This is a genomic window from Pseudoalteromonas sp. NZS127 (assembly GCF_015864805.1).
In the GTDB taxonomy this organism is placed as follows: Bacteria; Pseudomonadota; Gammaproteobacteria; order Enterobacterales; family Alteromonadaceae; genus Pseudoalteromonas; species Pseudoalteromonas nigrifaciens.
Window position 1 is genome coordinate 57,672 of record NZ_JADYWN010000011.1, and the last position, 57,671, is coordinate 115,342.

51 protein-coding genes and 1 pseudogene (2 of these 52 cut by a window edge) are annotated in these 57,671 nt (G+C 37.9%); 36 read left to right on the forward strand and 16 right to left on the reverse strand.

Annotated features, from left to right (window positions below):
• A protein-coding gene (locus tag I6E78_RS11285; protein ID WP_197182527.1) for a c-type cytochrome crosses the window boundary here: on the forward strand, positions 1–43 show its 3' portion. Its footprint begins 857 nt before the window's first position; the window shows 43 of its 900 coding nt (coding positions 858–900); the start codon falls outside the window, past its left edge; its stop codon occupies positions 41–43.
• A gap of 183 nt (positions 44–226) precedes the next feature.
• Here the strand turns inward: I6E78_RS11285 and I6E78_RS11290 are convergent, their stop codons facing one another.
• On the reverse strand, positions 227–1,243 hold the full coding sequence (locus I6E78_RS11290; RefSeq protein WP_197182528.1) for a hypothetical protein: 1,017 nt from the start codon (positions 1,241–1,243) through the stop codon (positions 227–229).
• A 272-nt stretch (positions 1,244–1,515) separates the two neighbouring features.
• Between I6E78_RS11290 and I6E78_RS11295 the strand changes: the two genes are divergently transcribed.
• The 3 genes from I6E78_RS11295 to I6E78_RS11305 are packed head-to-tail and all read left to right on the forward strand — an operon-like array spanning position 1,516 to position 6,209.
• The gene (locus I6E78_RS11295; RefSeq protein WP_011328501.1) at positions 1,516–2,091 is read left to right on the forward strand and encodes an RNA polymerase sigma factor; all 576 of its coding nucleotides are present in this window, start codon (positions 1,516–1,518) and stop codon (positions 2,089–2,091) included.
• Positions 2,088–3,164 carry a FecR family protein gene (locus I6E78_RS11300; protein WP_011328500.1) on the forward strand — a complete coding sequence of 359 codons (1,077 nt, stop codon included), beginning with the start codon at positions 2,088–2,090 and terminating at the stop codon, positions 3,162–3,164. The genes I6E78_RS11295 and I6E78_RS11300 overlap by 4 nt, the downstream gene beginning before the upstream one ends.
• A 45-nt stretch (positions 3,165–3,209) precedes the next feature.
• Positions 3,210–6,209: a TonB-dependent receptor plug domain-containing protein gene (locus I6E78_RS11305; RefSeq protein ID WP_226897996.1), complete on the forward strand. Its 3,000-nt coding sequence runs from the start codon at positions 3,210–3,212 to the stop codon at positions 6,207–6,209.
• Positions 6,210–6,329: 120 nt separating this feature from the next.
• Here the strand turns inward: I6E78_RS11305 and I6E78_RS11310 are convergent, their stop codons facing one another.
• The 6 genes from I6E78_RS11310 to I6E78_RS11335 all read right to left on the reverse strand — a co-directional run bounded on the left by I6E78_RS11310 (position 6,330) and on the right by I6E78_RS11335 (position 12,020).
• Complete coding sequence (locus I6E78_RS11310) at positions 6,330–6,773, reverse strand: ferritin-like domain-containing protein (RefSeq protein ID WP_011328498.1); 444 nt, start codon at positions 6,771–6,773, stop codon at positions 6,330–6,332.
• Between the two features lie 173 nt (positions 6,774–6,946).
• Positions 6,947–7,885 (reverse strand): LysR family transcriptional regulator, encoded by a 939-nt coding sequence (locus I6E78_RS11315; RefSeq protein WP_011328497.1) that lies wholly within the window; start codon positions 7,883–7,885, stop codon positions 6,947–6,949.
• Between the two features lie 17 nt (positions 7,886–7,902).
• Complete coding sequence (gene aceK / locus I6E78_RS11320) at positions 7,903–9,618, reverse strand: bifunctional isocitrate dehydrogenase kinase/phosphatase (protein WP_197182549.1); 1,716 nt, start codon at positions 9,616–9,618, stop codon at positions 7,903–7,905.
• A gap of 110 nt (positions 9,619–9,728) precedes the next feature.
• A complete protein-coding gene (locus I6E78_RS11325; RefSeq protein WP_197182529.1) occupies positions 9,729–10,208 on the reverse strand; it encodes a DUF4124 domain-containing protein in 480 nt (159 codons plus the stop codon).
• Positions 10,209–10,308: 100 nt separating this feature from the next.
• The gene (locus I6E78_RS11330; RefSeq protein WP_197182530.1) at positions 10,309–11,802 is read right to left on the reverse strand and encodes a DUF3413 domain-containing protein; all 1,494 of its coding nucleotides are present in this window, start codon (positions 11,800–11,802) and stop codon (positions 10,309–10,311) included.
• A gap of 5 nt (positions 11,803–11,807) precedes the next feature.
• Entirely contained in the window at positions 11,808–12,020 is a 213-nt protein-coding gene (locus I6E78_RS11335) for a DUF1414 domain-containing protein (protein ID WP_011328493.1), read from the reverse strand.
• Between the two features lie 62 nt (positions 12,021–12,082).
• On the opposite strand from I6E78_RS11335, the gene yejK reads away from it, so the two are divergent.
• Positions 12,083–13,099, forward strand: a complete 1,017-nt coding sequence (gene yejK, locus I6E78_RS11340) for a nucleoid-associated protein YejK (protein WP_011328492.1) — start codon at positions 12,083–12,085, stop codon at positions 13,097–13,099.
• 79 nt (positions 13,100–13,178) lie between these two features.
• Here yejK and rne read toward each other — a convergent pair whose 3' ends face one another.
• Positions 13,179–16,466, reverse strand: coding sequence for a ribonuclease E (gene rne, locus I6E78_RS11345; protein WP_197182531.1), 3,288 nt, complete (start codon positions 16,464–16,466; stop codon positions 13,179–13,181).
• A 770-nt stretch (positions 16,467–17,236) separates the two neighbouring features.
• Here rne and rluC point away from each other — a divergent pair.
• Together rluC and I6E78_RS11355 are read left to right on the forward strand one after the other, a co-directional pair.
• Positions 17,237–18,196, forward strand: a complete 960-nt coding sequence (gene rluC / locus I6E78_RS11350; RefSeq protein ID WP_011328490.1) for a 23S rRNA pseudouridine(955/2504/2580) synthase RluC — start codon at positions 17,237–17,239, stop codon at positions 18,194–18,196.
• A complete protein-coding gene (locus I6E78_RS11355; RefSeq protein ID WP_244181032.1) occupies positions 18,193–18,861 on the forward strand; it encodes an HAD-IA family hydrolase in 669 nt (222 codons plus the stop codon). The genes rluC and I6E78_RS11355 overlap by 4 nt, the downstream gene beginning before the upstream one ends.
• On the opposite strand, the gene I6E78_RS11360 is transcribed toward I6E78_RS11355, so the two are convergent.
• Positions 18,858–19,466: a Maf family protein gene (locus I6E78_RS11360; RefSeq protein WP_197182532.1), complete on the reverse strand. Its 609-nt coding sequence runs from the start codon at positions 19,464–19,466 to the stop codon at positions 18,858–18,860. The two genes, I6E78_RS11355 and I6E78_RS11360, sit on opposite strands and share 4 nt — an antisense overlap.
• Before the next feature lie 131 nt (positions 19,467–19,597).
• Between I6E78_RS11360 and yceD the strand changes: the two genes are divergently transcribed.
• The 14 genes from yceD to I6E78_RS11430 all read left to right on the forward strand — a co-directional run bounded on the left by yceD (position 19,598) and on the right by I6E78_RS11430 (position 31,430).
• Positions 19,598–20,122: a 23S rRNA accumulation protein YceD gene (yceD, locus tag I6E78_RS11365; RefSeq protein WP_011328487.1), complete on the forward strand. Its 525-nt coding sequence runs from the start codon at positions 19,598–19,600 to the stop codon at positions 20,120–20,122.
• A gap of 9 nt (positions 20,123–20,131) precedes the next feature.
• Complete coding sequence (rpmF, locus tag I6E78_RS11370) at positions 20,132–20,302, forward strand: 50S ribosomal protein L32 (RefSeq protein ID WP_011328486.1); 171 nt, start codon at positions 20,132–20,134, stop codon at positions 20,300–20,302.
• Positions 20,303–20,313: 11 nt separating this feature from the next.
• Entirely contained in the window at positions 20,314–21,351 is a 1,038-nt protein-coding gene (plsX, locus tag I6E78_RS11375) for a phosphate acyltransferase PlsX (protein WP_011328485.1), read from the forward strand.
• Between the two features lie 57 nt (positions 21,352–21,408).
• A complete protein-coding gene (fabD, locus tag I6E78_RS11380) occupies positions 21,409–22,335 on the forward strand; it encodes an ACP S-malonyltransferase (protein ID WP_193038392.1) in 927 nt (308 codons plus the stop codon).
• A gap of 11 nt (positions 22,336–22,346) precedes the next feature.
• Positions 22,347–23,093 carry a 3-oxoacyl-ACP reductase FabG gene (gene fabG, locus I6E78_RS11385; protein WP_011328483.1) on the forward strand — a complete coding sequence of 249 codons (747 nt, stop codon included), beginning with the start codon at positions 22,347–22,349 and terminating at the stop codon, positions 23,091–23,093.
• Positions 23,094–23,343: 250 nt separating this feature from the next.
• Entirely contained in the window at positions 23,344–23,580 is a 237-nt protein-coding gene (acpP, locus tag I6E78_RS11390) for an acyl carrier protein (RefSeq protein ID WP_006792304.1), read from the forward strand.
• Between the two features lie 208 nt (positions 23,581–23,788).
• On the forward strand, positions 23,789–25,027 hold the full coding sequence (gene fabF, locus I6E78_RS11395; protein ID WP_011328482.1) for a beta-ketoacyl-ACP synthase II: 1,239 nt from the start codon (positions 23,789–23,791) through the stop codon (positions 25,025–25,027).
• Positions 25,028–25,086: 59 nt separating this feature from the next.
• On the forward strand, positions 25,087–25,911 hold the full coding sequence (gene pabC / locus I6E78_RS11400; RefSeq protein WP_197182533.1) for an aminodeoxychorismate lyase: 825 nt from the start codon (positions 25,087–25,089) through the stop codon (positions 25,909–25,911).
• Positions 25,905–26,891: an endolytic transglycosylase MltG gene (mltG, locus tag I6E78_RS11405; protein WP_011328480.1), complete on the forward strand. Its 987-nt coding sequence runs from the start codon at positions 25,905–25,907 to the stop codon at positions 26,889–26,891. The genes pabC and mltG overlap by 7 nt, the downstream gene beginning before the upstream one ends.
• 6 nt (positions 26,892–26,897) lie before the next feature.
• Complete coding sequence (tmk, locus tag I6E78_RS11410; protein ID WP_011328479.1) at positions 26,898–27,524, forward strand: dTMP kinase; 627 nt, start codon at positions 26,898–26,900, stop codon at positions 27,522–27,524.
• Position 27,525: 1 nt separating this feature from the next.
• The gene (locus I6E78_RS11415; RefSeq protein ID WP_182683387.1) at positions 27,526–28,440 is read left to right on the forward strand and encodes an AAA family ATPase; all 915 of its coding nucleotides are present in this window, start codon (positions 27,526–27,528) and stop codon (positions 28,438–28,440) included.
• A 10-nt stretch (positions 28,441–28,450) separates the two neighbouring features.
• Entirely contained in the window at positions 28,451–28,777 is a 327-nt protein-coding gene (locus I6E78_RS11420; protein ID WP_011328477.1) for a PilZ domain-containing protein, read from the forward strand.
• A gap of 9 nt (positions 28,778–28,786) precedes the next feature.
• Entirely contained in the window at positions 28,787–29,566 is a 780-nt protein-coding gene (locus I6E78_RS11425) for a TatD family hydrolase (protein ID WP_011328476.1), read from the forward strand.
• Positions 29,567–29,570: 4 nt separating this feature from the next.
• Positions 29,571–31,430, forward strand: a complete 1,860-nt coding sequence (locus tag I6E78_RS11430; RefSeq protein WP_197182534.1) for an alkaline phosphatase D family protein — start codon at positions 29,571–29,573, stop codon at positions 31,428–31,430.
• Here the strand turns inward: I6E78_RS11430 and I6E78_RS11435 are convergent.
• The 4 genes from I6E78_RS11435 to I6E78_RS11450 are packed head-to-tail and all read right to left on the reverse strand — an operon-like array spanning position 31,427 to position 36,069.
• Positions 31,427–32,752, reverse strand: a complete 1,326-nt coding sequence (locus I6E78_RS11435; protein ID WP_179807286.1) for an O-antigen ligase family protein — start codon at positions 32,750–32,752, stop codon at positions 31,427–31,429. The genes I6E78_RS11430 and I6E78_RS11435 overlap by 4 nt on opposite strands.
• Positions 32,753–32,812: 60 nt before the next feature.
• Positions 32,813–33,355: a hypothetical protein gene (locus I6E78_RS11440; protein WP_197182535.1), complete on the reverse strand. Its 543-nt coding sequence runs from the start codon at positions 33,353–33,355 to the stop codon at positions 32,813–32,815.
• A 25-nt stretch (positions 33,356–33,380) separates the two neighbouring features.
• On the reverse strand, positions 33,381–35,387 hold the full coding sequence (locus I6E78_RS11445; protein WP_197182536.1) for a bifunctional diguanylate cyclase/phosphodiesterase: 2,007 nt from the start codon (positions 35,385–35,387) through the stop codon (positions 33,381–33,383).
• A complete protein-coding gene (locus I6E78_RS11450; protein ID WP_089368437.1) occupies positions 35,371–36,069 on the reverse strand; it encodes a transglutaminase-like cysteine peptidase in 699 nt (232 codons plus the stop codon). Before I6E78_RS11450 ends, I6E78_RS11445 begins: the two co-directional genes overlap by 17 nt.
• A gap of 594 nt (positions 36,070–36,663) precedes the next feature.
• On the opposite strand from I6E78_RS11450, the gene I6E78_RS11455 reads away from it, so the two are divergent.
• The 8 genes from I6E78_RS11455 to I6E78_RS11490 all read left to right on the forward strand — a co-directional run bounded on the left by I6E78_RS11455 (position 36,664) and on the right by I6E78_RS11490 (position 45,037).
• Positions 36,664–37,530, forward strand: coding sequence for an ATP-grasp fold amidoligase family protein (locus I6E78_RS11455; RefSeq protein ID WP_197108138.1), 867 nt, complete (start codon positions 36,664–36,666; stop codon positions 37,528–37,530).
• 61 nt (positions 37,531–37,591) lie between these two features.
• Entirely contained in the window at positions 37,592–38,620 is a 1,029-nt protein-coding gene (locus I6E78_RS11460; RefSeq protein WP_179807284.1) for an acyltransferase family protein, read from the forward strand.
• Positions 38,621–38,839: 219 nt separating this feature from the next.
• The gene (locus I6E78_RS11465; protein WP_197182537.1) at positions 38,840–40,117 is read left to right on the forward strand and encodes a flippase; all 1,278 of its coding nucleotides are present in this window, start codon (positions 38,840–38,842) and stop codon (positions 40,115–40,117) included.
• A gap of 35 nt (positions 40,118–40,152) precedes the next feature.
• Entirely contained in the window at positions 40,153–41,067 is a 915-nt protein-coding gene (locus I6E78_RS11470) for a glycosyltransferase family 2 protein (protein WP_011328465.1), read from the forward strand.
• 53 nt (positions 41,068–41,120) lie between these two features.
• Positions 41,121–42,308 (forward strand): EpsG family protein, encoded by a 1,188-nt coding sequence (locus I6E78_RS11475; protein WP_011328464.1) that lies wholly within the window; start codon positions 41,121–41,123, stop codon positions 42,306–42,308.
• Positions 42,309–42,344: 36 nt separating this feature from the next.
• The gene (locus tag I6E78_RS11480; RefSeq protein WP_182683396.1) at positions 42,345–43,142 is read left to right on the forward strand and encodes a glycosyltransferase family 2 protein; all 798 of its coding nucleotides are present in this window, start codon (positions 42,345–42,347) and stop codon (positions 43,140–43,142) included.
• 12 nt (positions 43,143–43,154) lie between these two features.
• The gene (locus I6E78_RS11485; RefSeq protein ID WP_089368434.1) at positions 43,155–43,883 is read left to right on the forward strand and encodes a WecB/TagA/CpsF family glycosyltransferase; all 729 of its coding nucleotides are present in this window, start codon (positions 43,155–43,157) and stop codon (positions 43,881–43,883) included.
• A gap of 197 nt (positions 43,884–44,080) precedes the next feature.
• A complete protein-coding gene (locus I6E78_RS11490; protein ID WP_011328461.1) occupies positions 44,081–45,037 on the forward strand; it encodes a phosphoribosyltransferase in 957 nt (318 codons plus the stop codon).
• 363 nt (positions 45,038–45,400) lie between these two features.
• On the opposite strand, the gene istB is transcribed toward I6E78_RS11490, so the two are convergent.
• Together istB and istA are read right to left on the reverse strand one after the other, a co-directional pair.
• The gene (istB, locus tag I6E78_RS11495; RefSeq protein ID WP_197182538.1) at positions 45,401–46,153 is read right to left on the reverse strand and encodes an IS21-like element helper ATPase IstB; all 753 of its coding nucleotides are present in this window, start codon (positions 46,151–46,153) and stop codon (positions 45,401–45,403) included.
• Positions 46,146–47,638: pseudogene (istA, locus tag I6E78_RS11500) on the reverse strand (IS21 family transposase). The gene istB and the pseudogene istA overlap by 8 nt, the downstream one beginning before the upstream one ends.
• 885 nt (positions 47,639–48,523) lie before the next feature.
• On the opposite strand from istA, the gene I6E78_RS11505 reads away from it, so the two are divergent.
• From I6E78_RS11505 to I6E78_RS11530, 6 genes are read left to right on the forward strand one after another with little or no spacing between them, the layout of a single operon-like run.
• Complete coding sequence (locus tag I6E78_RS11505; protein WP_089368431.1) at positions 48,524–49,927, forward strand: undecaprenyl-phosphate glucose phosphotransferase; 1,404 nt, start codon at positions 48,524–48,526, stop codon at positions 49,925–49,927.
• Positions 49,911–51,128: an outer membrane beta-barrel protein gene (locus tag I6E78_RS11510; protein WP_197182539.1), complete on the forward strand. Its 1,218-nt coding sequence runs from the start codon at positions 49,911–49,913 to the stop codon at positions 51,126–51,128. The genes I6E78_RS11505 and I6E78_RS11510 overlap by 17 nt, the downstream gene beginning before the upstream one ends.
• A complete protein-coding gene (locus I6E78_RS11515) occupies positions 51,125–51,646 on the forward strand; it encodes a polysaccharide biosynthesis/export family protein (RefSeq protein WP_089368429.1) in 522 nt (173 codons plus the stop codon). The genes I6E78_RS11510 and I6E78_RS11515 overlap by 4 nt, the downstream gene beginning before the upstream one ends.
• A 20-nt stretch (positions 51,647–51,666) precedes the next feature.
• Positions 51,667–53,880, forward strand: coding sequence for a GumC family protein (locus tag I6E78_RS11520; RefSeq protein WP_197182540.1), 2,214 nt, complete (start codon positions 51,667–51,669; stop codon positions 53,878–53,880).
• Between the two features lie 3 nt (positions 53,881–53,883).
• Positions 53,884–54,612 carry a tyrosine-protein phosphatase gene (locus I6E78_RS11525; protein ID WP_197182541.1) on the forward strand — a complete coding sequence of 243 codons (729 nt, stop codon included), beginning with the start codon at positions 53,884–53,886 and terminating at the stop codon, positions 54,610–54,612.
• Complete coding sequence (locus I6E78_RS11530; protein WP_086994989.1) at positions 54,605–55,327, forward strand: VpsP family polysaccharide biosynthesis protein; 723 nt, start codon at positions 54,605–54,607, stop codon at positions 55,325–55,327. Before I6E78_RS11525 ends, I6E78_RS11530 begins: the two co-directional genes overlap by 8 nt.
• A 228-nt stretch (positions 55,328–55,555) precedes the next feature.
• Here I6E78_RS11530 and rsmF read toward each other — a convergent pair whose 3' ends face one another.
• On the reverse strand, positions 55,556–57,004 hold the full coding sequence (gene rsmF, locus I6E78_RS11535) for a 16S rRNA (cytosine(1407)-C(5))-methyltransferase RsmF (protein ID WP_041454719.1): 1,449 nt from the start codon (positions 57,002–57,004) through the stop codon (positions 55,556–55,558).
• A gap of 263 nt (positions 57,005–57,267) precedes the next feature.
• Here rsmF and I6E78_RS11540 point away from each other — a divergent pair, with 263 nt between their 5' ends.
• A protein-coding gene (locus I6E78_RS11540) for a GntR family transcriptional regulator (protein ID WP_011328452.1) crosses the window boundary here: on the forward strand, positions 57,268–57,671 show its 5' portion. 295 nt of this gene lie beyond the right edge of the window; the window shows 404 of its 699 coding nt (coding positions 1–404); the start codon lies at positions 57,268–57,270; its stop codon lies off the right edge, out of view.

The following is a 57,671-nucleotide window of genomic DNA, read 5'->3' on the forward strand; positions in this document are numbered from 1 at the left end:
CGATTGGCCAGGTATGGATAATCCTGCTGATTCTCGTTATTAATACAGTATGCATAACCGCTTAAGCTAACAAGGTTAAGCGGTTTTTTATTGCTGTAATGTACTTAGTTAAAACTCAGATTATTTACTCTGTGTATACTAGGGTAGTACAAAAAACGCGCTGTTTTGGCGCATTTTTATTAGCATAACATAAACCTAATATTTGAATTAAGACCATTACCTCAGATTATTTAAAATTCCACATTGACCATATACCTACTTCATTTTGAGTTCGCTCAACTGTTGCACTATCAATATTACTTTGCTTAGCAACAAGCGCCAGCGTTAAATAAGAAGTTGCCTTATAATCAACACCTAGTTGTATGTAATCACGTTCTAAACTAGCGTTTAAACGTCTATTAGGGTTGATTGTATCGTACCGAGCAAATGCAGAGTAACCCGGTTTAAAAGCATAACTTGCCCAAGTCCCCCAGCCGCTGCTAGCGTCTTGCGGTATTTTGTTAACTTGGTTCCAGTTGTCGTTATATACATATTCAACGCCAAAACGTACCCCTTGATGCAGGTAACTTAGCGCTGCATTGAAACGCTCTGCAGTATGATTTTTCTCGGCCTCGTCTTTATCAAGTGTGCGTGTACCTTGATAAGCACCTAAAGCAAAATCAAATTGTTTATTTATATGCCACACAGCCGATGCTTCTAAATCAATTCGATCGCCCACAGTTGGCTTTTGAAAACCACCCCCAGTAATAGCCGATACAGCATACGAAAAGTGCGCCGATTTATGGCCATAATGAATACCTAAATCGGTTGGACCGGCTAATTTGTTTTTTGGCGTTAAGCTCGGATCAACATAACGATACCCTACACGGCGTGCGATGTAATCAATCCATGGCAGTTCAGCAACACCAATTTTAAGCGTACTTCCTTGATTAAAATTGCGTTTTATATAAGCATGACGAAACCAAATATCGGTAGGGTCTTGCTGGCGTTGCCACTGCACATCTGTGGTCACTGTTAATGACCAGTCATCATTAAATTGATGGTCTAAATTAAGATAAAAGCGCTTTACATCAAGTTGCCAATCTTCAATATCCTGGTGCTGATCGTCAATTTGAATATTACTAAAATTCGCAAATATTTGGCTCGATAACGTGGTTTGCGATGCGCTCACCGGTGCACTAATAACAAGCAATCCACTTGCTGCTAATAATACAGAAACACTTAAACTTGTTTTATTAAACACCACAAAACTCCCTTAGGTTGCTTACATTCAAGCGAGATAAATTTTGCATATTATAGCTTTTTAGTTGTTGCACCACGAACTTGCTAATACGTTATTTAGCTAAAGCATGACTTAGGTCAAAATGCAGGTTTATTACTGTTTAATAACATATAAAGAGACCTTTAACGCAATGAAAAAATAACCGAGGATTAACAATTTACCTTGTAATTAACGTTAAAATTAGTCATCTTAACAAACTTAGGTTTATACAATAATAAGGGATGAAATTAAGGATGGCGCGAGGACTCAAATTAGCCACTACATTTACAGAGTTATCGACTCATTTACGCCGCTTTGTTTCACGAATAGTGTTACCTGACGACGTAGAAGATATAGTGCAAGAAACCTTTATTAAAAGCTACGAAGCTGATTTAAAACAAGATATTCAATTTACGCGTAGTTACATGCTCAAAACTGCTAAACACCTTGCCCTTAATCATATTGCTAAATGGGATAATAAATTTAGCGACTCCCTTTGTGATGATCATGAATTACCAAAATTACTTAAATCAATACAACTAGAGGACGAGTACACCTCGAAAGAGCGTTTTTTATTGTTTTGTCGGGCAACAGAGCAACTAAGCTTGACGGTTCGCAAGTGTTTTATATTAAAAAAAGTGTACGGTATGAGCCAAAAAGAAATTGCCCAGCAACTACAGTTAAGTCAAAGCACAGTAGAAAAACATATTGCAAAAGGGTTACTACAAACCATGCTATACATGCGAGAGCATTCTCAGGATGAAAATGAGCAGTATAAAAAGCACGACACCGCTGCTCAAAAGCCAACTATAGTGAGTGTGGCAAAATGAGTAATATTCATCAATTTACACCAAAAGATTTAATTTTAGAAACAGCAGCTAATTGGATAAGCGCGATAGATCGCGGTTTAAACAAGGTTGAAAAAGAGCAATTTAAATTATGGATGCTGCAAAGTAATGCACACCAAGACGCCGTTTACGAACTCGCTAAGTTGTGGGACGAACTGAGCGTATTAAACGAGTTAAGCACTTTATTTCCGCATAAAAACAATACCGAGGAAAAAAGTAAATGGGTGTTTTCGTATGGTATCGCGGCCAGCTTATTTGCTGCGTTAATGATTTGCAGTTACTTATTGGTTAATTTAGAGACTGGTTATAACCAAGCCCTAGCGAAAGTTAATTATACTAAAATTTATAAAACCAAGGTGGGAGAGCAAGCCACTTACGTACTGCCCGATGGCACCATAGTGCAACTTAATACCAACAGCCTATTAGAGGTTGCCTATAGTAAAGGGCGCAGACAGTTATTACTGAGTAGAGGGGAAGGGCGTTTTAATGTTGCTAAAGATGCTACGCGGCCATTTAGTGTGATGGCAGGTGATAAAAGCTTTACAGCATTAGGTACTGTATTTAATGTGCAGCGCAATACCTCATCTCATTTAGAATTAGTGGTAACCGAAGGAAAAGTGATGATCACTGATCCGAGTGTAGCTGTTGATGCTAACGATTTTAAAGCCTATCAACTAGCCGATAACAGCACCCAAAAAATTAGAAAAATAAACGCAAATATTGTGCTCTCAGGCGAAAAAGCAATTATAGAAAAAAGTGTTACAGCGCCTATTAAACGCCTCTCTGCTGACGATGTGCAACGAGATTTAGCGTGGCAAAATGGCATGCTAATTTTTAACGGAGAACAATTAAGCGATGCCTTAAATGAAGTTAGCCGTTATACCGCTACTCGGTTTGAGCTTTCATCGGCAGAGCTTGCAAATATTAAAGTTGCAGGGGTATTTAAGGCGGGTGATGTTGCTGGGCTACTTGAAAGTTTAAAAACAAATTTTTCGATTGATCACGAACGCTTAGGTGAGCACGTAGTTAGCCTTAAACGTCAAACTAAGTCATAAATAGCAGCGCCTAAAATCATGCTAATGTTGGATTAAGTTGCAATTATGAACATGCAAAGTAAAAAATATATTAATAAAAAGAATAAAACCTATAGAGGATTTTTGTTTGCCAACTGTTTATATAAGTTGCGCAGTAACCAAACGCATTTATTGTGTAGTTTGAGTGTGCTTGCATCGGCTTTTTTTAGCTTGAATGTTTTAGCCACAGTAACTACCGGGCAAATGGTGCAATTTGATATAAAAGCGCAGCGAGCAGACAAAGCTTTAATAGAATTTGCTAAGCAAACTGAGCAAACCGTGGTGTTTTCTTATGAGTTAGCTAAACAATATAATGCAAATTCGCTTTATGGTTTTTACACCCAATTAGATGCACTGGAGGCACTGTTAGGTGACAGTAAGCTCGATGCGGTTGTTGATCAAAATGGTTTACTGAGTATAAAACTCAAACAAATCAATAGGAAAAATAACAACATGATGAAGCTTTCAGGCGTTAGTGCAGCAATATTGCCTGCATTACTTGCTGCAAACACTCAGGGCGTTAATGCTGCTGAAGATGTTGCCCAAGAAAAAATAGAAAAAATTGCCATTGTCGGGAGTCGTGTAGCAGGTCGTTCAGTTGAAGATTTACCTGTTCCGGTTGATATTTTAAGTGCAGAAGCGCTAGAAAATACAGGGCAAACAGAAGTGGGCAGAATGCTGCAGTCAATCGCGCCTTCGTTTAACTTTTCAAGCTCGTCAATTAGTGATGGCACCGATGCCCTTCGCCCAGCAACACTGCGTGGTTTAGGCCCAGATCAAACATTAGTACTTATTAACGGTAAGCGCCGCCACCAAGCCAGTATTATTCATATTAATACTTCGGTAGGTCGTGGTACAGCGGGTACCGATATGAATGCTATTCCGGCGTCGGCAATTAAGCGCATTGAAGTACTGCGTGACGGTGCTGCAGCGCAATATGGCTCAGATGCCATAGCGGGTGTTATTAATATAGTACTCAAAGATGGTAGCGAAGGTGGTAAAGCCGCAATTAACTATGGCCAATATTCAGAAGGCGATGGTGAAACGATAAACCTTGATTTTAATAAGGGTTTTGCTTTAGGTGATAAAGGTTACGTAAATACTACGCTTAACTACCGTGATCGTGCGCCAACTAACCGTGCCGGTTTACATGGCTCTTGCCAATTTAATGGTTGTACAACACTTGATGACGGCACTTTAGTAGCGGGCGATCCGCGAGAGCTAACAGCCGACAGAGATACCTTTAGAATAGGCGATGCCGACTCACAACAATTTGGCTTAATTGTAAGCACAGGTTATGAGTTAGGTGATGGCGAACTATACGGTTTTATTACTTATTCAACGCGCGATAACGAGTCGGCAGCGTTTTTCAGGCACAATGCCAACGGTGGCGGTAATACGGTTTTACAAGATAACGATGCGACAATTCAGGCTGGCTTTTTGCCAAAAATTAACACCACTATCGACGATATTTCGTATAACTTTGGTTACAAAACGCAATTTGATAACGATGCTAGCTTAGACTTATCGTACACCTATGGTGAAAACAGTATTGATTACACTACCAGTGACACAATTAACGCCTCGTATGCTAACTTTTTACGCTATGACCAAGGCTTAAGTGCTGCTGATATTCGCGCCACTATTCCGCGTGAAGCCTATGCTTACGGTATGGAATTATCGCTACAAACGCTTAATTTAGATTTTACTCAAAATTTTGATGATTACTCACTCGCTATGGGCGCAGAAATTCGCACCGATGAGTATCGCATTTTAGAAGGCAGCGAATACGCATACCGAGATTACGACACTAATAACGGCGTAAGTATATACGACGGTTTAAGCGGTGGCGTTGGCAGCGAAGATGCTTCGGGCGGCACGCAAGGTTTTGGTGGTTCATCGCCAATGTCATCGGTTGATGAGTCGCGCGATGTGATTTCGTTCTACCTTGATGCTGAAACCTATATTATTGAAGACGTTATTTTATCGGGCGCACTGCGCTACGATAATTATAAAGGCTTTGGTGATACGGTTAACTTTAAACTAGCGGGTAACTGGTCGATTACTGACGATATATCACTGCGTGGTGCATTAAGCTCAGGTTTTAGAGCGCCGTCAATGCAGCAGCTGTATTTTAATAATATCAGTACTCAGTTTGTTGTTGATGATGTTACTGGCAACTTAGTTGCCGAAGAAGTCGGTACTTTTAGAAACGACTCAACATTAGCGCAAAGCTTAGGTATTCCAAAACTAACAGAAGAAAAGTCGCAAAACCGCAGCTTAGGTATAGTGTATAACGTAACAGACAATATTAACGTAACACTCGACTATTACTCAATTGATATAGACGACCGTATAGTTATTAGTAATCGTTTAGGTAAAGGGTTGTCGCCAAGTCTTGACGCTGCATTAATAAGCTCAGGTGCTGGTGCGGGTCAGTTTTTCTTAAATGGTGCTGATACAGAAACGCAAGGTATTGACTTTGTTGCTACCTGGAACACTGAAGGGTTAGGCGGTACGCTTGATTTTACCTTAGCAGCTAACTTTACTAAAACCGATGTGGTGTCGTTATTTACCCCTGCAGGTTCAGGTTTAGAAACAGTACCGGTTGAGGACGTGTTCTCTGACCAAGAAATTTCTATTATTGAAGAGTGGCAACCAGAGGATCGCATTAACTTAAGTGCGCTTTATCAACGTGATGACTGGACAGTTAATTTGTCACTTAATCGCTTTGGTGAGTACACAGTAGAAGATGGCGGCCGCCAGACTTACGGTGCCGAAATATTAACTGATGTTAAAGTAAATTACTTTATAACTGAGAACTTATCGGTAAATATTGGCGCAAATAACTTATTTGATGTCTACCCAGATGAAAATACCATAGGTAATTCACGTACTGGTACTATTGTAGATGCCCAAGGCAATACCATTGTAAGCAGCCCAGGGGTATTTAAATACTCTCGCCGTTCAGCCCCATTTGGCTTTAACGGTGCGTATTACTACCTAGGTGCAGAATACCGCTTTTAATTATAGATACTCCCATTTTTATACTTAATATAAAGCCCAGCATTTAAGAATGTTGGGCTTTTTTAATTGTTTAACCTGAACTCAGCTTTAGGTTGAGTTATTATCCAGAATTTAGGCTACTTACTGCTTTTTCATTCGGCTCATTTCAGCATGACAGCTTTGCATTGTTAGTAATGCTTTAGCTAGTACAGCTTCGCAGTCTGCGGGTTGTGGTTTTTTCATTGCATCTTTAATTTCTTCGAGGGTTTTATCCTCAACTTCTTCTAGCTCTTTAATATACGTATCGTCGTTATTGCTGCTAAATTTAGTGATAAGCGCAGTGTAAGCACGGCGCGCTTCTACCGCAAATGATGAGCCATCTTCACGTTCGCCTTGTTCATTAACAGCAAAAGGTTGTAAGCGTTCAACGGTTACCTTACGCGCATCAATCATGCGCTGGAAAAGGGCGGCAACAGCGGGATCTTTTACGTTCTGTTGGGCTTTTTCGTAAAAATCTATACCACTATTCATTACTTGGATGATGTCAGAAATATGATTTACTTCATTACTTTGATGGGTGTTCATAATGACCTCTCTTATAAATGAAATTAAATGTTCATTTATATAAAAGCAAAGGTTGTTCCACTATAAGAACTTTCGTAGTAGTTTGTTTTTATTGAAATAAATATATAGTGAGGATGATGTTTGCTTACTTATTAGATTAAGTAAGCAAATTTTACAAAGCTTTTGTAACGGTATTACTTAAGTTCTTCAGCAACTTCGGCTACTTTTTGACGTAACCAAATATGACTAGCATCGCGATGTAACAACGGGCTCCAAATCATATCTAACTCAAACGGTGGAATAGGAAAAGGAGGTTCTAATATTTTAAGACTAGGATCGTCTATATAAATGTTAGCTGCTTTGGAGGGCAATGTTGCTATTAAGTTTTGTACTTTGGCTAAATGTACTGCCACATGATAGTTACGGGTAAAGGTGGCAATATTACGGTGTTTACCAAAATGAGCGAGTGCTTCATCAACCCAGCCGAGTTTTTGCACATCTTTAGGATCCATTCCTACGCCTACACCAAAACCGGTTTTACTTACCCAAATATGGCGTGCTTTTAAGTAGCTCTCTAGGCTAAAATTGTCAATAATCGGGTTATCGGATTTAACTAAACAGCAAAAACTGTCTTTCCAAATGCGTTTATGATGAAACGATTGCGGTAGGTTTTCAAAGCGATTGATTGCCATATCCACTTTGCCATTTTCCACATCATGAAAGGTCACATCACTAGGGGTGAGTATATCTAGGGTGGTGTCGGGGGCTTCTGCGTGTAATTTACTTAATAGCTTGGGCGCTAAGGTACTGGCCGCATAGTCACTGGCCATTATTCTAAATACGCGTTTACTTTGGCTTGCTTCAAACTCACGATTAGGCGCAAGTGTTTCCTCTAGGGTCATTAATATTCCGCGAATAACGGGTTGTAACTCTAACGCGCGCTCTGTGGGTACCATGCCATCGCTGGTACGTACTAAAATAGGATCGTTAAATAAGTTACGAAGGCGCTTTAAGCCATTGCTCATGGCAGGTTGAGTAATACTTAACCGGTTTGCTGCGCGGGTAACATTACATTCGCGCAATAAAGTATCGAGATAAACCAGTAAATTTAAATCTATTTTACTTATATTCATTGTATGTCCTTAACGCTTTACCAGTGATGGATAAAACGTTGTGCTGTCGGGTATGGATAAATATGACTAACCTGACCATTTTTAATATTTTGCTGTGCTTGCTTCCAAAAGTTAACATCAATAAGCTCTGGATGTGTGCTCATTAAAAACTGCTTGTAGATTGGGTTAGGCATTACAAAGGTGCAAAGTTGCTCAGGAAATACATCTTGCGGTGCAACCGAATAGCTTTGCTCATCCATTAAGTAGTCGTCATACGTTTTTGCTTTAGGCAGTGCTCTAAAATTCATGTCGGTTAAATATTGCACTTCATCGTAATCATAAAAAATAATACGTCTGTGTTTACTAACACCAAAGTTTTTTAACAGCATGTCGCCGGGAAATATATTAACAGCAATCATTTCTTTTAGTGCCTGGCCGTACTCTTCAATCGCGGCGGCGGCACTGGCATCATCGGCATTTTCTAAAAATAGATTAAGCGGTGTCATGCGTCGCTCAATATATAAATGTTTGATAATAAGCCAGTCGCCTTCAATTACCATAGATGAGCCAATGGTTTGGTGTAACTGCTGCAACAAGTTACTATCAAACCGCGCTAAAGGAAATACGACGTTAGAATATTCTATGGTGTCGGCCATGCGGCCAACCCGATCGTGTTTTTTAACTAACTGGTAGCGCTTTAACACGGTATCACGACCAAAAGGTTTACTTTCGCCAAATTTATCTTTAATAACTTTAAATACATAGCCGAATGAGGGCAGGGTAAATACCATCATCACCATGCCAGGTGTACCAGGGGCGATAGTAAACTCGTCGTTAGAGTGAGTTAAATGATTTAAAAACTCACGGTAAAACTCGGTTTTACCTTGTTTATGAAAGCCAATAGCGTTGTAGAGCTCAGCTATGGTTTTATTGGGCATTAATTGGTTTAAAAATCGCACTAATGCGCAAGGCGCATGGGTTTCTACCATAAAGTAGGCACGCGCAAAACCAAAAATAACTCGCATTTGCGACGATTTAGTAAGTAGTGCGTCTAGGTACAAGCCTTTATCTTCATGGTGTAGTACTGCAATAATAAACGGTTGTACGCCGCTTTGCGATACCACTCGCCCTACAATATAGGCAGCTTTGTTACGGTAAAATGGAGTGTGCAGTATATCAAAGCGCATTTGCCAGGCTTTATGGTGCGTATCGGGCGCTTGTTTATAAAATGCTTTTACCAGCAGTCGTATGTCTCGTTCTAAGTTTACAAAGGGGGCTTTAAAATCAAAGTGATTAATGATCTGTTTAATTGTGGGCTTTAGGCCGTCAACCACAGGAAAATAGCTGCGATACTCAGCTTCTACTGGCACTGCAGGCGCATCTTTTAGAGTGGCTTCTACAAAAATAAAGTCGTTATGAAAATAACGGCGATGATACAGGCGGCAAAATACCGAGTTATAAAAAGTTTCGGCAAGCTCAGCCTGAGGATGAAAACATAAAAAATGTTGATAGAGCTTTTTTACTTCTAGCCACAGCTGTTCGTCGAGTTGTTCGGTTTGTTGTTGTCGAAGTGTGGCGGTGGTTTCGTTAACCCGATCATCATAATGGCTAATACGTAATCGGCTTATATCATTAATTGCTTGCCAGTCTCTTTTAGCAAACGCCAGCGGTGCTTTTGCCGTGGTTTTTTGAAATAACAGGTAGTGCTTTTTAAAGCCCGTTAAAATTAATTCAGCAATATGACGAGGCTGCATCATTACTCCTTATTAGACGCTAGAGCTTATACTCTATCGTTGTTAAGAGTATGTTATTCTCGATTTAAAACCAAGCTAAATTAAGATGTTATTTATTCATGAGATAAAGATTACTGGTAGTTGTCTATTTTTTTTTGTAATTTATTAATGCGCTTTTTTACCATATTAATTTGTGCTTTATAGTTTTTGCTAATTACTTTTTGTTTTTTAGCAATATCGGCGGCAATGCGTTTTTTATCTTCCTTGGCTAAAATATGGTTAAGGCGCTGTTGCTGTTTATAATCAGCTTGGTCTTTTTTACGATCTAATATTGCTAACTTATGTTGATTACTGCGCAGTTCTGCCTGTAAACCCACCATTAAGCTTTCGCGCTCTAGTTCGTTTAATTGCTTGGTGTAATCTACTTTAGGGCCGACTTGCTGATTTATTGTGGTGTTAACTTTGTATACGGTGGCGTTGTTATCGCACGGGAATTGAGAAAAGGTGGTGCCTTCTGGTGTAACGCACTTGTAGTAATTGGTTGCACTGAAACTGTTAAAGCTTAGGGTTGTAAGCAAGAGGAAAATAAAAATACAGTACAGCTTAATCATATTGGCTATCCCTAAGAGTGTTTTACTGCGTTAAATTAATAACGTTAAAGTAAAACTATAACCTAGCTTGGTGGTATAGCAAGCTAGGTCAATAATAGCCTTATTGAGTAAAGGTTTTTAACTTTTTAATACTGTGGACTAAAAATGGAATGTCTAAGCCTTGCTCAATCGAAAACCCTTCGGCGGCAGAAATATTTTTAAAGTCGCCATCAGGATCAATTAAGGTAATTCTATCCTTTTTATACGCAATAACCACGCCTTGAGAATAATTAACACCCATATTATCTTTTTTCTGGTGTAAGTTAACACCGAGCATAGTTTGCTCAGCAATAGCGTTGCAGTTTAAATACTGCCCAACAGCGGTCGCTATTATATCGCTAGGTTGAATAAGGCCATTAACGCGAGTGATCCGTTTATCGGAGCTATAAAGCGTTGAGGTAATTACCACCTCTTTATTAGTATCAGCCAAACTAAAAGCATAAATATGGGTGTTTTTATCGCGAGGTGTTAAGTCATCAGTGCCTTTAATAATTCTAATTGCACTATTAGTGTGGGTTTGATCGTTAATAAAATTTAACGCTGCAATACCCGTTACTTCAACACTGCGACGTTGGCTTTGCCATGCGGGTAATGTTTGCTCATTTATAATTGTAGATTTATAAAATGCTGGTAAACCATAAACTAAACTAAAGAGCATATCGTTATGATCGGTTGGTTGTAAAAACTGCTTAGTGCTATACAAGTTTTTATTACTGGCAAATTGAGCAAGCTGCTGCGCTGTTTCAAATACAAAAATATCAATTTTAGCCGGTTTGTAATCTTCGCATTTTGTCAGTGGAGTAGGTAATTGGTAGCTAATGTTTTGCTGATTAATTTGCACGTTATGCGCTTGTTTATAGCTTTTTATGTCTAGTAGATCATTTTTAGCTAATAAGCTTTTAGCCGTTGTAGGATACGAAAGCGGTAAAAAGTTATCTTGTTTAGTTACATCAAACTTTAAATTAGCGTCAGCCCAAATATGAATACTATGACTTAAAGCAAAACAAATCACTAAAAATGAACTCGCGTAGCGAGCAAACTTGAGCTGCTTTAAACGCGCTAAATTTTGCCAAGTAAAATTACTGACCGTTAACTGAAAACCTAAAATAACTAAAACTATGCCACCGGCTAAAATAGTTGTTAAAGCGGGTGAGCTGTTTAAGCGGTGCCATAAAAGCGAAATGATCTCAGGTAAAGCAGAACTACTTAAGTGATAACCTAAATTAAAATAAACATAAGCATCAAGTGTGAGTAAAGAGGCGCCAAAGGTAGCAATAACTGCAGCCATACCGCGAATATGGCGAGGGTATGGAAAAACTAAACTGAGCGGAAATACCGTCAGCACAAACGCTAAAAAGGCAATAAAGCTAGTATGGCTAAGCCAAGTAACTAGCATATAAGTAATACCCATAAAGCTTGTAGGTGGCGAGTCGGCAAACAAGTAGCTTAAGCTAATTAAGAGCGCTAAGCCAATATTGGCAAAGGTAAACCAATGCCCCCAGCTTAGTAATTGACTCGCTTTTGATGAAAACTGATTGTGCTGCGATAAATTCATAGAGTTTATTTAACCGACTGTGCGAGAGCTTTAGCAAAGTTCTCGGTAACGGCTTGTCTTTTCCCTGTTGGTACATGCTCTTTTAAGATATGCGTGATAGAATTTCCTAAACACATAAGACTCAAATCAACCGGCGCATTGTGTTGAGTTAACACATCAATAAGCTGATCGACGATTTGTTCTACTTGTTCATTAGAGTATTTTGATAAGATTGGCATCAGTTGGTTCAATTTAATAGTTATATTCTCACATTTTAACACCAGAGGCGTGAAAAACAAAGATGGCAACAGACGTTAAAAAACTAGTCGTTCATTATGTAGACAAAAAAGACGGCGATACTCAAATTCATTTACGTAATGATGAAATGCTAATCAACGATAAAGTAGCTGTGTTTATTGAGCAATTGCATCATGCATATAATGGTAAGCCAGGTAAAGGCTTTTGCGCTTTTAGTGGCGATAAAAACAGCGTAGTTGCATCGGCAATGCAAAGTTACCGTAACAACGAACTTGGCTTTTGGCATATGACAGATCAAGCATCGAGTGTGTTAAAAGAGGAGCTTGATAAATACGCATTTAATGAAACCGGTTATTTAGTGTTTTGTCACTATCAGTATGTGGCTACAGACTACATGCTGATTGCGATGATTAATATTAAAGAGCATTACTCAATTACCTCTGAGCTTGATTTAGCATCGTCACGTCATTTAGATATTTCGCGTATGCAATTAGCGGCACGAATCGATTTAACCGCTTGGGACACCCAAGCGCAAGACAATCGTTATATTTCATTTATTAAAGGCCGCGCAGGGCGCAAAGTTGCCGATTTCTTCTTAGACTTTTTAGGCTGTGAAGAAGGTATTGATCCTAAACAACAAAGCCAAGTAATGCTCAGTGCTGTAGAGGATTACTTATCAGAGCAACAATTTGATAAATCAGAAAAAGACGATTTACGTAAACAAGTATTTGATTACTGTAATGATTGTGTAACGACAGGTGAAGATGCCAACGTAAGTGAGCTTTCGGCAACACTTACAAAAGGCGATGACAGTCCGTTTGACAGCTTTTGCAAAGAGCAAAGTTACGATTTAGAAGAGTCATTCCCCGTTGATAAAAAAACAGTGGCAAGTATGGTTAAGTTCTCTGGTTTAGGTGGCGGTGTAAGTGTGAGCTTTGAGCGTAAACACTTAGGTGAACGTGTTACTTATAATGAAGCAACCGATACCTTAGTGATCAAAGGCATTCCGCCAAACTTAAAAGATCAGTTACAACGCTTCATGGAAAAAGAACAAGACTAATGCGATTGATCTAAAGTTACAGGTACAAAAAAGCCCCGCTAGTTAATAATTAACTAGCGGGGCTTTTTAATGAGTATTGTTAATCAACACTCATTGTTTTAGTCATTGTAGAACTTGCACGACCAGCAGGTTTGATTGAACCCGCACGCAAACCACTGTCTGGCACTAGTTCACGTTTATCGTGAGCCATAGCAACAGATGTATGTTTTACTTCGCTATCAGCTACAGGGGTAGGCTGTGCCATTGGCGCACTTGCTGACCCTTGAGCTATCGCTGTTTTAACATGTGGTGCTGCAGTTACTACTGGAGTTTCAACTTTAGCTGGCTCTTCAGTTACCACTGGAGTTTCAACTTTAGCTGGCTCTTCAGTTACTACTGGAGTTTCAACTTTAGCTGGCTCTTCAGTTACCACTGGAGTTTCAACTTTAGCTGGCTCTTCAGTTACCACTGGAGTTTCAACTTTAGCTGGCTCTTCAGTTACCACTGGAGTTTCAACTTTAGCTGGCTCTTCAGTTACCACTGGAGTTTCAACTTTAGCTGGCTCTTCAGTTACCACTGGAGTTTCAACTTTAGCTGGCTCTTCAGTTACCACTGGCGCTTCAACTTTAGCTGGCTCTTCAGTTACTAATGGAGTTTCAACTTTAGCTGGTTCTTCAGTTACTACTGGCGCTTCAACTTTAGCTGGCTCTTCAGCTGCTACTGGAGTTTCAACCTTAGCTGGCTCTTCAGTTACAACTGGAGTTTCAACTTTAGCTGGTTCTTCAGTTTGTACTGGCTCTTCTACAGCTTCAACTTTGGCTAAGTCTTCAACCGCAACGGCTTGTTCAACTTGTTGCGCTGCATCCGCAGGTGTAGCTGCAGATTTAGCTTTAAGCTCTGCTTCATACTCTGCAGCAGCCTGGTCGGCAACAGGAACAAATGCCGGTGCTTCATCTGACTTAGCTTCATTGCCTTCACCTTCAGGGCGACGACGGCGCTGACCTGATGCACGAAGATGACGAGGTGAGCGACGTGAACGTGTACGAGTTTGCTCTTGCTCGTCTTCGGTTGTAGGTGTTTCATCGTTAGAATCAACATCTTCAACTTTCTCTTCTTTAATATGAGCTGTTTTTTCTGCCGCTGTTTGAGTTTGCTTTTCTACAACAGGTGCTTGCTCTTGGGCTACTGGTGTTTCTTTTTCTGTAGCTTGTACAGGTGTTTCATCTGTTGTTTGTACTTGCTCAGCATTTTCATCTTGCAGGCGTACTTTTTTACGCAAATTACGACGCTGGCGACGAACCTTTGGTTTTTGATCCTTTGGCTCTTCGGCTTGAACTGGCTTAGTTTCAGCTTCTGCTTTTGCAGGTGCATCAACTTTTACTGCATCTTTATCTTCAGTGCGTGGCTCTGGGCGCTTACGTGAATTAGGATTGCGACGACGCTTATTGCGATTCTCGCCTCTCTCTTGGTTCTCGTTAGTTTGCGTTGCTGCTTCAGGTGTTGATACAGAGTTAGTTTTAACCTCTTCATCCGCAGTACGCTCAGTGCGTGGCTTAGAACGAGGGTTATTACGGCGACGCTGATTGTTGTTATTACGGCGACGATTATCGTTATTACGCGTATTGTCGCGCGTTTCTTGTTGCTGTTTTTGTGTTTCTTCTTTTTTCACTTCAACGGTTTCGCTGGCGAATAAAGATTTAAACCACTTACCAATTGCATCCAGTAAACCGCTTTGCGCTTTAGTTTCAGCAGGGGCAACAACGTTAGCAGGAGCCGCTTGTGGAGCTGGTGTTGCAGGCATTACAACGCCTTTTAACATTGGCTCTTCACGTACTGGTGCTACAGGCGACTTAGACATTTCAAATGCTTCAGGCTCTGGAGCAACAATTTGTCCATAGCTTACTGTTTCAATCGTTTCGTCTTTACGTAAGCGCATTACTTCGTAGTGTGGTGTTTCCATGTGTTGATTAGGAATGATCACTATGTCGCACTTATGTTGTTTTTCCATGCGATGAACACTACGGCGCTGTTCATTTAATAAATAAGCGGCAACAGCAACAGGCACTTGAGCATTAACTTGTGCAGTGTTGTCTTTAATTGCTTCTTCTTCAATTAAACGCAAAATAGACAGTGCAATTGATTCGTTAGAACGAATCGTACCTTGACCACTACAACGTGGACATGGGCCTTGGCTTGCTTCACCTAATGAAGGGCGCAGACGCTGACGCGACATTTCGAGTAAACCAAAACGTGAAATTTTACCAATTTGCACACGAGCACGATCAGGACGAACAGCGTCTTTTAGACGGTTTTCTACTTCACGCTGATGGCGTGGTGGTGTCATATCGATAAAATCGATAACAATTAAGCCACCTAAGTCGCGAAGACGTAATTGACGTGCAATTTCATCTGCTGCTTCTAAGTTAGTATTAAGTGCTGTTTCTTCAATATCGCCGCCTTTTGTTGCTTTAGACGAGTTAATATCGATAGAGGTTAATGCTTCTGTAGGATCAATTACAATTGAACCACCTGAAGGCAAGCGTACTTCACGCTGGAACGCAGACTCAATTTGGCTTTCAATTTGGTAATGCGTAAATAATGGCGTATCACCTTGATAAAGCTTAACACGGCTCATAAAGTCAGGGCGAAAACGTTCAATATGCGCTTTAGCTTCTTCAAAAACACGTGGTTTATCAATTAATATTTCGCCAATATCACGACGTAAATAGTCTCGAATTGCACGAAATATTACATTGCTTTCTTGGTGTATTAAAAACGGCGCTTTAGCACTGTCGGCTGCAACACCAATTGCTTCCCAATGAACAAGTAAGGCTTTTAAATCGTAGTTTAATTCTTCAAACGATTTGCCAACACCAGCAGTACGAACAATTAAGCCCATACCTTTAGGAAGTTCTAAACGACTAAGTGACTCTTTTAGTTCAGTACGCTCATCACCTTCAATGCGACGAGATATACCGCCAGCACGAGGATTATTAGGCATTAAAACTAAGTAGCTACCGGCAACGCTGATAAAGGTAGTAAGTGCTGCGCCTTTTTGGCCACGCTCTTCTTTATCTACTTGTACTATAACTTCTTGACCTTCTTTGATCACGTCACGAATATTCGGACGGCCATGGAAAGTATACCCAGCTGGGAAGTAAGTACGGGCAATTTCTTTTAAAGGAAGGAAACCATGACGATCAGCACCGTATTCAACAAATGCTGCTTCAAGAGATGGTTCAATGCGAGTGATTTTGCCTTTATAAATATTGGCTTTTTTCTGTTCGTGACCTGGGCTTTCTATATCTAAATCATATAGGCGCTGGCCGTCAACCAGTGCTACGCGCATTTCTTCTTGCTGCGTTGCATTGATTAGCATACGTTTCATATTGTTACTCTACTAGTTTGTGTCGCTGACATGACGCTGTTTTCACGTCTGTTCAGTTATTCCTATTTTTAGAATGTGCAGCCTCACGACTGGGTCTTTAATGGAACGGCTCTGTTTTTTGCGTACGCAGTATTTTTAAATGCAGGCAAACAATAGTGTATTTATTACTATTAAATTCATAGCAGGGCTAAAACTGTCGGCTTTTCAGCTACGTTACACGTTTTACCCAGAAGTTGGCCTGTCATACTAATCTTATTAAATGCCGTTCATATTTAGGCGCATAGGGCTCGTTAAGTAAGTGAGTAATACAATGTGATGTACTACTAAAATCCATTTTTGTGAGCAAAAATCGCTGCCAATGTTAATGACGACTTATTTATTAGATTTTTTTAGTTCTAAATAAGCTGCTGTACGGTACTACAATTGAGCAAGTGCTGAACGACGTTTTTACGTCGTCACTATCAGACAAATTATCTGTTCATTGCTTTTTCAATCGCATTAAAAATCAATTCATGTTCAAACTTAACTGGCAATATATTACGCGCATTGCCGCTAATTGATCGCACGTGTTGACTGGGTATGTATAAAAGCTTTGGAAAACTTAACTCGGATCTGTATGATCAATTACCCAGAATGTGCATCACGAATGTATTACTGCGTTAAAAAGCACCGTTGTTATTTGCAAATACTAAATATTTGCGCTGCTGATTATCCCACTATTATAACTGTGTTAGCAACTAAATTATTTTTCTTAAATTAGTGATTAGGCAATGTCAGAAAAAAACGACTTACAAGTAACTTATGTCACGATCAACGAAGACCATTTAGGTCAACGAATTGATAACTTTCTTATTACCCATTTAAAAGGGGTGCCTAAAAGCGCAATTTATAAACTTTTGCGTAAAGGTGAGGTGCGCGTTAATAAAAAACGCATTAAGCCGGTATATAAACTGCAGCTAGAAGATGTTCTTCGTATTGCGCCAATTAGGGTGGCAGAACGAGAAGAGTTTGTGCCTTCAAAACTTGATAAAGTAACACGCCTTGAAAATGATATTATATTTGAAGATAAATACCTGATTGTTATTAATAAACCATCGGGTATGGCGGTACATGGTGGCAGTGGCTTAAGTTATGGTTTAATTGAAGCGCTGCGAGTATTACGCCCAGAAGAGCGTAGTTTAGAGCTTGTGCATAGACTAGATCGCGATACGTCGGGGTGTTTATTAATTGCTAAGCGCCGTTCAGTACTGACTGCTTTACATGAGCAGTTACGTGAAAAAACCATGGAAAAAAACTATTGGGCGCTAGTTGATGGCCAATGGGACTCTAAAACTAAAAATGTTACCGAAGGGCTGCGTAAAAATACGCTTAAGTCTGGGGAGCGCGTAGTGCGTGTAGATAACACTGAAGGTAAACCCTCACATACCCGCTTTAAAGTGCTTGAGCGCTTTAACGAGTGCTCGTTAGTGCAGGCGTCACCGGTTACCGGGCGTACTCACCAAATACGTGTGCATACACAATGCAAAGGGCATCCCATTGCGTGTGATGATAAATATGGCGATGAAGAGTTTGATAATTCGATGCGTAAAACAGGGTTAAATCGTTTGTTTTTACATGCTCATGACTTAACTTTTTATCATCCTAAAAACGAAACAACTATGCGCGTAGAAGCACCGCTTGATAAAGCACTGGCTAATTGCCTAGTTAAATTGCGTGCTAATAAAACGTGATAGCAGTCAGTTCGCTCAAAAAGTACAAGCTGGTTATTTTTGATTGGGACGGCACAGTAATGGATTCAATAACTAAAATAGTTAATTGTATTTGCAGCAGTGCCGTTGCGTTAAATATAGAACCGCCAAGCAATGAAGCAACAAAAAGCATTATTGGTTTGTCGCTTGATAAAGCCATTGCGGTATTATTTCCGCTGCATAGAGCGCAGCACCAAGCGTTAATTAGTGGATATAAGCAGCATTACCAAACAGATACTACGGCTACACCATTATTTGCCGATGTAGAAAAAGTGCTATTAGCACTACAGCACAGTGGCATTATTTTAGCCGTGGCAACAGGTAAAGGGCGCGCAGGACTCGATCGTTTATTACACCAAAGTGAGTTAGGGCATTATTTTAGTGCAACGCGTAGTAGTGATGACGCAAGCTCTAAGCCATCGCCGGATATGTTGTTTCAATTATTAGCAGAGCTTGGCATAAGCGCCGATGAAGCGGTTATGATTGGCGATACAAAAATTGATATGGCAATGGCGCAAGCCGCGGGTATGGATAGCATAGGTGTCACTATGGGTGTACATAACGCAAAGCAACTTAGCGAGTTTAACCCGATTGCAACTGTTGATAGTTATCAGCAGTTGCAACAGTTATTGCTGCCTGAGCATTAACTAAGGGGGGTATTTGATTGCGCACTTAGCACATCAAGGCCAAACTCAGCTAATAATTGGCTGAGTTTGATCAGTGGTAAACCAATTAAACTGTTTGGATCGTCTCCAGTTAATTTTTCAAATAAACAAATCCCTAGGCCTTCACTTTTAAAACTGCCTGCGCAATTATAGGGCTGCTCAGCATCGCAATAAGCACTTATTTGCGCATCAGTGAGTGTTTTGAAAGTAACATTAAATGGTTCAATGCAGGTTTTACTCTCCCCAGATATAAGATCGTAAACGCACAGGCCAGTTAAAAATGTTACACTATGGCCGCTAAAAAGGGATAACTGCTTTACGGCATTGTGTTTATTATGAGGTTTACCTAAAATTTGCTCATTAAATACAGCAACCTGATCTGAGCCAATCACTAAGCCTTTACTAAAGTGTTTACTAGCTGCGCGGGCTTTTAATTCACTTAAACGCTTAACTAGTTGTGCAGGGGTTTCATTGTTTAATGCTGACTCGTCAACATTCGGTGAAAATGTATCGAATGGCAGATTGAATTTTTGTAATAAAGACTGCCTAAAGGGTGAGCTTGAGGCTAATATAAGTGGGTACTTCATAGATTGTTTTCCTAACCAAAATCAGATTGAGTTAGGATAAATCAGATCCGTGAGTAAAACACGTGAAAAACCACGTAAATATGGTTTTTTACTTTGACTAACCAACTAACTATCTATATGATGCAGCCCCTATGCAAAAGGTGAAAATTCCCATCACTCTTCATCCAGGCAAAGCAGCGCAACACCGTTTAAAGTATGACGGCATTGTACCGCTTGAGAAACTAACTCGTTTACGAGAAGTTGTGCAGGAAGAAGTAGGTGAAATAGCGGTAAAAATTCATTGCAAAAACGACGACCAAGGTTTTGTTGTGATTAGAGGCAATTTGTCCACACACGTAACTGTCACTTGTCAACGTTGTAATGGTGATTTAGGGTTGGATTTGGTGCAAGATTTTGTTTATTCACCAGTTGGTGATGAAACAGAATCAGACATTTTTCCAGAAGACTACGATGAAGTAGCGCTTGATGAAAATGGTGAAATTAACGTTTTTAATTTAATTGAAGACGAATTAATTTTAGCAGTTCCATTGGTCTCTACCCACAACGAAGCTTCATGCAGTTATTCAGCAAAGCCTGCCAGCTTTGGTGTTTTAAAGGCGGAAGATGAGAAACCTAATCCATTTGATATTTTGAAACAACTTAAGAAAGATTCTTAGGAGAAGACTATGGCTGTACAAAAAAGCAAAAAGTCTCGTGCAAGACGCGGCATGCGCCGTTCACACGATGCGATTAGTGGTCCAAGCTTAACTGTAGATCAAACATCTGGTGAGACTCATCGTCGCCACCATGTGACTGCAGATGGTTACTACAAAGGCGTTCAAGTAATTTCTAAATAAGAGATTTCTTTATGCTGAATAATCTAACCATAGCGTTAGATATGATGGGGGGCGATTACGGCCCCCGTTCATCTATCCCCGCTGCCGTTAACGCGGTAAATGCTCATGCTAATTTAACGCTAATTTTATGCGGTAATGAGCAAGTCATATCAAAACAACTCGAATCACTCGATTCACTAGCACACCCTCGACTTATTATTCGCCACTGTAGCGAAGTTGTTACAAATGCATGTAAGCCCGGTGTTGCTGTACGCTCCAAAAAAGATTCATCTATGCGCGTTGCCCTTAACTTAGTTAAATCGGGCGAGGCTCAAGCATGCGTAAGTTCAGGTAATACTGGCGCGTTATTCTTTATGGCACATTACGTGTTAAAAATGCTTCCTGGTGTAAAACGTCCAGCACTTATTTCTGCGGTACCTACAGAGCGAAAAAACCCTGTTTATTTACTCGATCTGGGTGCTAACGTACATTGCGATGCGCAAACCTTGTATCAATTTGGCATTATGGGGTCGGTAGTCGCAGGACAAGCACTTGGCTGCGATAATCCCAAAGTAAGTTTATTAAATATTGGCTCTGAAGATATCAAAGGCCATGAAGATATTAAGCAAGCTGCACAATTAATGCAGCAAAGCCCTTTAATCAACTATATTGGTTACAGTGAAGGTAGCGATATATTTACCGGAAAAGCCGATGTTATTGTATGCGAAGGCTTTGTGGGTAATGTGGCGCTTAAAACCTGTGAAGGGATTGCAAAACTTATAATGAATAAGTTTACCGCCGCGCTTGAAAAGCACCTCGTATATAAATGCATGGCGTTTATGCTGAGTCCTATAATAAAAAAACTCTATAAAAGGGTGAACCCCGACCAGTATAACGGTGCAAGTCTGGTAGGATTGCGCGGTATTGTGGTTAAAAGCCATGGAAATGCCTCAGCTAAAGCATTTCAAGCAGCAATTGATGAAGCGGTAAAGGAGGTTGAACGTCAACTTCCTGACAAAATAGCCGCAATTTTTGAAAAAATACATTCTAAAGACACGGTGAACGAGTAGTAATTGAGTTGCCGTGTTTATAACATTATTTATTTGTTTAATTAAAAAGAGCAAAATATGGCACAACAAATTGCAATTCTATTTCCAGGTCAAGGCTCACAAAGTGTTGGCATGTTAACTGAGTTACTCCAAAGCTCAGACATTGTTAAAGCAACTTTTAGCGAAGCGTCAGCGGCGTTAGGATATGACCTAGCAGAACTGGTTCTTAATGGCCCAGAAGAAAAGCTAAATCAAACTCACCGCACTCAACCTGCATTATTAACAGCCAGTGTTGCTATTTACCGTGACTGGTTAGCAGCTAACCCTGATGCAGATGTTGTTATGGCTGGACACAGCTTAGGTGAGTACTCAGCATTAGTATGCAGCGAAGTAATAAGCTTGAGTGAAGCGGTAAAGCTAGTAGAAAACCGTGGTTTATATATGCAAGAAGCCGTACCTGCAGGTGTGGGTTCAATGGCTGCTATTATTGGCTTAGGCGACGATGAAACCAAAGCGGCTTGCGCCGCTGCAGCGCAGGGTGAAGTGGTTTCTCCGGTAAATTATAATTCTCCTGGGCAAGTTGTTATTGCAGGCCATAAAGCGGCTGTAGATCGCGCTTCTCAAGCGTGTAAAGATGCAGGTGCAAAACGTGCATTGCCACTTGCTGTTAGCGTACCATCGCATTGTGAGCTAATGAAGCCGGCCGCTGAAAAGCTAGCTATTGATTTAGCTGCGTTAACATTTAACGCGCCTAAATGCGCTGTTATTAATAATGTTGATGTAAAAGCTGAAACGTCAGCTGATGCAATTAAAGACGCATTAGTACGCCAGTTATACAGCCCAGTACGCTGGACTGAAACAGTACAAGCATTAGTTGCACAAGGTGTAACGCAAAGCTACGAATTTGGCCCAGGCAAAGTATTAACTGGCCTTGCAAAACGAATTGATAAAGCAATGATCTGTGGTTCAGTTAACGACTGTGCCTCAATTGATGCTGCAAAATAAGAGTATAAAATATGACTAATTTATTTTCATTAGCGGGCAAAGTTGTCCTGATCACGGGCGCTAGCCGTGGTATTGGTAAAGCCATTGCAACTACTTTAGTTGCCCAAGGCGCAAAAGTAGCGGGTACGGCAACCAGTGAGTCGGGCGCTGCTAAAATTAGCGAGTATTTAGGTGAAAGCGGTAAAGGCTATGCGTTAAACGTAACTGATCCTGCATCTATTGAGGCGACATTGGCGGCGATTAAAGCTGATTTTGGCGATGTTGACGTATTGGTAAATAATGCCGGCATCACTCGCGATAATTTATTAATGCGCATGAAAGAAAGTGAGTGGGATGATATTATCGACACTAACTTAAGTTCTATATTCCGTTTATCTAAGGCAGTATTACGCCCAATGATGAAGAAAAAGAACGGTCGTATTATCAATATTGGCTCAGTAGTGGGCACTATGGGTAATGCTGGGCAAGCTAACTATGCAGCGGCTAAAGCCGGTGTTATTGGCTTTTCTAAGTCACTAGCACGCGAAGTAGCGTCGCGTGGTATTACGGTAAACGTAGTTGCGCCTGGTTTTATTCAAACCGATATGACCGATGGTCTTACGGATGAGCAAAAAGCAGCCACACTGGCAAATGTACCAGCAGGGCGTTTAGGGCAACCAGATGAAATTGCTGCTGCTGTATGTTACCTAGCGTCAGATGCGGCTGCGTATGTATCGGGTGAAACTTTGCATGTAAATGGTGCGATGTACATGGTTTAATAGCCTATGTGCAAAGAAAGTAATTAAATATAAGTAATTAAATTGCCAAAAAAGATTGAATTATTGGCAATCTTGCTTTAAACATACTTGAAATCGTGGTTAAAATAAGCGATAAAAGACGAAACGTACACTCAAGAGGTTTGACCAGACAATTATTTATGGTCAAAAGATTGAATCAGAGAATTATGCGACGTAAACTACGCCGCAATCTGAAAATAACGCATTGGCGTTTTTAATAAAGGAAAGAAGAATGAGCGATATCCAAGAACGCGTAAAGAAAATTATCATCGAACAACTAGGTGTTAAAGAAGAAGAAGTGAAGAATGAATCTTCTTTCGTAGATGACTTAGGTGCAGATTCTCTTGATACAGTTGAATTAGTAATGGCTCTTGAAGAAGAGTTTGATACTGAGATCCCTGATGAAGAAGCTGAAAAAATCACTACAGTACAATCTGCTATCGATTACGTTACAGCTCACGCTGAGTAATTAATCGCATATTAAGGGCAGCATTCGCTGCCCTTAATCTCTATATCCAAACCACTTCAAAGTATATGATTCAAAGCAAAGCTAAACATCAATCTAATTTACACTGATTTTATTGGTATTATGCGTTTTAAATCTAATTTGAGACGAGTACTTTGAAGTTGCTTGGGTATTATTATCCCCTTATAAAACACCTTATTGGAGGCAAACCGTGGCTAAACGTCGAGTTGTCGTAACTGGCTTAGGAATGTTGACGCCGCTAGGTAATGATGTGCAATCAACCTGGCAGGGCTTATTAGATGGCAAAAGTGGTATTCAAACTATCACACACTTTGATACATCAAAATTTGGTACGCATTTCGCGGGTCTAATCAATGATTTTGATGCATCGGCTTATATGCCAGCAAAAGATGCTAAAAAAATGGATTTATTTATTCAATACGGCATTGCCGCGGGGATCCAAGCATTTAAAGATTCAGGCCTTGAAGTAACTGAACAAAACGCGACGCGTATTGGCGTAGCAGTGGGTTCAGGTATTGGTGGTTTAACGCTTATTGAAGAAAACCATATAAAACTACTTAATAGTGGACCGCGTAAGTTATCCCCATTTTATGTACCTTCTACCATTATTAATATGATTTCTGGTCATTTATCAATAATGAATGGACTACGTGGCCCTAATATTTCTATTGTTACAGCCTGTACTACGGGTTTGCATAATATTGGCCATGCTGCTCGTATGATAGCGTATGGCGATGCAGATGCTATGGTAGCTGGCGGTGCTGAAAAAGCCTGTACACCAATTGGTATGGGGGGCTTTAATGCTGCTCGTGCACTTTCAACACGCAACGATGATCCACAAGCGGCTTCGCGTCCTTGGGATAAAGACCGCGATGGTTTTGTATTATCAGATGGTGCGGGTGTTGTGGTTGTTGAAGAATACGAACACGCAAAAGCACGTGGTGCAAAAATTTACGCAGAACTAGTTGGTTTTGGTATGAGTGGTGATGCATTTCATATGACTTCACCACCAGAAGATGGTGCAGGCGCAGCATTAGCGATGGAAAATGCGCTAAACGATGCGCAAGTAAATGCGGACCAAATTGGTTACATTAACGCACATGGTACATCGACTCATGCAGGCGACAAAGCAGAAACCTCGGCCGTTAAAAGTGTTTTTGGCAGTGCAGCAAAAGACGTAATGGTGAGTTCATCTAAATCTATGATGGGTCACTTATTAGGTGCTGCTGGTTCGGTTGAGTCGATTATTTCAATATTGTCGTTAACCGATCAAAAAGTTACCCCAACAATTAATCTTGATAACCCAGATGAAGGGTGCGATTTAGACTATGTACCGCACACTGCCCGAGATGCAAAATTAGAGTTTGCACTATGTAACTCGTTTGGCTTTGGTGGTACTAATGGCTCGTTACTGTTTAAAAAGGTATAATCTTTTTTAACAACAGACCAGACTATAAGAGCTCAGTTGTTTAACTGGGCTTTTTTTATATGCAAAAAACACAAAAAAACACACAAACTATTATTACAACAGTTAAAAACAGCACTATAAGCGCGTACGATCGTGGCTTAAATTATGGTGATGGCTTTTTTACAACTGCAAAAGTAGTAAATGGGCAAGTAGAGCATTGGTCACATCATAAAGCACGTTTAATTGAATGTGCTGCACGACTTGGTTTTCCATTAGTAGATATTGCTGAACTTGAAGCTCACATAGCTAAAAGTATAGCGGAGCATACGTTGTGTGTGCTTAAAATTGTAATAACGCGAGGCGAAGGAGGGCGCGGTTATGGTTTGCCGCAAACCTGTAATGTAACCGTGTTATTGACTGTTTTAGAGTATCCTCAAAATTACAGCAGACTGGCAAATGAGGGTATAAGCCTTAACATCAGCCCCATTAAACTAGCCGCACAACCCTTGCTTGCAGGGCTCAAAACACTAAACCGCCTTGAACAAGTATTAATAAAAAAAGCGCTGCAAACGCAACCTTGTGACGATGTGCTTGTACTTGATTATAACAACAATGTGATAGAAGCCTCTGCAGCAAATATTATTGCTATTAAGCAAAATAAATTATTTACCCCAAGCCTTAATGAGTGCGGGATAAAGGGGGTTTATCTACAATCATTATGTGATAAATTAGCCGTTGATTTTAAGTGCGTAAGTATTGCAGACTTGCTTGAAGCAGATGCGGTTTTTATCTGTAATAGCTTAATGGGCGTAGTGCCTATTAATCGTCTTGAGCAGCGTAGCTTTGATATTGTGCATAGCCAGTTATTATTAAATAAATTATTAGCCAAGGAGGCTAAGTGTTAAAAGTTACTTTATCGGTATTATTATTAGCTATAATTACCAGTGTTTTTGGTTATCAGCAATTACAAGCAACGCTCCATAGCCCATTAAAAGTAGCGAATAACACCCAATTTGAAGTGAAAAAAGGTACTGGCTTTAATCAGTTATGTAAGCAATGGCAAGCCAATAACTGGGTAGAAAACTGCTGGCGTTACCAATTACTTGCTAAACTAGACCCAACACTCACAGATTTAAAAACGGGGCTTTACGCACTTAATAGTGATAGTGTTATTAGCAATATAAAAAAAATAAATAATGGCCAACAAGTTAGCTTTAGTTTTACAATTATTGAAGGCCAAGCGCTGCGCGAAGTATTAGCCGCTATTAAAAATGCCAATAACTTAAAAAATGATTTAAAAGAGCAGCAACTAAGTCAGCAAATACTTGGCAGTGATATGCACTTAGAAGGCTGGTTATTTCCCGAAACCTATCACTATCATAATAACGACACAATTAGCAGTGTGCTAAAACGCGCCGCCCAAAAAATGCAGCAAACCCTTGATACTGCTTGGCAGCAGCGTGCACAAAATTTACCCTATAAAACAGCGTACGAAGCACTGATAATGGCCTCCATTATTGAAAAAGAAACGGGCCTTGCCAGTGAGCGGCCATTAATCGCCTCTGCATTTGTAAACAGACTAAATACTAATATGCGTCTACAAACAGATCCAACCGTAATTTACGGCATTGGGGAGAGCTTTGACGGCGATATTAAACGCAAAGACTTGCGTAACTACACGCCCTATAACACCTATCGTATTAATGGCCTGCCGCCAACACCCATTGCCATGCCATCAAAGGCAGCTATTTTAGCCGCGGTTAATCCACCCACAACTGAGTATGTTTACTTTGTTTCAAAAGGTGATGGCAGTCATCAATTTTCAACCACATTGAAGCAACACAATGCGGCAGTTAAAACGTATATATTAAACAAAAAGAACTAATTTTTTATGAAACCTAAATTTATAGTAATCGAAGGGTTAGAAGGGGCCGGTAAATCTACCGCTATTGCTTTGTGCCAGTCGTTTTTAAACAGCAAAAAAATTGATTTTATTAATGTGCGTGAACCCGGTGGTACGCCGCTTGCTGAGTCGTTACGTACATTAGTAAAAGCACAACATGACGAAGAAATAGCGTTCGAAACTGAGTTATTAATTATGTACGCTGCACGCTCGCAGCTAATGCATAATGTTATTAACCCAGCACTTGAGCAAGGGCAATGGGTACTTGCCGATCGTCATGACTTGTCATCGCAGGCGTATCAGGGTGGTGGGCGTGGTATTAGTGCTAATACACTTGCATCACTTTCTTCCATGGTATTAAAAGGGCTAAAACCCGATTTAACCATTTACTTAGATATTGATCCGGTTATTGGCCTTGAACGCGCTAAAGGTCGAGGCGAATTAGATAGAATAGAACAAGAAGCGATTGAGTTTTTTCAGCGTACACGGATGCGTTATTTAGAACTTGCTAATGACGACAACTCCATTAAAACTGTTGACGCAAACCAAAGCATTGAGCACGTACATCGTGATATAACGAATGTATTACGCACATTTTTTGCAGAGCAAAAATAATATGAGACTGCCTTGGCTACACGATATAGAGCAACGCTTAACACAAAGTTTTAAAGCACAGCGCTTTCATCATGCGCAGTTGTTTAGTGGTCCTATTGGTGTTGGCAAGTTTGCTTTTGCAAACCAGTTAGCAAATGCATTGTTGTGCAACAATATAGCCGAGCAAGTTGCGGCAAAAAAAAGTGTATTATCAGCTTGTGGACAGTGTAAAAGTTGTTTATTAATAAAGGCAGGTACTCACCCTGATAAGCGCTTAACGCAAGTTGATGGGCAGAGTATTGGCGTAGACGATATACGTGGTATTAGTGATTTTATGCATCATTCGGCAGCGCAAAATGGTAATAAAGTCGCTATTATCGAAAACTGCGAAAAAATGACTACCGCTGCTGCAAATGCGTTATTAAAAACGCTAGAAGAGCCAAGTCAAAGCCGGTTTTTAATTCTCACAACCAGTCAAGCTACACAATTGCCAGCCACTGTTTTAAGTCGCTGTGCAAAAACGGATGTAAAAGTAACAAACTTAGCACTTGCTCAGCAATGGTTAGAATCGCTAGAAATAACTAATTACACCTGGTTGCCGCTGTTTTACAGCCAACCACTGCAAGTTAAATACTGGCAAGAGCAAAATCAGCTAAAAAATATAAATACACTTTATAAATTTGCAACTGAGTTTAAACAAAGTCATAATTTTACTGAGTTAATAGCAATAATAAATAAACAGCCTGAGCTTATTCGTATATTTACGTTGTTTTTAAGCGAGCAATTAAAACAACAGCTTATGCAAGGCATGAGCTTTGACGCTTATCAAAATGTGCAACATGCTCTAAACGAGTTTTTACAAAATAATACCAAAATACTCGGGCTAAATTTACCGCTAGCAGTATCGAGATTAGCGTCCGTACTGCGAAATAATTAAAGGACTGAGCATGCAAGAGCTATTAGTAGATATAGACGATTTAGATGAATTATATTGCTGTTATATGCCTTATTTAAAAAAAGGTGGCTTATTTGTACGCACTAATATGCGTTACGAAGTAGGGCATTCACTCGCTTTACGAGTTACCCTTCCAGATGCGTTAGAGGATGACGTTGTGACCGGGAAAGTGTCGTGGATCACACCACAAGGAGCGCAAAGCTCTAACCCGCCTGGCATAGGTATTAGTTTTTTAGATGATAAAACAAACCTAAACGCCAAGATCGAAAAACTACTGGGGACTATGTTAAACTCCGGTAATCCAACTTATACCATGTAAAGTAGTACCATGATTGTAGATTCTCATTGCCATTTAGACCGCCTTGATTTTGATAAGCTCGATTTAAACCTTGACCAAGTGCTTGATAAAGCGCGTGCAAAAAAGGTTGAACACTTTTTATGTGTAAGCGTAACACTTGATCAATTCCCGAATATGCTTGATAAAATTAAGCATTATGATGATGTGTCAGCTTCGTGTGGCGTACATCCACTTGATCAAAAAGATGCGCTTAATAAGCAACAATTAATCGATTTAGCGTCGCACGATAAAGTCGTCGCCATTGGTGAAACAGGACTTGATTACTACTACGCAAAAGACACGCATGCCGTACAACAGGCAAGCTTTGTTGGTCATATAGAAGTAGCAAATCAACTACAAAAGCCATTAATTATTCATACTCGTGACGCTCGTAGCGATACCATTAATTTAATGAAACAGCATAACGCCGAAAATTGCGGTGGTGTACTACATTGTTTTACTGAAGATTGGGATATGGCTAAAAAAGCCATTGATATGGGCTTTTATATTTCGATTTCGGGCATTGTTACCTTCAAAAATGCCGTAGAGTTAAAAGAAGTGGTAAAACAAATACCGCTCGATCGCTTGTTAATAGAAACCGACTCTCCATATTTAGCACCAGTACCGTATCGCGGAAAAACTAATCAGCCAGCATATGTAGAAGATGTGGCTTATTACATTAGTGAATTAAAGGGAATTAGCTTTAACGAGCTGGCAAAAGCGACTACAGAGAACTTTTACTCTTTATTTAAATTAGCAGCCAAAGGCTAAATACATGAAAACTCACACGGCGCAACTTCCTATTTTATTAATGGGGCCTATGGTGCGCCGTGCAGAGCAAACCAGTGTATGCATTCAGTTTGCTACCTCTAAGCCTGTAAACTGTCGCATTGAACTGTTAAATTATGAATGTTACAGCGATCAGCACAGCGTTTCTCTCGGCGAGCACTTATATCTGCATTTCGTCATTATAAAGCCAATAAATCATAAGTTTCCTACTGACAGCTTATTAAGCTACGAACTTATAGTTGACGATACTCCAATTGATTTATCGCCTTGGTGCTATAGCAATCAAGCAACACCTGCATTTGTAATTCCCAATAAACTCAGTGATATTTTGCACGGATCATGTCGTAATGCACATCATCCCGCAAAAGACAGTTTAGTCTGTGCAAGTCATTGGCAAAATACTCAGCGCGGTAATAACAACCAAGGTGCACAATTGCTATTACTGAGCGGTGATCAGGTTTATGCCGATGACGTAGCAGGACCTATGTTATTAGCCATTCATCAGTTAATTGAAGCCTTAGGTATTTATAAAGAGCAACCACTTACAGTTGAGCTACCGAACGATATAAATGAGCAGCTTTATAATCGCCATTTGTTCTTACCAAAAACACCTTGGCAAAAACGCTCAAAGTTAGGTGTTAGTTACTGGCTGAAAAAAGATGAACCTCACTTTTCAAGTGTAAAAGCCCACAATCACCTTATTCACTTTGAAGAATATATAGCACTTTATTTATTAAATTTTAGTGCTGCCGCTTGGCAGTGTGTAGATATACAAAGCACAACGTATGCAGGTCAAAACGAGCAAAACAAGACTATTTTTAACGCCGAAAAATCAGCACTGATTGATTATACAAAAGGATTGAGTGATGTAGAGCGGTTGTTTGCCAATGTATCTACATTAATGATATTTGACGATCATGATGTAACCGATGACTGGAACCTGACAGCTGGATGGGAGCAAGCGATTAGTCAAAACCCAGTGAGTAAACGTATTGTAAGCAATGGTTTAATTAGTTACTGGTTGTTTCAAGGGATGGGAAATGATGCGCTCACTAAAACGGGCACATTAATCACTGCGTTTAAGCACAGCTTAGCGAGTAGTAATATTTGGCAATTTAAAACATTTGATAAAACACTAACAGAATTTAGTCATTGGCATTATGAACTGACAACGGTTCCTAAAGTGGTGGTGCTCGACACTCGCACACATCGTTGGCGTAATGAGCAAAATTTTAATGAGCCCTCTGGTCTACTTGATTGGGAGCGACTTACTGATCTTGAGCAGAGCTTATTGAGCCATGATCAAGTTATTATTGTATCGCCCGCGCCAGTATTTGGCGTTAAATCGATTGAAGCTATTCAAGCGCTATTTAATATGTGCGGCCAACCGCTCACGGTAGACGTAGAGAACTGGATGGCTCACGAAGGCTCGGCAAGAAAATTGCTCGATACTTTTAGAAGAGACGATACCCCAAACGAAACGCTAATTTTATCTGGTGATGTACATTATTCCTTTTGTTTTTCGGTGCAAAAACGTTTTGGCGATCATCCTAATAGAGTGTGGCAGCTGACTGCCAGTGGTATAAAAAATGAATTTCCGCGTAAATTAATAAATATACTCGATAAACTCGATTCAATTTTATATAGCCCGAAAAGTCCGCTGAATTTCTTTACTAAACGTTGGCATATGGAGGTTGATAAACACCAAACCAAAGGCGATGGGCAAAAGTATTTAGTGAGCGATTCAGCTATTAGCTTAATAACGCTAGAGCAAGGTAATTTGGCCCGCTATCAGCTTATTCATGGCGACGGTCACTTAACTGAGTTTGATTTAGCACAGCGCTAGTCGGCTTGATTACGTCTTTTTTTTATAGTTTTAGGCGCAGGTAATTTATTAGTTAAAATAGCTAAGCATAAAATAGCCATAAACAGCATTGAATTAGCGCCTGCTTGCAGCGAATAGTCGACTAAAGAATGCAGTAGCATAGTAATAATAGCTACTGCACAGCCAAATGCTACTCCTTGATAAAGTGCGGTTTTGCGTTGGCGCATGGTCGCAATACAGAGCCATAAACAATAAAGTATCAGCAAACCAAGTGCTAATGTTGCCGGTATACCTAGCTCCACAGCAAATTGTATATAATCGTTATGCGCATTATCGTAGTAGCCAGAAAAGGGCTCTGATTGATACGCAGGGAAAGCAGTGTAAAAAGTACCCCCACCTGATCCCAGCAATGGTTTATCTAATATAAGTGGTATAGAGTCGCGTACCACTTCGTCACGCGTTTCTGAGTGTATACTGGTTTCGCTAATACGCTGTTTTACTTTTTCAACGTCAAATATTGCACCAATAATAATTAAATCGATAATAAAAAAGCTAATAATAAGGTGTTTAAACGCTTTGGGCTTTTGTCTGTAAATAAATAAAGCCAATAAGCTCATAACCATTAAAGCGATAAAAAATGCCGAGTTACCCATGCGGCTGCGAGTTAATATTAAGGCAACAATAATAATAATTAATGATACGCGTAATACAATTTTAGAGCTTAATAATATACCAGCCCAGTCACGTAATGTTTGTGCGAGTGATTGTGTATTGTCGTTAGCAGAGCGTTTTAACTCACTGATCAACACACCTATGCCTAAGCATAAGCACAGCGCTAAATAGTTGGCTAAAAAGTTAGAATAAGTAAAAGTACCAATAGCACGATCGGTATGTTTATAACTAAATAATGGGCTAATAATATCGGGTGATAAGCTTAAATAACTTGCATATAAGGCCTGAAAAACCCCAGCAAAAATAACAGTGTAAACTAGTTTTTTAATTCGTAGGGAGTGGTTACAGTAAATAAAAATTAACCAGCAAAATAATAGCATAAACCAGGTTTTAATTAACATTTGCTGAGTTTGAAACGGATCAACACTTATACTAAATAGCTGTATTGTGCAAACTAAAACAACAACGCCAAGAGCAATAAATATAGGCCAAGAGTATAAAGGAGGATAAAGCAGTTGTTTATTTTTAATAGCACTATTAAATAAATGCAATAAAAACGTAAAGCTAATCAGCACGCCTATAGCTAATATTGCCCATGGGCGGTAACTGCCAAGGGGTAGGGGGAGTAAAAAAATAATTAAACATATAACAAAAAATATAAAGCGATTCACAGCCCACAGCCATCTCAAAATATAAACGCAGCGCTAAGGCTGCATTTATATTTAATAAAGTTAGTTACCAACTTCAGATATACCAGCATCACCACCAGTACCACCCGATCCAGGAGGTGTAGGCAATACAGGTAAGCTAATAGGAGGATTAGGTTGTGCTTGGATAGGGCCTGCTGCCGTGGCTTGTGAAGCAATAGTAGCATCTATGCCCGCATTAATTGCAGCAAGTGTAATAGTGTCTGAATCTACTCCGTATGCAGAAAGTGCGGCTAATAAAGTAGCAACCATAGGGCTGTCTACACCAAAAGCAGCAATAACGGCAGTAATCATTTGATCAACCTGAGCGTTACTACAATTGCCTCGTGGCAAGGTTTTGTCTAGTTGGTTTTTTATATTATTTTTACAAATAATTTTAATGGCGGCAACTAAGTCTTGTTGTAGTTGCTCAGGAGATACATTTATTGGTGCATTACTTAAAATCGAAATCAAGTTGTCTATTCCTGCAGACTGAACAGATTTTGATGTATTAGTTTGTGCGTAAGTTTGCGGTACATAAAATACACACAGCCCTACTATTAGTCCAAATAAGATAATTGATTTCATGATCGACCCTTGTTTAAAAAATAGGCTACTTACAAAATTCTAATACATTTGGATGAAAAGTAAACTTTTTATTTGTGTTTTCATCAATAATGTTGATTACTTGTGAGGCGGAGCAAATTAAATTCCCTTGAACACCATCACAACCTAAGCTTTCGAGTATGTTTAATGTTTCGGGCTTTTCAATTAAACACGCTAAGACTTTAATGCCAAAGCCATGACAAATATTATTTACAGTTTGAATATAAAAGCGACTTTGCGGATTATCAATTAAATCTTGGATGTAGCTACCGTCAATTTTCACATACTCAATATCAAGACCATGTAAATACTTAAAAGAGGTTAAACTGGTGCCAAAGTGCTCTACACACACACTAATACCAACCTCTTTTATCGCATCAATATGAAGTGCAGCAACGCGTATATTACTTAGTAAGCTCAATTCATGTAGCTCAAAAATAAGATTGTTTTTGAGGCAGGGGTAGTGTTGAGAAAACGCACCTAGCCATTGTATAAACTCCGGTGAATATAACGAGGACTTACTTATATTTAATGCGAATTTATCCTCTGGATATTGCATTTTAATATTAATAAAATCACGGATTAATTTTTTATCCAGTTCTTCTGTCAAATTTAACTTTTCGGCCATAGCGAATAAGTGACTATTGTTTATTTTTTCATTGTTATAGATAAAGTGCGCAAATACTTCAAAGTAGCACTGTGTAAACTCGGTATTACTTTTTTTCACAGGCTGTACTGAAAAGCTCACTTCCCCAGAGTTAATTATGCTCTGAATTATTTTTTGCCACTCTTCAACACTGAAGACTATTTTATTATCAATGTTAGCGTCAATCGTACTTTCTCCAATAGTACATTTGGTATCTAATGACGAAAGTAAATGACTCAGTGTTAAGCTTTTTTCAACATTTATAGAAGCTAAGCGTGCATAACCATTATTATGTGAGCTGTGCTGTTTTTGGCTAAACAGGTCAATAAGGTTAGCGTGTAAATTATACAAAAAAGTAATATCGTATGGCGCAATAAAAACAAAAGTACTGCCATTTATTCGGCATAACCTATAATTATTTAGTTCAGCTAAAGAGAGTTTTAACATTTTAGCAACGTCAGTCACATACTCATCACCCTTTTGATAGCTAAGTGTTCGATTAATGTTTACTAGCGAGGGAAGTGTGACCATTGTTGCTGTCATTGGACGCTCAGAGGTAATGGAGTGGGTAACGGCGTTAAAATAGTTTTCAAAAGATTTGCGATTACCTAATCCTGTTAGTGGATCACTATACACGGCGTTTGTTAGCGCTTGGGTTTGTTTAGCTAAAGAGTCGAATGTACTTTGCAAATTAAGCACCATATTATTAATTGCTTTGGTTACTATGCGCAATTCGTGGGCTAACGGCACTTTATTATTGAGTGTAAAGCGTTTGCGAGTAACAAGCAGTGCTTGCTTCTCAACTGCTTTTAAAGGTTTGAATATTGTTTGTAAAATAAAATAAGTGATCAGCAGTGAAGCAATTAATAATATGAGCGAACTATAAAAGCTACGCTTTGTGTGCAGCCATAAAGTTAAATATGACTCTCCTAAATGGCTGGTAACTTCAAGTGTACCAGCAATGATCCAACCCGTATTTATTTCAGATTGCATTGTAGGCGCGCTTAATTTTACAGTGTTTGTAAACCAATGAGGCACAGAATCTACATGGGTAGGGTTTTCTAATGAGAATAGCGTTTCATGTTTCGTATTAATAAAGCGTATTTTACTATAATAACCAGAATCAAATATTGCGGTTGCCATAGTTTGCCCTATTATGAGTCCATCTGTATCCAAATAAGGGGAGATAGAAAGTCCTAGGCTTGTAGCTGTGTCTTTTGCATGGCTTGCCATTTGTGTTTGTAAATAGTCTCGGGTTGTATCTACATCAATAATAATTCTTACAAAAAAAGATAAAATGGAAATACAAATTATTAGCCCGTAGATCTGTATTTTAAGACTCATACCTTGTTTAAAAGGGTGATACATTATTTTCATCTCCTGTATCAATTCCATTTACGAGTGCAAGCTCACCTTTTTCAATTCTTTTTAGCATAGTATCCCAAGCCGACACACCGCTACTATTTTTAACTTTATTACCAAGCCCTTTTGCTTTGGCTAACCATAAACCTTGGCCATTAAAACTGTATATAGGTGTTAAATCGTGACGTTTATTTGCGGGGAGTAACTGGGTATTAAAGTTACCCAAAACAAAAGGAATTTGGTCTGCTTCAGGAAAGTATATCAGTACCATGTGGGGCTGATTAATGGTGTGTTGACGCACATACATAAACCTTATTTTTTCTTCAGGAATACCAAGCGCAATTAAAGTAAAGTATTTAGCTATAACGTAATCCTCACAATCCCCCATACCTACACCCAAGCTTTCTATTGGTGTAGCCCAATAATCATTTTTATTCCAAAGCTCATTATCTGTTTTGTATTTTATATGTTCATTAAAAAAATTATTAACCAGATGTACCTGCCGCCATTCATTCTTATCAATCGATGCATCAATAAACCTAAGCCATTGCTTTATGCGATTATGTCCATCTTTACCATAATGTTGTTTTGCACGTTCAATTATTTCGCTATTACGCAAGTAATTGATTGTGTCTTGTGAGTAAACATAAAAAGATAACAAGATAACAATGCAGCACCCCAAACGCACAAGTAGTTCCTTAAAATTTAGATGCGACACTTATTATATTATTAGCATTAAAACCGAAACTAGCAATAAAGTAGGTTAAATAAGTTTTAATGAAACAATTTGTTAGCATTGACTAATTAAAAGGTGTGGTTTAATGTTTATTGAATTGCGTTGTTTTGTACTTTAAATGTACGTAATCGCGATTAGTGACCACAACATATGCGTTAAAAGTTTTAAAGATTGCTCGTTGGATATAATAAAAATTGGCACTAAATTTTGACTTTATTAAATTGTATGGCAATTGATATAAAGTGCTATGTAGCAAATACACTACATTGTTAAGTTATACCATTGATAAACCATATATATTAATTACTTAAAGCTTAAGTAATACATGAGAGGCTCAATATTAAACACAATCTCGGTGCACATGAAAATACAATGTTTATGAGTTTTTTGAGATCTGTTTTACTAAGTAAATTAAAAGTTTAATCTTATAAGTTGATCTATTATAAGATGAATTGTTCTATTTTAAACCAAGTGAGTTTGATGGTAGCTCCAATTTTGGAGTTAGAAAAATTATTTTACGTTTAGTAAATTTAAGAGAGTCAACGGATGGGTTTATTTTTGAAACTGTTGAAAAATAAATTAAAGGTATTGATACCTGACTCTATATATATTCGATATGAATATTTAAAGCTTCACCGTAAATTTTATTCAAAAAAGAAAGTGCTTACTTTTAGCGATAGGATTTTCTCGTGGAAACTTAGTAAGAAACTAACTGATTTTTCTATTTTTGTGGATAAATATAAAGTTAGAGCATTTGTCGCTGATAAGTGCGGTGAAAAATACCTTCCAACCTTACTAAAAACTTGTACCGTAGCTGAAGATTTTAATTTAACCGAAATGCCAGATAAATTTGTCATAAAACTAAATAACGGTAGTGGCTATAATCTTGTTATCAATAATAAAAATGATCATTGTAATGCTGAAATTCGCCAATTAATTACACAATGGCTAAAGTCTGATTTTTATGCAATAAGTAAAGAAAAACAGTATAAAAACGTTGAGCAGCTAGTTATTTGTGAAGAGTTTATTGAATCAACAGATGGCCTAAAAGACTATAAATTTTATTGTATAGAGGGCGTAATTGAATTTGTGCAGGTAATTTCACAAAGGACAAGCAATAAGCAAACGCACAACTACTATTCAAGGTTATGGCAACCACTTCCAATCTTAAGGGCTGGATGTGATATTGGAGAAGTTGAACTCAAACCAAAAAATTTTGCAGAGGCAGTTGTAATTGTAGAAGCATTGAGTAGCTCATTTTCTTTTGTAAGAGTTGATCTCTATATTCAAGATAAAATATATTTTGGTGAATTAACGTTTACTCCTGGGAATGGGTACATTAAATTCTTGCCTGAAAAGTTTGATAGGGAGTTAGCAAGTAAAATGAAATTAGCTTTTAAAAACAATGGTTAATAAATTAAGAGAATAAGTATATTTAATAAATGGTTCACGCTTTTACTTTAAGGGAGTGAAGATGAAAATAAAAAAAATTCTCAGCCTAGAAACACTCAGAGGGTGGGCTTGTTTATTATTAGTACTTAATCACTTAATAGGTGAACCAAATATATCAGGTTTAAAGTTACCCGAAAATAACGACTTTTATTTTTTTAACTTAATGTTAGAAAATGTCAGAATGCCATTATTTGCATTTTTAGGCGGCGTTATTTTCTCTTTTAGAGGAGTGACATCAGAGCAATTTTTTTCTATGTTAAAAGGAAAGTACTTTAGACTAATCATTCCTCTAATTTTTGTAGGCCCAATTTATCTATTTATTCAGGCACATACTTTAGGAGCAAATCAAAAAATAGAAATAACCAATATTACTTATTACTTTAGCGTGATATGGGAAAGTAAATTTCATTTTTGGTTTTTACAAGCAATGTTTTTGGTGTTTTTATTTTATGGCTTATCATCATTTATAAAAACTACAACTCAAAATAAATACATATTTGCGCTATTTACGGGGATTATTTTATGCGTATTTATGCCTACAGAAATTTATTTTTTTTCATTATCTGGATTTTTCTTTTTATTACCTTTCTTCTCGTTAGGGTGCTTACTTAGCTCAAAAAGACACAGCGAAGAAAAGCTAAATATAAAGTTAGTTACAATATTATTAACTTTGTTTGCTGGCCTTATGTTGTATAAATTTTTACAACTACAAAGCCAGAGTAACTTTGAAAGAAACAGCCTAATGGGGCTAGTAACTGGCTTTGTTGGTTGTTCATTATTTTACTTTGCAAAAATAAAGATTATACCCCTTGTGTTTATTGGTAAATATTCATTTTCAATATACTTATACCATGTTTACTTTTTGGTTTTATCTAGAATGTTACTAGTTTATTTAGGTGTGCAATCGACAGAGCTTAATATTGTATTTGGCATGTTCTTTGGGATCTTTGGTCCGATTGCAGTTGAAATTGTATTATCAAAAAGTAATTACGCATCACGAATTTTTTTAGGGCAAAAAAGTACTGTTAAATATGCACAAAAGTCGACATAGGAATCGATGTTTGTATATGAGTACTAATTATGTGCGCATTTTTTACGTAGCAGTGATTAGTGAATTTTAATAAAGCAGTACACATTACTAATATGGTTACTACACTGAGATCTTTATAAATCTAAAACAGTCAGTCAGTTAATTTATTTAGTTATTGAATTTTAAAATTTTGATTTATTGAAGTTATAAATATGACTCTATTATTACAAGGTAAGTTTTTTGAGCCAATCGCCAGCTATTTTAAATAAGTTTTTAGGCACAGCCGGTTTACAAATGATAAGCCGTGCTTTATCCGTTATAGCAGGCGTAATACTTGCCCGTTATTTAGGACCTGAGCAATATGGCTTATATACCTATGTTTTATCAATTATTGCCATAGTCACAATACCTGTTATAGCAGGTTTACCACAATTATTGATCCGTGAAATTGCACATGCTGAATTAGAAGGTAAATGGGGAGAATTAAAGGGGTTACTCAGGTGGTCATCGGCATTTATTATCAGTATTTCTGCGCTTGTGATGCTTACGACCATGCTTATTTTATATTTAGGCTTAATAAGTTCCCAGACTGCTAGTTTACTTTGGTTTGCAATTTTTTTGATCCCTATAAAAAGCTTTTCTGCAAAACAAGGAGCTATTTTAAACGGTTTTAGAAAACCAATTCTAGGCTTATTTCCAGAGTTTATTTTGATGCCATTTTTAGCCATTTTAGTTTACTTATATTTTATTGTATCAAAAACTGAGTTCACCAGTTTACTGCTTATAAAAGTACAGTTAATAACATCGGCATTAACGCTGTTATTAGGCTTAGGGCTAATATTTAAAGAGCGATCGAATAACCTTAACCATGTTAAACCTACTTACTATTTTAAAAAATGGCATATTGCATTACTCCCGTTTACGCTAATGATATTTATTAGCACCATGAATACACAGCTTGCAAACGTATTTTTAGGCTACTTTGATGATAAAGAGTCTGTCGCTTCTTTTAAGGTAGCTTTACAAGGGGTGACATTAGTTACCTTAGGGTTTGCAGCGGTAAACAATATTATAGGCCCTAAAGTTGCTAGGTTGTATAGAAGTGGCGATATACAGTCAACACAGGCTTTACTAACTAAAAGTGTAAAGTTAAGCGCCACTTTTTCAATACCAATAGCGGTTGTTTTAATTTTTTTTGGGGATTGGTTTATAAGAATACTTTTTGGAGAGCAATATCTGGCTTCCCATCCAATTCTTATTATTTTATGTATTGGCCAAATAATTAATATTTGTTTTGGCTCTGTTGGTTTAGTGCTGAATATGACAGGAAATGAAAAACGTTCATTAAAAGCATTGTTGGCTACATTATTAATAAACGTGTTGTTGTTATTTATTTTAGTGCCTATCTATCAAGCAATTGGGGCGGCTTTAGCTGTAAGCATGAGTCTAGTGCTGTGGAATATTTGGATGTCGATTGATGTATATAAAATAACAAAGTTAAAAACTTGGTTATGCTAAATTTCATTTATAAAAATTAAAAAGGATTAAGCTAAATGGTAGAGTTAAGCATCATTATTCCTACTTATGGAAGAGTCACAAAAATAAGAAATGCAATACAAAGTGCACTTATAAACTCACTTTGTGAGGTAATAGTTGTTGATGATAATGGTAAAGGGTCAGAGCATCAGCTAAATACAGAGTCTATTTTAGAGGATTTAATTGTCTCTAAAAAAATAAAATACATACCATTAGAAAAAAACTCAGGAGCAGGGATTGCCAGAAACATTGGTATTAAGCAAGCCAATGGCGAGTATGTTACTTTTTTAGACGATGATGATTTTTTTATAGATGGGAAATTACTCGAAAAACTTAACTTTTTTAAACACCAACAAGAGCAGCCTGCTGTCTGTTGTAGCCATATGCAAGTAGAAGAAAATGGTAAAGGTGTTTTAGCAAACGATGATAAGTTTGTAGGCCATGACGCTAAGACCTTTTTGCTATCTGGGAGTTGTTATACTTCAATGATAATGATTAAAAAAAGTGTTTTAGAAGCCATAGGTGGGTTTTATGATACACCTTACTTACAAGATCATACCTTAATGTTAAAGGCCTTTATTCAAAATTATAGTGTGTGCATATTTGCTGAAAATGTCTTTGTGCATACAATCCACAATGGAGCGAGTATTACCACAGGTACTCGACCAATAGCAGGCGTACAGCTCAGGTGTAAATTAGAAAAAGAGCTAAGTAATAAGGTCACGTTGTCAGCTTCAGAGCAAAACGATTTGAATTATAGGTGGAGCACAATTGACTATCATAATTACTGGCTTGAACATGGGCGCAATTTCTCTTTATTTAAATTTTTGTTCACAAAAATAGTATGGCGCTCAAGAACAAGCGAACAACTTTATGAATCATTTAAGTTACTCGTAAAGTTTGGGATGAAATATCAATATTACTCAAAGTAAAAGGAAGCTTTATTTTGATCTATCACAATAAAACTTTTCTGTTAAATAGAACAATGTTGATTCTTGTTTTTGTATCATTAGTTTCACTGCTAGCGCCTTTTTATATAGGAATTTTTGCTTTATTCACGTATTTAACAACTAAAAGATCTGAGTGGCTTTACGTTTTTTTTATTAGCTTTATTTTGCTTTTTTGCAATATGAATTTACACAAAGAAGCATGGGCATTTGGCGATTTTTTAGGAATAGGCAATGACTTAGGCTGGTATTCAACCCAATGGTTTGCATTCAATAATTATCAATATGGTTTTTTGAGTATTTTTGATGAAGATTATGCAATTTTTATTAATGATGGCTTTTTGGTACAACCGAAAATATCGGAGCCGATTTATCATGGCTATTCTTACTTCTTTTCAAAATTAACGAATGGCAATTATATATTTTATACGTATACGATTACGTTATTTATCTATTTACCAGCATGTATTGTTATTTACAAGATATTAGATTCAGCTAAATTTAGTGAGGTGTTAATTGCGTTAGCGCTGATGTTTTTTATTTTTTATTCAATGAAATTTACAAACATGTTTAACATGATACGGCATTATTGCTCAGGTTCTTTCTTAATTATTACTCTATTTTTTTTATATTTTGACAAAATACGCTTCGCCATTTTTTTTGGTGTCATCGCATCATTAACACATAATGCAGCCGTGGTTGTTTGTGCAATTTATTTTGTTGTTTATTATGTTACGGCCTCTGATGAAAGAAGTAATAGATACAAAATTTTATATGTCGTTATGGGCTCTGCGGCAATATCAATATTATACCTTTTAGTTTATTACGCCACATTTACCAATTATGAAGAATTAGATGATAGAGGTTCAGGAATACTATTTAAGCTTTTAGATGTTGCTATCGTACTGCTTTCTATATTCGCCTATATGGTTAGGCGTAAATCGACATTTGATAAGATGTGGTTTTATTATATAGGTATTATCGTATTAATTTGTTTTATGCATACAACAAACTTCTTACAGCTACGCTATTATGCCTACTTTGACTATTTTAGATGGATTGGCTTGGTATATATATTTTCTTTAATACTACGTGTTGTCAGGCTAAAGCTACTGTTTTTTTCATTATCTTTAATCGCGTTTATTTTATTTTTGTGGTACAGAATTTATATTTCTGATTTCGATTTTAACGGAATGTTCCACCATTATTTCTTTATAAAATTTTAACTTCATATTATGTAATAACTACTTATAGGGATTGTAATGAAAATTTTATTACTAACAACATGTATATGTAATGACGAAAATATCAAAGACTTAAAAAGACTAATATTATCGATAAATAGTGTAAGAAACATTCAATTTGTACACTATGTACTATTACAAAGTGCAGATGGCTACAGTGAAGAGTGTTTACTTGGGCTAGCTAGTAACTATACGCTAATCACAATTAGTCAAAGTCATATTGTGTCGTTATCAAAGGCCAGAAATAAGCTTATTAAAGAAGTGAACAGTCGGTATTCATTGAATAATTTTGATTTCGTGTCCTGCCCAGATGATGACTGTTGGTACCCAGAAGGGTTTTGGAATAGCTTTAATGAACTACAAGCACTCAGTCGATTTGAATTGTTTTATACTCAATTTTCATCAGCACCAAGTATTAGCCCCTTTACTTCTAATGAACATAATTCGTCAAACTTAATACGATACGCATCATCTAACACTACATTTTATGCATCTAAAGTATTTAATGAAGTAGGGCTGTTTGATGAAAACTTTGGCGTCGGCGCTAAAAATAATGGAGGTGAAGATTTGGACTTTGCAATAAAAGCTTCACTTATTAGTAAGGTTATATTTTTTATGAACTCTGCAGCTATTGGCCATCGTGATCCATTACCAGAATTTAGATATAAGTATTTTCAAGGCTCTTTCGCGGTATTAAATAACCACAAACTAAAAAGTACTGCTCTTTACTATCACTATTTGCGAAAGCTTATGGTTGGTATTTTTTATTATTCACAAAGAAAAATAAAGTTTGCTGACTTTAAAGTAATAAAATAGGAGCTTAAAGCGATGGACCCTATCTTAAAGTCATTAACTTTAGTCAATGAGGTATCTTTAGCCAGTATTTTAGAGCGTATCACAAATACGGATAAAGCAATTTCGATCGGTTTTTTAAATCAGTATGCATATAACTTAATAAGTAGTAGTGATGCTATAAAAGCTAACTTTTTCGATTTAGATTATTTATTCAGAGACGGTAAAGGGGTTGAATTAGCGTGCTTGTACAACAATATTGACCCTCAATCTAACTTAAATGGTACAGACTTTATTCCGCGATTAATCTCGCAATTATATTTATCTAACAAGGAAATGACCCTTTTTGCGTACGGTACTCAGCAACCTTGGTTAGATATAGGTGCAACCTCGCTTTTTAACACCTCCCAATATTATAGTTTAAATGGGTTTAAAGATGTCGACTGTTATCTTGAGCACAATTTACAGTATCAAACTGAGAGTCTTAACGTAGTCGTTCTTGCTATGGGTATGCCTAAGCAAGAGCTGATAGCTACACAACTAAAACTACAGAGCAAAAATAAAATGATAATAATATGTGGTGGTGCAATATTGGATTTTCAAGCGGGTAGGGTAAAGCGCGCACCGACGATATTTAGAAAGCTTGGTTTTGAGTGGCTATACAGATTTGCTCTAGAGCCTAAAAGGTTATTTTCTCGTTATGTTGTCGGGATCCCATTGTTTTTTTTAAATGTATATCGCTCCAGTACTAAAAGAGTTTTGTAATTAAAGGGAGTGGTAAAAGTTAATTTCTATTAGCGTGAAGCTAACGCTTAAATCAAAGATATAATAACAATTTGATGGCTATTTTTGACGTGAGATCTACATTATTGCGATAAATTGTACTAACCTTAATAAAAGCAATGTAATTAATAATAATTTTAGTATGTTAGGTAAAATGTTTTTAAGGGAGGGTGATTCTAATGAATTATAAAAGTTATTGTCATTTAAGTCAGGATATAAAAGAACACTTGCCTAAAATACAGAGTTTAAACTTTGATTTAATTGTAGGCCTTCCAAGAAGTGGTTTAACACCAGCTAATATGCTGGCATTGTATTTGAATATTCATTGTACGGATTTGATTTCTTTAATTAATAATTCAGAGCTCAAAACAGGAAGTACACGAAAAAGTAAAAATCAATATTTAAAATACCCACAAAACGCACAAAAAATATTATTAGTGGATGACAGTATTGCAAAAGGTGACTCGATTAAAGCTGATATGGCTTTAATTCCCACATATTTACACAGTAAAATTACGACATGTGCAATTTACTCATCGCTAAAACAAAGAAATGATGTTGATTTTTTTCTAGAGTACCTACCATCACCAAGGGTGTTTGAATGGAACATTTTTCATCATCCAATTTTAACGACTGCTTGTTTAGATATAGATGGTGTTTTGTGTATTGACCCTACTGAAGAGCAAACTAATGATGCCGAAAAGTACATTGAGTTTATTTTAAATGCACAGCCATTATTTATACCCTCTAGAAAAGTTTATGCGCTTGTTACCAGCCGGTCAGAAAAGTATCGAGAACAGACTGAGATATGGTTAAAAAAGTATAAAGTAGAATACGAGTATTTAATTATGCAAGATTTACCTGGTAAAGAAGGAGGACAAAAGCAAATTAGTCATGCAAAGCATAAAGCTTTATTTTATCAAAAAAGTAGTGCAGAGCTTTTTATTGAAAGCGACTATAAGCAAAGTATTGAAATTAATCATATCACTAAAAAACCAGTTTTTTGTGCAGCTAGTAACCAAATAATTAACAACGGCTTTTATAATCTAAAGCATGAAGCAGTTACAAGCTTAAAAGAACGGTTGGCTTCGTTTATACCTCGTGGCATAAAAAATCAGATTAAAAAATTATATTAACTTTATTTACAAAGACTTATCTTGTTCTTTAGATAAATAGAGCCTAGCTTATATTATTGTTAATTTGCAAGTGTGTAGGGCTCCCATCAACTCAAAATATAAAAGCTAAGTTTTCAGTATTCACCGTATTTAGGCTTGATATTGTTTGCGCTTAAGCTCTTCAGTACTTAGCGTTTTTTGTTTATTAACTAACGCCAAACGTTTGTGTAAGCCTTACTGGTTAGTCATTGCCACCGTGTGCAGTATAACATTCCCCCAGGCTACCTTAAACCCACCAAATAATAGACGCACTATGCTTATTATCTAGCGTCAATTAACTTGGCCGGTTCCGCGTCAATTATCTTGGCCGGTTGACACCGAATTTCATTTGCTCTTATTGAGCGCTGTTTTGCGCCGGTAACTGTCACCTTCGCAATGAATAATCGTTGCATAATGAACCAAACGATCGATTGCCGCGACAGTCATTGTTGAATCTTCAAATAGTTCATCCCATTGTTCAAATGATTTGTTTGATGTGATGATCATGCTGTGTCGCTCATAGCGATGGGCTATCAATTCAAACAGCACGCTCGTTTCCTGTTCAGTTTTTCGAACGTAACCAACGTCATCAACGATTAATAAGCTGTATTTATCGAGCTTTACAAGTTCATCTTGCAAGCGTAAATGTCGCTTTGCTTGCTGGAGTTGTTGAACAATCGCTGACGCGGCAACAAACTTAACTTTATGGCCCTGCTCGATAAGGCCATAACCGATACTACTGGCGATATGCGTTTTACCAAGACCACTGGCGCCAAATAGCAATATATTGCCACCGTGCTTCAACCAATCCGGCTGATTTATTAAATCAGCAACAAGGGGCTTACTAACCCCATCAACAAGGGTAAAGTCGAAGCTGCTAAGGTGTTTACCCACTGGCAATTTTGCATCTTTTAAAAGCCGCTGAAGGCGTTTATCATCGCGTGTCGCAAGTTCAATATGGCACAGCTCAGATAAGTATTGCTGTGGGCTCCATTGTTCTTCTATCGCTTTTTTGCCCAGGGTATTCCACTGTTGAAGCATGGTGCTAAGCTTTAATTGTTTCAACATTAAAGGTAACGAGGCCGTGAAGTTATCCATGTAGACCTCCCGGTATCATGCTGCTATAAGCGCTCAAGCTGTGTTGCTTTATTGTTATTGTGGGTATGTTTGATGCAATAACTAAAAATTGCGCTTCACATTCTCGGATGGCCGGTAATTGTCGCTGAGTAATTGACGCTGCTACAAATCGTCCTAATTGACGTTCACACCCACTTTGTTTCGCTAAATGGAGCAATTTCACCATGTAATAGCTCGCTTCATCCGCTAAAAGGTGGGCATTAACGTATTCCCAGATAGCTTTGTAATTGTCGCTCGGGAGTAAGTCGTCACGTAGTTGTGAGTAGCGAAATGCCAGTGGTTTTTTAACCAGTGCGTCAATAACATGCAAGTAACTAATATTACGTGCACGGCACCCCTTAGAGGCATAGACACGCGCTAACGTTTGAACTAAGTCGCTGCCATAGCGTAGTTCTAAACGGTTGTCATATAAACGAACAAGTAATCGGCTACCAATAAGGTGTGACGGGACGCTATAGGTAACACGTTTCAATGAAATAGTACTCGTACGTGACACCGTTAGATAATGCTCGGTGTAATTGACGCTCATCGTCTTTGGTAAAGCATGTAATTGTCGCTGCTCTACTGCGTATTTATCACTTACACGGCGATTACGGCGAGCAACAATATCGGCAACAAACGGTTCATAGACTTCTCTTGTCTGAAAGTCATAACTACCACGGATTTTTAATGCTTGCTCCAGTTGCGATTTAAGATGCCCATGAGGGCTCTCAATAGCCTCATTTTCATGCGCAATACCACGGTTATTGCGGGTCGCTTTAAAGCCATAATGGATAACTAGCTCATTAAAGCGCTCTGTAAAATCATTATCATTAGTATGATTACGATACGCGGCACTCAGACTGTCTGTACGCACTTCTTTAGGCACACCGCCGGCTGCTTTAAATGCGTTTTGCACGCCATCAGAAAAAGCAGCAAAGCTTTCACCGCCGTAAATCACTTGGGCGTAAGCCCAGCCACTGGCGGGCATACGATAATGAAACAACATATGCTTTAGGGGTTCACTAGCAATGGTAACGGGTGACTTCACATGTGTAAAATCACACATACCTAATAGGCCATACTCGTGTGTTTGCAGGAATACGACCTCTTTACTTGAGGCATACAGTGCCCGCCATTTATGAATTCGACGCTCTAATGTACGCCGTGAACTCGGGTTAAATTTGTCGGTGTGAAACTCGCAAAGATGATCAAAAATTCCCACTGGAGTTAACGTTGCATCACCTTGAAGTAGAGGGACAACAATACTGTCCCAGATAGATTCAGTGGATCTATACGCGTTCGCCATTGGCGTTTATTAGACAATGGCTGCTCATCCAGTTTATCAATGCGCCTTGCTGAACGTTCAGAAATACCTGCTTTCGCAGCCGCGATAACTTGGCTATTACGCTTTCTATGTTTCATATAAATAGTGACCTGCTGATCAGTGATTCGTGTTCCCGGCACAGTGAACTCCTCCGTTCTGCTGTACCGAACTTTATCAGATCAACCGGCCACCGTAATTGTCGCTTAATAGCTTATTTAAAACTTAGAAGCAAACACTTATAACGTGTTTTCGGTTGTGTTATTAATTATTATCTAAACCAGTTAGCGGTCTGCTCTCTTACTTTTTGTACAGCCTATTATTTTTCTAAAGGATTACACTAGGGTAAAAATGTACTATTTCACAGGGTTTGGTTGATAGTAGTTTTTATATAGTCGCAGTTTAAACCTAAACACTGATAAGCAGGCTGTATAAAGCGATCTTTTATGTTTGTTTTTGTTTTATGTTTGTTTATTTTGTGTTTGTTTTTTTAAGTTGTTTATTTTATTGGCTATAAATAAAACTATTAAAACCTTCAAGTAAACAGTAATTAAGCCCCAAGGTAATAGGTTGCTATTATGTTGTTAGTAAATGAATGTAGTTGCTAAAACTAAGTAGATGATAATTAAAAATAGCTGTAGGGCAAATTACACATCAAGAACAGAGCCAAAAATGTGCAAAATTTATTGTAATATTATGCTATTAGCTTTTATTCATCGGCATAGTTTTTACTGAGAGAGTAAGTTACGTATACCCTACTCATAATATTAACCAGATGGATTCATGCATTGTTTATTTAAATATCTAAGCATGATTACATAAAAAAGGGCTGTTGTTTAGATGGGGAGTTGTAGTTTAGATACATTTATATTTTAAGAAATATGTTTAATAAAATAGCTTTAACCTTTTGTATATTAGTAAACCCGCCTGTATGTTAATTGTGCAATTTGAGATGTTAATTTAGTATTAATTCCATAGTCTAGTGATGCTTCTTCTTACCTGAGACCAATTAATAGGAATTAATAGTTATGAGCTCTTCAAGGACATTTAAGTTATCAGGTTCGTCAGATGCCTGCTTTTATAGACTCTTCGATATTTTTGCATTGTTTTTTGCTTTTCAATGCTCCGCCTTATTTTATAACTTTAATCTAAGCTCTTTTTATATGGTATCAGTGCTAAGTGTTGCATTAATTTACTTATATTGCGCTGAAATATTTTCCACTTATAGATCGTGGCGAGCAGGGAAGTTTAGGGTAATGATGTTGTGTGTTTGGGGCGCTTTATTAGTTTCATTCGCTTGTTTGTTTTTTATATCATTTATTTTTAAGTTTTCAGAATCCTTATCTCGGATTGGCATTAGCTTGTGGTTTTTATTAAGCATGCTTTATTTATATTTATGGCGCTTAGCTGTGTACTTGTATAAGCGAAATCGTCGTAAATTTGGTTCATATTTACGCAATGTAGCCATCATTGGTGCTACAGAAACCGCTGCTTACTTATATGATGAAATTGAGAAGAATGATGAGTTAGGCTTTAAGTTTTTAGGGTTTTTTGATGATAGAAACCCAGAGCGTTTATTTAGTAAATTAGCCTCTCATGATGTTGCAGGCAACATACAAAAAGCTGTGGATTTAGCAAGAGAGGGCAGAGTTGATGTGTTATATATTGCTCTTCCCATGAAAGCAGAAAAACGTATTGCAGACATTTTATTGCAGCTGGGTGATACCACAGTTGATGTGCATATAATACCTGACTTTTTGCTTTCTAATCTTATACATGCGCGTATTGAACATGTTGGCGAAGTTGATACTTTGAGTGTGTTTGAGTCGCCATGCATTGGTGCTCATGAGTTTATTAAGCGTACAGAGGATATTGTGTTTTCAATGATTATATTGTTTTTGATTTCGCCATTACTATTAGTTATTGCCGCGGCAGTGAAATTAACATCAGCTGGTCCTGTAATATTTAAGCAAGATCGTTACGGACTTGATGGACGAAAAATAAAAGTTTGGAAATTCCGTTCAATGACAGTAACAGAAAACAGCAAAGTGGTAACTCAAGCTACAAAAAATGATGTGAGGATAACAAAATTAGGCCGATTTTTGCGACGTACGAGTCTTGATGAACTTCCTCAGTTTTTAAATGTACTTGAAGGTGACATGTCCATTGTTGGCCCAAGACCTCATGCGGTTGCGCACAACGAAGAGTATAGAAAAAAAGTAGAGTTTTATATGTTTAGGCACAAAGCCAAACCAGGCATTACAGGGTGGGCGCAAGTTAACGGCTGGCGTGGTGAAACAGATACGTTAATAAAAATGGCGAAACGTGTAGAGTATGACCTACACTATATTAAGAACTGGTCATTACTATTTGATATAAAAATAATAATCATAACAATATTTAAAGGATTTAAGAATGAAAATGCCTACTAATACAATTGCCCCTTGCCTACTCGTTGTTTGTATTGGGGGCAGTCCTTATGCAACGGCTAACCTAAAACCAGGTAGTATTATTACAAAAGATGGTGCCGAAATAACGCCTACACTACAAACAGGAGTGAGTACTAATAATAACTTTTTTAGAACACCAACTAATGAGGAATCGCGGTTAATATGGAATATATCACCTAACATTTCGGCTGTAATTGAAGATGGCCCAGACAATTATAAGCTTAATGTTGGAACAATAACGTCCTTTCATAATAAAGATACCACAGATAACTTCACTCAAGTGACCACAGCAGCGAGCGTTCATAAAGAGTTTACCCAACAGCATAGACTCGATATTAAAGGTGATGCAGATTGGTTATATGAACCCAGAGGTAGTGGTTTAACCGAAGGTTTGGGGGATATTGTTAATGAATTAGTAAAGTACCAACAGCAAAATGTAACAACGCGTTATGAATATGGCGCAAAAAGCTCTAAAGCTCAAGTTGCGCTTATTGGTGGTTTTTTCAATAAAAAATACCAAAATTTTAGACCTGTATCTCAATATCGCGATTATGATAAAACTTTAGTGGGAATAACCGGTTACTACAATACGCTTGCAGCAACGCGCACTTTTTTGGAGCTAACACAAGAAAAGTACCGCTATGATGTTTTGCAAGCCAATGGTATTTCACGAGATTCAGATGACAGAAAAATATTACTGGGAATAGAGTGGGAGGCAACGGCGGTAACATCCGGTACCTTCAAAGTCGGTTATCAAGACAAAGATTTTTTTTCTGACCTACGTGAAGATTTTACCGGTTTAAGCTGGGAAGCCGCAGTACTTTGGCAACCACTTACTTATTCATCGTTACAATTTTTAACTAGCCGCTCAGCTAAAGATCCCTTAGTAGCAGGTGATTATATTAAAGAGAGTGTTTATAACATTACCTGGGATCACAATTGGAGTAATTACTTTAGTTCGTTGGCAAGTTTAAATTATGCAGATGAGCAATACACTGGGGATGTTGGCAGACAAGATAAAACAACAGCGGCTCGACTAGGTTTAAACTATTTGGTTAGTAACTTTGGGATGGTATCTAGTTACGTTGATTTTATAGATAAAAACTCTAATCAAAATACGATTGAATATGATCGTGTCATTGTCGGGATTAATTTTACCTTTGTTTTAAAGGCTAATCGATGAAATTTTGGATGCTTGTTTGCCTGGCTTTTTTATTAAGTTTTAATAGTTTTGGCCAAAATGCGCAAAACTATACTCTAGGGCCAGGTGACAAAATTGAAATAAAAGTTTTTGGCCAACCAGATTTAGATGTGACGGCGTTATTAGGTAACAGTGGCAAAGTTAATTACCCTTTTTTGGGAAAAGTTAAGCTTGCTGGCCTAAATACATCACAGGTTGAACAAATAATAATAAGAGGGCTACAGCCTGACTATTTAGTTAACCCCAATGTGTATGCGCAAGTTACACAATATCGACCTTTTTATATTCATGGTGAGGTAAATAACCCAGGTGCATACCCTTATCAGCCGGCAATGACAGTAAATCAAGCGATTGCACTTGGCGGTGGATTAACAGAGCGAGCATCGATAGATAAAATATATATTTTTAAAGAACAAACCAAAGAGCAACAAATTAGAGGCAGTTTAAACAGTCAAATTGCAGCGGGCGACACCATTAAAATAGAACAGCGCTTGTTTTAAGCCGTTAAAGGCAGTGATGAATGAATCAAAAATCAGAAAAATTAAATAATAATGATGATGTAATTGAGTTGGGCATTAACTTTAATGTTATTAAGCAAGCAAAGTGGCGAATTTTGAGCTTTGCGATAGTTATTACATTATTAGCGATAATGATTACGTTAACTTTAATACCTAAATATAAAGCAAGTGCAACGTTATTAATTGAAGCTGAGCAGGCTAAAGCGGTTAGTTTTGAAGAAATATATGGTTTAGACTCAAACCAAAAAGAATATTATTTAACTCAATTTGAGGTAATAAAGTCAGACAGTATTGCGCGTGAAGTTATTACGAAACTAGATCTGCAGTCACACACTGACTTTATTCCAAAACCTTCAATATTTAATGAAGTTAATATACTAATTAAAGAGTTGCTGCCTTTTTTAAATAAAAAAGAAGTTGCTGCGCTCTCGTATGAAGATCAAGTTGAGCAACAAATGCAAGATTTGCTTAGTATATTTAATAAAGCATTAATAGTTTCACCAATTCGTAAAACGCAATTAGTTAGGGTGAGTTTTGAGTCGAGTGATTCTAAACTTGCAGCCTTAGTAGCAAATACGGTAGGTGAGGTATACATAGACAGCCAAATGCGCGCCAAAATGGGGATAACGCAACAGGCAACAAGCTGGTTAAACACACGTTTGTCACAATTACGGATCCAATTAGATGACTCAGAGGTTCGATTGCAGGCGTACCGAGAGGCGCAGCAATTAGTTGATATAGAAGGTATTGCGGGGCTAGTGACACAAGAGCTAGAGCAAATGTCTCAGCAGCTAGTTGATGCTCGAGCTGCAAGAAATAATTTAAAGAGTATAAACAGAGTAATCAAGGAGTATGGAAATAATAATATAGAATTTTTAGGTAGTATGCCGGAAATAACATCACATAAAGTAGTACAAGATGTAAAGCGCGAGTTAGTACTTGTTGAGCGAAAAGTGAGTGACTTGGGCGAAGTATATGGCAATAAGCACCCAAAAATGATTTCTGCTAAAGCTGAACTTGCAACTGTAAAAGCTAATTTAAATAAGCAAATTAAAGGCCTAGTTACAGGTATCGAAAAAGAGTTAAACAGAACAACTCGAACCGTTAATACATTAGAAGCTGATCTAAAAAAAATCCGAGATGATTATCAATATATTACACGCAAAGAAACGCAGTATAATCAGTTAAAACGTGAAGTTGAAACTAACCGAAATATATTTAATACATTTTTATCTCGCTCTAAAGAAACCGAAGTAACCAGCGACTTCACCTCAGCAGCAGCTCGCTTTACCGATAGAGCATACACACCTAAATATCCCAGTAAGCCCAATAAAAAGCTTATTGTAATAATTACATTTATAGCTAGCTTTGCCTTTGCAGTAGTGATGAGCTTTATATTTGATGCATTAAACGATACGGTAAAAACAAAAAATGACGTTGAAAGTAAACTAGCGCAACGCATGCTAGGTTTATTACCCAAAGTTAAAATATCGAGAAAGAATCCGTTTCCGATATACGCATATTTAGAGGATAAATACCGTCGCTTTGCAGAATCTGTGCGTACATTTAGAACAAGCTTATTGCTTACTCAGTTAGACCGAAATCATCAAATAATAGCAGTTACATCAAGCGTCCCAGGTGAAGGGAAAACCACCACATCAGCTAACTTAGCCTTATCGCTTGCGCAAATGGGGAGCGTTTTACTGATTGATGCTGATTTACGTAAACCCAGCTTAGCAAAACGGTTTGATATACCTGTATTTCACCCGGGATTAAGTAATTTAATTACTGGTACAGAGCAGTTTTCTGAGTGCGTACATTTAGATGAGCGCTCTGGTGTTGCTATTATGCCAAGTGGGCAAATACCATCAAATCCGTTAGAGTTACTCTCTAGCGCCCGTTTTGATGAGTTATTAAAGGTTTTAAAAACCAAGTACGATCACATCATTATTGACACTCCCCCAACACAAGCGGTTAGTGACGCATTAGTAATTGCACAAAGTGTTGATTCGGTAGTGTATGTAGTGAGAGCAGACGTAACAAGGGTAAAACCGATTAAAGCTGGGTTAGAGCGTTTGTTTGAGGTAAAAGCACATGTGGCAGGCGTTATACTTAACCAAGTAGATATGAGCAAAACTAAAGATGAGCATAGCTACGGATACTATGATTATTATGATTACTCACAACCGCCAGAAAAACCTAAACCTAATGGCTAAATTATGATTGATATTCATTCGCATATTTTACCCGGTATTGACGATGGCGCTAAAAATTTAAATGAATCTTTAGCATTATTAAAGCTAGCGCAAAGTGATGGAATAACACATATGGTGATTACTCCGCATATTCATATAGGGCGATTTGATAACTCCGCGGTACAACTTCGCAGAGACTTAGCTGATTTAAAAGAGCATGCAAAACAGGCTCAAATTACTATAAAACTAGCAGTAGCGGCAGAAGTACGCCTTGATATAGAGTTAATGGCACTGGTAAAGGCAAATAAATTGCCCTTCATTGGGAATTTAGCCGGAGCAAATTACTTATTGTTAGAGCTACCACATTCTCATGTACCACCAGGCTACGATAAGTTTATTGACTGGTTAGTAAAACAAAATATTAAAGTGATTATACCTCACCCTGAACGTAACCGTGATATTCAGGCTAATCCTTTTTATATAGAACATTTAAAGCAGTTAGGTTGTGAGTTTCAATTAACCGCTTCAAGTATTGAAGGTGGGTGGGGGGATAAAGCAAAACAAATTAGCAATGACATGCTTAAAGGTAATTTAGTTAATTATGTTGCCTCTGATGCGCATTCGGTAAAACGTAGGCCGCCAATACTTAGTAAAGCAAAACACATTGTGAGTAATTTAGTAGGGGAGGATAAAGCACATATGTTATTTGTAACTAACCCTTGGCGCTTAACTGAGTCACTATTTTGTGATTAGTTTTAAATTAAATAGGTTAATCCCTATTATTGTTTTAGCGCTTATAACTTTGTTTATTGCCTATTACAGTATAAAAAGCATACGCGCCAATGCTTGGTATTTTAACGCTAGAAATACGCTGGAACAGCTGTCCTCTCCAATTAAGCGCTCAGAATTAAAGCAGGCCGAAAAAGCTATTACTTTAGCAGCTAAGTTTGAGCCAAGCCATCCTCATTATTGGCACTTGAATGCGTATATAAAAATATTATCAGTAAGTATTTTAAATCAGCCGACTGTAATTAATGCTCCTACACATCAGCATGCTTATAAACAAGCCGAACAAGCGCTTTTAAAGTCTATTGAATTAAGGCAAACATGGGCAGAAACTTGGATAGCATTGGCGCAAGTGGTGAGTTATCAAGATGGGCCCACAGAGCAGGTTTATGATTATATTCAACAAGCAAAAAAAGTAGGACCTTATAAGCTTGATGTACATTTAGGTATTATTCAAATAGCGTTGATTCATTGGTCGCAGCTAACTCCACAATACAAAGCTTTATATGTTAACGAATTGAAGTTAGCAGTTAAGTATGGCTATAAATTCAATCAAGTATTTGATATTGCAAAACAAAGTAATAGCTTACCCATATTGTGTTTATCGTTACAATTTGGTGGCGATTTCGATTCTGTTCGCAAAAGTTATATATTTAAAAAACATTGTGGTAGTGGCAAATAAAAATGCCCAGAGTTATAAAAACTCTGGGCTATAAAATGACCCTTAGTTGAGCCTTACGTTAACTGAAGACGCTTTCTTGATTATAGGGAGAAGAAGAAAGTACATATAAGTATAGCTAAAATCATTAAAACCGCACATTTATTATCCGAATTTAAGTACTTTTAACAACCCAATTATATTCAAAAATGTATACATGTTTTAATACTCACATTTTACATTAAACGCTGTTTAATTGCTTTGTGCCCATGTTATTAGCTGCGTATTTTGTACTAGATCGCGTGGGAGTGAGTTTTTAACTTTATTTTTTTGCCATTTACCTAAGCCAATAGGGCAGCCACATAAAGTTAAAATAACCTCTCCTGTATTTTGGCTTACATCAGCTAAGCGAATATCCTTACCCTGAAAGTAGTCGTTAGCTTGAGTGTCGGTTAAAGGCAACACATTACTTTTACACTGCTTACCAAATGCGGTTGCAAACTCGTGGGCTAAACGCACGCCATTATTATGAATGGCACCAAGTTGAATGCCTAAACGGGCGTATTTAATTTTGTTTTGCACAGCTTCAAACTCCTGCGGAAATAACCACAGCTCTTTATCGCGCTGCATTAATATGCCCGGTAAGGTATTTAAACCAAATTGTTGCTTAAGTGTTTGCATAAAAACAGCACTTTTTTTGCTCTCAAATTGCTGAAACGGAAAAGCACCTTTTTTGACTTTTAGATTAGGGTTGTCACTACTTGCTTGTTTTTTGAATTTGGCAATAAAAAAGCCTTCACTGTCAAACGTTTGCGGCCACACATGTAAATACCCCTCTGGCGTAGTTGCTTTACTTGCGCCAGGAAATAGATCACTTAAAGACTCGGGTATTATACAGTCGCCAAATTCACTGAGTAAAAAGTCGCACACGTGTTGGTTTTCAAGTGGAGTAAGCGTACAGGTTGAATACACTAAGGTTCCACCGGGCTTTAAGGCGTAAAATGCACTTTTAATTAGATCTTTTTGTACTTGGGCAATTTCAATATTAGAGTCGATTGACCAATTTTTTAGTGCATCTGCATCTTTTCGTACTGTGCCTTCGCCAGAGCAGGGGGCATCGAGTAAAATGCTATCAAAGCACTCAAACATATAATTACCAAAAATCACCCCATCAAAATGCGATAACGCACAGTTACCTACTCCCATGCGTTTTAAAGTAGCGCTAAGTACTTTTAAGCGTGATGACGAAAGCTCATTTGCAACCAACACCCCTTGGTTATTCATTAGTGCAGCAAGCTGCGAAGTTTTAGAACCAGGTGCAGATGCCATATCAAGAACGTAATTAGTGTGCTCTATACTTTGTTTTAGTGCTATGGGGGGCAGCATAGAGCTTGCTTCTTGAACATACATAGCACCGCTAAGGTGAAGATCGGTATTGCCAAGTGCTAGGTTTTGCTCTTCTGCGGCAGGGCGCTCTAACCAAAAACCTTCCTCGCACCATGGAATAGGAGTGAGTAGCCAATTTTTTTGCTTAGCGTATTGCTTAAACTCAGTAACAGATATTTTTAAGGTATTAACACGAATAGATTTTCGTAGTGGCCGCCGGCAAGCATTAATAAAGTCGTCTATATCTAGGTGTGCAGGTAAATAGGTTTTTACATCATCGATAAAGTGCTCGGGGATAAAGGTATTTGCGTCCACGGTTTGGCCAGTCGTTATATTAAAGACAAATAATAACATTTCTTAAAGTGTGTTTCAGTGCTTAACAGGTAAAAAGTTAGTTTTTATTGGTGTCGACACTTAGCAGTGGTTTATCACTTTAGAGCAGATAATTATTATACTTTAGGCTAATGATGTCGACAATAAGTGTGTTTTTTAAGTTTTACATACTGTTTTAGGGTTGACACTTAGTGGTAGTGAGTTCATAGTGGCTTTATAAATTGTCGACAATCTAATAGTAACCTATGACGCAAAGCCTGTTAAATGAAACACCTATTACAACCGCATCAGATCAAGTGTTTGTAAATATGCGCCGAGAAATAGTAGAGGGCAGCATAGCACAAGGCAGTAAAATATCTGAGCCAGAACTGGCAAAGCGTTATGGAGTGAGCCGTGCAACGCTGCGTGAAGCGTTAAATCGTTTAGAAAGCTGTTATTTAGTTGAGCGTAAAGCCAACATAGGTTGCCGAGTTGTATCGTTAACAGCAGATCGCTTGATAGAAGTTTATCAAGTGCGCAGTGCCTTAGAGGGCTTGGCGTGTCGTCTTGCTGCCGACAATATGGCAGCCGATGAAGTCCAAGGTTTAAAGCAATTACTTAATCAGCATTTAAAAACGCAACGAGTAAAAGAAGGCGAGTCGTACTATCA

What these genes read in the sequence shown, in the direction of transcription:
- I6E78_RS11295 (WP_011328501.1), top strand. Translation starts at nt 1,516, where the DNA reads ATGGCGCGAGGACTCAAATTAGCCACTACATTTACAGAGTTATCGACT.
- I6E78_RS11300 (WP_011328500.1), top strand. Translation starts at nt 2,088, where the DNA reads ATGAGTAATATTCATCAATTTACACCAAAAGATTTAATTTTAGAAACA.
- I6E78_RS11305 (WP_226897996.1), top strand. Translation starts at nt 3,210, where the DNA reads ATGAACATGCAAAGTAAAAAATATATTAATAAAAAGAATAAAACCTAT.
- I6E78_RS11310 (WP_011328498.1), bottom strand. Translation starts at nt 6,773, where the DNA reads ATGAACACCCATCAAAGTAATGAAGTAAATCATATTTCTGACATCATC.
- I6E78_RS11315 (WP_011328497.1), bottom strand. Translation starts at nt 7,885, where the DNA reads ATGAATATAAGTAAAATAGATTTAAATTTACTGGTTTATCTCGATACT.
- aceK (WP_197182549.1), bottom strand. Translation starts at nt 9,618, where the DNA reads ATGCAGCCTCGTCATATTGCTGAATTAATTTTAACGGGCTTTAAAAAG.
- I6E78_RS11325 (WP_197182529.1), bottom strand. Translation starts at nt 10,208, where the DNA reads ATGATTAAGCTGTACTGTATTTTTATTTTCCTCTTGCTTACAACCCTA.
- I6E78_RS11330 (WP_197182530.1), bottom strand. Translation starts at nt 11,802, where the DNA reads ATGAATTTATCGCAGCACAATCAGTTTTCATCAAAAGCGAGTCAATTA.
- I6E78_RS11335 (WP_011328493.1), bottom strand. Translation starts at nt 12,020, where the DNA reads ATGCCAATCTTATCAAAATACTCTAATGAACAAGTAGAACAAATCGTC.
- yejK (WP_011328492.1), top strand. Translation starts at nt 12,083, where the DNA reads ATGGCAACAGACGTTAAAAAACTAGTCGTTCATTATGTAGACAAAAAA.
- rne (WP_197182531.1), bottom strand. Translation starts at nt 16,466, where the DNA reads ATGAAACGTATGCTAATCAATGCAACGCAGCAAGAAGAAATGCGCGTA.
- rluC (WP_011328490.1), top strand. Translation starts at nt 17,237, where the DNA reads ATGTCAGAAAAAAACGACTTACAAGTAACTTATGTCACGATCAACGAA.
- I6E78_RS11360 (WP_197182532.1), bottom strand. Translation starts at nt 19,466, where the DNA reads ATGAAGTACCCACTTATATTAGCCTCAAGCTCACCCTTTAGGCAGTCT.
- yceD (WP_011328487.1), top strand. Translation starts at nt 19,598, where the DNA reads ATGCAAAAGGTGAAAATTCCCATCACTCTTCATCCAGGCAAAGCAGCG.
- rpmF (WP_011328486.1), top strand. Translation starts at nt 20,132, where the DNA reads ATGGCTGTACAAAAAAGCAAAAAGTCTCGTGCAAGACGCGGCATGCGC.
- plsX (WP_011328485.1), top strand. Translation starts at nt 20,314, where the DNA reads ATGCTGAATAATCTAACCATAGCGTTAGATATGATGGGGGGCGATTAC.
- fabD (WP_193038392.1), top strand. Translation starts at nt 21,409, where the DNA reads ATGGCACAACAAATTGCAATTCTATTTCCAGGTCAAGGCTCACAAAGT.
- fabG (WP_011328483.1), top strand. Translation starts at nt 22,347, where the DNA reads ATGACTAATTTATTTTCATTAGCGGGCAAAGTTGTCCTGATCACGGGC.
- acpP (WP_006792304.1), top strand. Translation starts at nt 23,344, where the DNA reads ATGAGCGATATCCAAGAACGCGTAAAGAAAATTATCATCGAACAACTA.
- pabC (WP_197182533.1), top strand. Translation starts at nt 25,087, where the DNA reads ATGCAAAAAACACAAAAAAACACACAAACTATTATTACAACAGTTAAA.
- tmk (WP_011328479.1), top strand. Translation starts at nt 26,898, where the DNA reads ATGAAACCTAAATTTATAGTAATCGAAGGGTTAGAAGGGGCCGGTAAA.
- I6E78_RS11415 (WP_182683387.1), top strand. Translation starts at nt 27,526, where the DNA reads ATGAGACTGCCTTGGCTACACGATATAGAGCAACGCTTAACACAAAGT.
- I6E78_RS11420 (WP_011328477.1), top strand. Translation starts at nt 28,451, where the DNA reads ATGCAAGAGCTATTAGTAGATATAGACGATTTAGATGAATTATATTGC.
- I6E78_RS11425 (WP_011328476.1), top strand. Translation starts at nt 28,787, where the DNA reads ATGATTGTAGATTCTCATTGCCATTTAGACCGCCTTGATTTTGATAAG.
- I6E78_RS11430 (WP_197182534.1), top strand. Translation starts at nt 29,571, where the DNA reads ATGAAAACTCACACGGCGCAACTTCCTATTTTATTAATGGGGCCTATG.
- I6E78_RS11440 (WP_197182535.1), bottom strand. Translation starts at nt 33,355, where the DNA reads ATGAAATCAATTATCTTATTTGGACTAATAGTAGGGCTGTGTGTATTT.
- I6E78_RS11445 (WP_197182536.1), bottom strand. Translation starts at nt 35,387, where the DNA reads ATGTATCACCCTTTTAAACAAGGTATGAGTCTTAAAATACAGATCTAC.
- I6E78_RS11455 (WP_197108138.1), top strand. Translation starts at nt 36,664, where the DNA reads ATGGGTTTATTTTTGAAACTGTTGAAAAATAAATTAAAGGTATTGATA.
- I6E78_RS11460 (WP_179807284.1), top strand. Translation starts at nt 37,592, where the DNA reads ATGAAAATAAAAAAAATTCTCAGCCTAGAAACACTCAGAGGGTGGGCT.
- I6E78_RS11470 (WP_011328465.1), top strand. Translation starts at nt 40,153, where the DNA reads ATGGTAGAGTTAAGCATCATTATTCCTACTTATGGAAGAGTCACAAAA.
- I6E78_RS11475 (WP_011328464.1), top strand. Translation starts at nt 41,121, where the DNA reads ATGTTGATTCTTGTTTTTGTATCATTAGTTTCACTGCTAGCGCCTTTT.
- I6E78_RS11480 (WP_182683396.1), top strand. Translation starts at nt 42,345, where the DNA reads ATGAAAATTTTATTACTAACAACATGTATATGTAATGACGAAAATATC.
- I6E78_RS11485 (WP_089368434.1), top strand. Translation starts at nt 43,155, where the DNA reads ATGGACCCTATCTTAAAGTCATTAACTTTAGTCAATGAGGTATCTTTA.
- I6E78_RS11490 (WP_011328461.1), top strand. Translation starts at nt 44,081, where the DNA reads ATGAATTATAAAAGTTATTGTCATTTAAGTCAGGATATAAAAGAACAC.
- istB (WP_197182538.1), bottom strand. Translation starts at nt 46,153, where the DNA reads ATGGATAACTTCACGGCCTCGTTACCTTTAATGTTGAAACAATTAAAG.
- I6E78_RS11505 (WP_089368431.1), top strand. Translation starts at nt 48,524, where the DNA reads ATGAGCTCTTCAAGGACATTTAAGTTATCAGGTTCGTCAGATGCCTGC.
- I6E78_RS11510 (WP_197182539.1), top strand. Translation starts at nt 49,911, where the DNA reads ATGAAAATGCCTACTAATACAATTGCCCCTTGCCTACTCGTTGTTTGT.
- I6E78_RS11515 (WP_089368429.1), top strand. Translation starts at nt 51,125, where the DNA reads ATGAAATTTTGGATGCTTGTTTGCCTGGCTTTTTTATTAAGTTTTAAT.
- I6E78_RS11520 (WP_197182540.1), top strand. Translation starts at nt 51,667, where the DNA reads ATGAATCAAAAATCAGAAAAATTAAATAATAATGATGATGTAATTGAG.
- I6E78_RS11525 (WP_197182541.1), top strand. Translation starts at nt 53,884, where the DNA reads ATGATTGATATTCATTCGCATATTTTACCCGGTATTGACGATGGCGCT.